Raw genomic sequence first — 53,236 nt, 5'->3', positions numbered from 1 at the left:
TCCAACGTTTAATTTAAGCTTGTGTATACCTAATATGTTCAAGGTCCTCTAAACCTTGGACAGATTAGTAGTATTTGCACTTAACGTATTGAAAATAATCAAGTGTAGCGGTGAATGGGTAACAACTTTCAGCGTAATGGCAATTGAAATAGTCTTTCGAGCAGTACTGACTACCTCGATCGCTATGAGTTATAACCTGCTCAGGGAATCCTCGACGGAATAAAGCCATCGATAAGGCATCACAGACCAGTGAGGCCGTCATTCTCGTATCCATAGACCAACCAATTACTTGCCTTGAATATAGGTCAATAATGACAGCTAAGTACAGCCAGCCTTCGCTTGTGGCAACATAAGTAATGTCTCCTGCCCATTTTTGATTCGGAGCCGTTGCGTTAAAATCTTGAGCGAGCAAGTTCGGAGCAGCGGGCATTTTATGCTTACTGTCCGTTGTACACTTAAACTTGCGTGCTGCTTTCGCTACTAAATCCTGACGTTTCATACTGGCGGCAATGGTCTTAACATTATGGTTATCACCGCTCTCTGCCAGTTCTTTCTGAATACGTCTGAGCCATCTCATTCTTTGCTAACGTCAAAGGCTTCTTTTACCTTGGTATCAAGCTTTTGGCGCTCTGTCTCACGTTGAATCGCCTTGTGGCGGTTCTCAACCCAATAATAAAACCCACTTCAAGAAACTCTGAACACCTTAGCCATACGGGAAATACTGAAACTCAGCAGGTGTTCGAGCATAAATTCATAGCAATTTACTTTAGATTTTTCGCGAAGTAGGTGGCGGCCTTTTTTACGATGTCTAGCTCTTCTGCTTGCTCTGCCAACTGCCTTTTTAGCTTAGCGACTTCAACGGCCAATTCTTGTTCTCGTTGGCTAATATTAGAATTCTTCTTTGTGGCTTTTCGCCAACCATAGATCTGAGATTCATGTAACGAGAGCTGTCTTGCAGCTGTAGCGACTCCCACTTTCTCTGCCAACTTCAGGGTTTCGGCTTTAAATTCAGGAGAATGGATAATACGTTTCTTCTTGCTTGTTATGGTTCACCTCATTAGTGATTGTACTCACTTAACTCAGTGTCCAAAACTACTGGTGCGGATCAGCAAGCTCGGGATCTGATAGCCAAAACAATTGAAGGATTAGGTAACCCGATTGCCTACCACCTTAAAGAACGAGACTACTTGGACTATCGTGCAACACGAATACCTTACCGTGGCAAAAATAAATCTGTTGAGATTTCACCAACAACACATAACATGGAATTGATTTATCTAAAGGGAATGTTCAAGAAACTAATCAAGTACAATCAATGGAAATACCCCAACCCGATTGAAGCTATCGATACAATCAAAACTAGCGAGAAGAACCTGGCATATCTAACCAAGCCACAAATTGAAGAGTTCCTATTTAACCTGAAGAATTTCAACCGCGTAATTACAGTCTCGATTCCACAGCTCATTGTAATCTCTAAGATTTGCTTAGCCACCGGTGCTCGTATAAGTGAAGCTCTCACTCTTACCCGTTCACAAGTAGCTGAATTCAAGCTAACTTACACCGAGACAAAAGGTAAGAGAAATCGAAGTGTGCCCATCTCACCTGCTTTGTATCATGAGATCTTAGATATCGCAGTGAACGACCATAAGATTTTTGACACTACTTATAAGGATGCCTGGCGCTACATTAAAAGGGCTTTACCTAATCATGTTCCAAGTGGGCAAGCAACGCATGTTCTACGGCATACATTTGCTTCGCACTTTATGATGAATAAAGGGGATATTTTGGTGTTACAGCGGATTCTAGGTCACACAAAAATTGAGCAGACAATGGCGTATTCTCACTTTGCTCCCGAGCATTTGATGCAGGCAGTTCACCTCAATCCTTTAGAAAATTAATGGCGACAAAATGGCGACAGCCACTGTAATCGAGCGTTATTTAGCGGTTTTAGACGTAAAAAAGGCGACAATTTAACCTGTCGCCTTTTGCTAATGAGAGCCTAATTTAGACTATTCCCAATCAAGGATAACCTTTCCTGAAAGCCCGCTACGCATAGCGTCAAAGCCTTTTTGGAAGTCATCAACCTTGAAGTGGTGAGTAATGATTGGTGTTAGATCTAGGCCAGATTGAATCAATGAAGCCATCTTGTACCAAGTTTCGAACATCTCACGACCGTAGATACCTTTGATAACCAAGCCTTTAAAGATTACTTGGTTCCAGTCTACTGCCATATCTGATGGTGGAATACCTAGTAGAGAGATCTTACCGCCGTGGTTCATGTTAGTCAGCATGCTGTTGAACGCAGATGGGTTACCAGACATTTCTAGGCCTACATCGAAGCCTTCAGTCATGCCAAGATCAGACATTACGTCTTCAAGCTTCTCTTCCATCACGTTTACTGCGCGAGTCACACCCATTTTCTTAGCAAGATCTAGGCGGTACTCGTTTACATCAGTGATTACAACGTGACGAGCACCAACGTGCTTAGCAACAGCTGCAGCCATGATACCGATTGGGCCAGCACCAGTAATTAGCACGTCTTCGCCAACTAGGTCGAAAGAAAGTGCTGTGTGTACTGCGTTACCAAACGGGTCAAAGATTGAAGCTAGATCGTCAGAGATTTCTGCAGGGATCTTAAATGCGTTGAACGCAGGAATCACAAGGAACTCAGAGAACGCACCAGTGCGGTTAACACCAACACCTGTTGTGTTACGACAAAGGTGAGTACGGCCGCCACGACAGTTACGACAGTGACCACATGTGATGTGACCTTCGCCAGATACACGGTCGCCGATTTCAAAACCACGAACTTCTTGGCCAATGCCAACAACTTCACCCACGTATTCGTGACCTACTACCATAGGTACTGGGATTGTGTTTTGTGACCACTCATCCCAGTTGTAGATATGTACGTCAGTACCACAAATTGCGGTTTTCTTAATACGAATAAGAAGATCATTATGACCCATTTCAGGTTTTTCAACCTCGGTCATCCAAATGCCTTCTTCAGGCTTTAGCTTAGAAAGTGCTTTAATTTTCATAATGTTACCTAGTTCATCTCGCCTAACTGTAAGGCGAGAATCAAAAATCTATATATTCTACTGGGTGTTGCTCTATCTAATTAAAGGATGCTCGTGGCATCCCTTTAAAATTAGATGATACCCATGTCTTTACCAACTTGAATGAACGCATCGATTGCGCGGTCTAGTTGCTCACGAGAGTGTGCAGCAGACATTTGCGTACGGATACGAGCTTGACCTTTTGGTACTACAGGGAAAGAGAAACCTACAACGTAGATGCCTTTCTCTAGTGCGCGCTCAGCGAACTCAGCCGCTACTTTTGCATCACCAAGCATGATTGGGATGATTGCGTGGTCTGCACCGCCCATAGTGAAGCCAGCTTCTTCCATGCGAGTACGGAAGTGAGCAGAGTTTTCCCATAGTTGAGTACGTAGGTCGCCAGATTCCGCAAGAAGATCTAGAACGCGGATAGACGCAGATACGATTGCAGGAGCAACAGAGTTAGAGAATAGGTATGGACGAGAACGCTGACGTAGCCAGTCGATCACTTCTTTCTTACCAGAAGTGTAACCGCCTGAAGCGCCACCCATTGCTTTACCAAGAGTACCAGTGATGATATCGATACGGTCTACAACGTTGTGGAACTCGTGAGTACCCGCTCCGTTTTCGCCCATGAAGCCCACTGCGTGAGAGTCATCAACCATTACTAGTGCATCGTACTTGTCTGCAAGGTCACAGATAGCAGGAAGGTTAGCCACTACGCCGTCCATTGAGAACACACCGTCAGTTACGATTAGTGTGTGACGAGCGCCAGCTTCTTTAGCAGCGATAAGTTGCTGCTCTAGCTCTTCCATGTTGTTGTTCGAGTAACGGAAACGCATTGCTTTACACAGACGAACGCCATCGATGATAGATGCGTGGTTTAGTGCGTCAGAGATGATTGCGTCTTCTTTACCTAGAATTGTTTCGAACAAACCAGCGTTTGCATCAAAACAAGATGTGTAAAGGATAGTGTCTTCTTTACCTAGGAACGTAGAAAGCTTTTGCTCTAGTTCTTTGTGAGAATCTTGAGTACCACAGATGAAACGTACTGAAGCCATACCAAAACCGTGCTGATCCATACCATCTTTAGCTGCTTCGATAAGAGCTGGGTGGTTAGCAAGACCTAAGTAGTTGTTTGCACAGAAGTTTAGTACTTCTTCACCAGTCGAGATAGAAACCGCTGCTTTTTGTGCAGAAGTAATAATGCGCTCAGACTTGTAAAGACCTTCTTCTTTAACTTCTTCGATTTGAGTTTGAATCTGTTGGTAAAATGCAGAAGACATTGTCTATTCCTTCCTAATTATTATTCAGCAGCATCGCGCCGCATTATGTAGGGGATGTAAACGATTTCAATTCGATCATTTACACTGTAAAACTTATACCCCTATTCTAGTTGAACATCCCCTTCTCGATTATCCCTTTAGTTGGAAAAACATTAATGAATCATAGGCACGAATAGTAACTCGAAGCGACACGATTATTTACTAAGCAACTTGAGAACCTTACTCTAGCCACACCGAAGCACATGATTTTTTTGGCCAGCCAACAAAGTAAATTTTCGCCAAAAACCACTTCCTTATATGGAATCTGCCGTTAAACTATTGTAATTCACATGATAGTTATCAGCGCTCTCACAACGTCGTAAATTTCTAATATTAGTCCGAGTATGTATGCCAAAAATGATCCCAAACTTTGATCAATTATCTAAGATTGAGAAAAAGGAGAGTCGTATTAAGCTAATCATGATTAGCTTTCTTTTAGTTTTTACCCTCCTCGTTACCACAGCAATTGGTACTTGGGTAGGAACAAATAAGGTTTTTGAGGTACTTAAACGTATTCATACTACTGGAGAGTTGATATTTTCTTTGGATAGGGCTCGTCTTAACACGTTAGGCTATGTAAGAGATAATAGTGAAAAATATTTAAATGAAGCCTTAAGCTATATTGAAAAGGCCAAGGATCTGACATTAGATTTAAATGATCACAATGAAGAAAGAATTCTCGTTCTTATCAGTAAATATAGAGAGAGCTTTTTAGAGTATGTTGCGATAGATAAAGAAAGAAAAGCAATAATAGCCGAGTACGCAGCACGCTCTAATTTGGTAAATAATAATATAAAGATGGTTCTGAACTTCAACTATACTTATAGAAACCCTCACACAATTGAACTTATAAACAGTTTGATAAGTGATAAAACTGCTATAAACAAAAAAATAGTCAACTCTCTTACTCTTGGAAGAAGACTAGACACTCAGCAATTAAATGAAGCTATTGGTATTCTTAAAAACATAAAATCCAATTTAGAAGAGCTAATACCTCTTATAAAAAACAAAGATAAATCATATTATCTATCAAAATTATCAGAAGACACTGATTTCTACATTGATATATTTACTAAATTAAACAAGAATAACTATGCATTGATTAAAAATTCTAAAGAAGCTACTCTATCCGTTTTAGAAGCCGAAGCAATCATACTTTCTATTCGTGACGAAAGAATTAATAGTGTGAGTGATTTAAAGCTGACCTCTTATCTCATTACGCTACTAACGTTGTTGTTTTTCATTGGTATGGTTATGTTAGCGTACTTGATTTACCATTCATTAAAGAGTTTAGTAAGGCTTACACACGAGGCAAAAATTGCTAGAGATGAGGCTATATCATCTACAAAAATAAAGTCTCAATTCCTTGCTAATATGAGCCATGAAATCCGAACGCCTTTAAATGCAATAATTGGTATGAGTCAATTAGCAACGAATACTGACATCGATATCGATAAAAATAAATATATAAAAAATGTTAATAACGCCTCTAGATCTCTATTGAAGATAGTCAACGATATTTTAGATATATCAAAAATTGAATCAGGTTCATTTAATATAAAAAATAAAATATTTTCGCTGCCTTCATTGATTGACGAATTCTACGAGATGATGTTTATCATTGCGAATGAGAAGGGTTTAAATTTAAAACTAAGTTATAGTAATGACATTCCAAATTATGTCTTAGGTGACTCATTAAGATTAAACCAAATTCTATTAAACATAGTAGGCAATGCGATCAAATTTACTGAAAAAGGTGAGATCAACTTATTAATTTCATGTGATAATGTAAACAAAAATAAAACAAAACTCAGTTTTGAAATTATAGATACAGGAATCGGAATATCAGGTGAAGATATAGATAAGCTATTCAAACCTTTTATCCAGGTAGACGAATCTACGAGTCGTATGTATGGAGGCACTGGTCTCGGTTTAATTATCAGTAAACAACTTGTTGAACTCATGGGAGGTCGCTTAACAGTTAAAAGCGATCAAGGTAAAGGTAGTCAATTCTCATTTGAGATCATCCTTGATATTGCTCCAGAGATACTCGATAACCAAGAAAATCAAGCTGATGTTCCGAAGTTGAATTTAAAACCTTTAAAAAACAAGCATATATTATTAGTGGAAGACAACTTTATTAACCAAGAGCTCGTAAAAGCTCTACTTAAAGGTGTCACCCGCTTGGATGTTTGCTCCGATGGTGAGAAAGCTATACATCAACTGAGTCAACAAAAATACGATGGTATTCTCATGGACTGCCAACTCCCCCAGATAGATGGCTATCAAGCAACTCAAATGATTCGTCAGGAATTAGGACTTTCTTTACCGATTATCGCTATGACTGCGAACATTATGTCTGCAGATATTGATAAAGCAATAGAGTCAGGTATGAATGACATCATAGGAAAACCTATCGACACCCAAGACATGTATAGAAAAATGCTAAAATGGTTCACAAACCAGATTGTAGAAACTAACGACGCTGGTGAGGTGGTTGCTGACAAACCTGTCGCTCCAATCCCGAACTGGCTAAGCAAAGTTTCCACTATTGATTTAGAAGCTGGCCTAAAAATCGCGGCCGGGAACACAGCACTGTACCTCAAGCTATTAAGCGCCTTCATAGAACAATACCGTGGTACTAGTATTGAAGCCAATGAACACCAAAAAGTACATCAATTAAAAGGAACAGCAGGCAACCTAGGTGCTACAACACTCTACCAAGCATGTGTTTCTCATGAAGAAAAGTTAGAACAAGAGTCATTGATTGAATTGAACTTAAAACTAAATCAACTTATTTCAGATCTGATGCCATTAAATGATAATCAAAAATCCCCTTCAACTCAGCTCTCAGAGGAAAAAATGATGGAGACACTAATTGGGCACGTATTAATTGTTGAAGATGACCTGATTAATCAATGCTTATTAAAGAATCAATTAAAAGACCTAGGGCTTTCTAGCGACGTTTCAAATGATGGACAGCACGCGTTAACACAACTAAAAGAGCGCAAAGGTGCGTACGATCTAATCCTCACAGATATTCACATGCCAAATCTCGATGGCCACAGTTTAGCAAGAGAAGTTAAAACAAACATCGGGCTGTATGGCTACGCGAATATTGTTGGATGTACTGGAGAATCCAACTACACCTTAGAGAATTTTGAGTACTTTGACGCATTAATCTCAAAACCGATCGATTCAAAGGCAATCTATGACAACATATCTAAGTTTCTAGTGAAATCCGAACCTCTCTCAACGTCAGAGCCTGAGAGTGAAATCGAGAGCAATTTCTCGGATTACAGTAATGAAAATAAACGAGATATTTATAGTGTCATTATTCAATCAATGTCATTAGACATTGAAAGCTTGGACAAAAGTGATGTAGATCTGAGGGCGCTGGCTCATAAAATAAAAGGCACGGCGAACATGTTAGGTCTAACTGAGATTGCAACTCTAGCTCAAAAGCTACAAAACGAGCTCGATCCTCAAAAAATTGTAAGCCAAAAGTGTATGCTGACCAAGAAAATGAACGAAATCGTTGAAGAAGTAAAAGATCTACTCGAGGGCATCGAATAATGCAGCATAACTTGAAAGTAATGATCGTTGAAGATGACCTTATTCAGAGCACTCGATTAAAGATCGAACTTAGTCTGTTAGGCGTTGAACATGTATATGTTGCTCAAGACGGCATAGAAGCGCTAGCTCTCATGAAAAACAGTAGTATCGACTTGGCATTCTGTGACATTAACATGCCTAATATGGACGGTATCAAGTTATTACTTGAAATATCTGAAATCACCAAAGAGTTAGGTGTTGTGATTGTTAGCTCTGCGGAAGATGATATTTGCGATTTAACATTAAATATCAGCTCACTTTTGGAGTTCAACTACTCGTCCCTCCTAAAAAAGAAAGATCTAAAGTCTAACTTAGCAAATGAACTACTTAAGTTCACACAAAGTGTTGAACAAACATGGCAAAACCAACCACCTGATAGCCTGTCGGCACATGATCTACATGACGCTTTTCAAAACTGTCAGGTTATCAATTATTACCAACCAAAAGTTCGCTTTGATAATCAGCAGCTTGTTTCAGTAGAAGCACTAGCACGCGTTAAACATCCGACACTGGGAATTCTCAGCCCTATTTCATTTATGGACACTATCGAAGAATGCAACATGATGGATCAACTATTCTTTGTCGTCCTTAATCGAGCACTTTGTGATATTTCGACTTGCCCTTTCGATATTTCTGTATCGGTCAACATGACGCAAGAAAACCTTGCAATACCAAATATCTGCGACAAAATCATTGAAGCATGCAAAGCGTTCAATTTTCCGCATGAGTACTTAACTTTGGAATTAACTGAGTCTCAAGCTTATCGTAACCGACCTGTTGCACTTTCAACGCTAGCTCGGCTAAGAGTACATGGTTTCAAATTATCGATTGATGATTTTGGAACAGGGTATGCCTCATTAGATAAACTTCTAAAGCTTCCTTTTACAGAAATGAAAATTGATAGAAGCTTTGTTTCTGATCTAGCAACAAACCCTAAGCATCAAGTTCTAGTAAAAATGTTACGCCAGGTAGCAGACACCATGGGTATGAATACTGTTGTTGAAGGTGTAGAAAACAGTGCTACTTGGCATATTTTACGTCAACAGGGCTTTAGCCTATGCCAAGGCTATTTTACTGGTGCGCCTATCCCATTAAACGAACTTCCTAACCACTTCAAAGTAGACGGTACTCGTCAATAACCGCCACAACTTAAGAAAATTTTGCAACTCTACTTTCAGCTAAAGCAATGTTATCTAATATCCCAAGTTGCTTTAGCTCTATTGGTTTATAAAGTTCTTTACAGACTTTAAAACAGCTTTTCAACAGAGCTTTTACGTCCCGTGCAGAATAATTAGAAGGCCAACCTAAAGACAACAACTGAATAAGTTGCATATTGACTTCTCGAATGTAAATATTTCTCGAACGAATGTCCACTAGCTCGTCTAATGCGTCGATAATTTTATTAGAGCCTTGATATATACTCGCATTCTCAAGCTTTTCATTGACCACATCAGTCTGAGTTGCATGATTACTTGTCAAAGATTTCATCAACTCTACTTGAGATTTAAGTAACATTGGACTCAACTGGCTTTCATTCATATCCGCTCTTATGGAATGTACATACTCCTTAAATTCTTGATTAAAGGTAAGCAAACTCAAGAGATATAAGAAATGATACTTATTATAAAACCCTTCCACTAAGTTACACGAGTAAATATGCTTTAATATAGAAATCGCTTCCCTAAGCTTCCCCTCAACAATAGAGAAATGGCACATCAAAAGCTCTTGTTCAATATCATAATTTACAACTTTATCTTGCATATCATCACTTCGGTTGTATTTTTTTTCCTTTAATAAGGATATTTGCCTAAACTCATTTAAAGCTTCAATTTTTAATTTTTTTGGATCTTCTTCAACTTCTTCTTCGTTAACTAATGAACGATTTTGCTGAATCGAGTCATGAATAAAAAGAATGCATCGAATATAATTATAACGAGCTTCTAAACTATCGCGATACGTGTCGATGTTAAGTTCGTAATACATCATAAACCTGGCAGCAGCACTTCTATAGTCCCCCTGAGATACACATAAGTTTGCAATAACCAACTCACGTTCAGGGTTACCAGGGGTCAACTCAGAAATAATAGTAAACTGCTTTATTGCTTTAGGTATATCACCATTATAAATGTCATATTTTGCATTTAGCGTCATCGCTTGCGTCGAATTCGGTACCTTTGCTAGCATTTTTTCAACAATAGATTGTGCTCTAGCAAACTCACCTAGCTCTATTAAGCTATCAGCTAAGCCAGCATTTGCCCACTCAACGTCTTTTTCAACAATAATTGAGTCATATAGCTCTTTCGCTTCATTAAACATATTTAACAATGCGTAGAACTCTCCTCTAAACTTTTGAATTAGAAAATGGTATTGAGGGTGTTCAAACTCCAGTTCATCACATAAATTAAGACCGCGAGTATAATCTTTCTGATTTTTTGCTTGGTAAAGCTGATATAAAGCAGATTTTCTTGCTAGAGACCTTCGGATCTTATTAGTAAAATAAGCTGAATTAAAAGGCTTTAAAATATATTCATCAGGAGAGAGCTCAATAATAGAACGAACAATTTTTGATAATGATTCGCCAGTTATCACTATAAAACTACTTTTTGGTTTTATTAAACTGTAGTGTTGAAGCTCTTCAAAGACTTGTTTGCCATTGAGGCGTGTATAAAAATTATAATCGCAAATAATCAGGTCAAAACCCATTTTTTTACAGTGCCAGATAGCAGCTTTAGGATCTTTTGCATGATAAATATTCTTATCATTCAAACCTAAGCTAATCAGCATTCTTCGAATACTCGACAAGATCACTGGGGAGTCATCAACTATTAAAGCTAATATGTCACTGTAATTTTTCATAAATGGGTTGCTCTCCTATAACCGGGCAAGTGTAACATGACCAACTTTGTAAATAATCCCCCCAGTTACAAAAAAATGTGATGCCAGTTATTCTTGACTTAAGATCACACTTTTCACACCAGTAATATCCAGCTAATTGATATGAAGAAGAATAACAAAAAATATGTTACTCACCCTGAATTCATATCAAATCTCAATTTTTCATCTCAAAACGATATAGTGATGAATGCCCGCTTCTCTCAGAATGCGCACCAGCAACGCCGCTATACAAATGAAACACGATGAGAAGAGAAACCAAACAAGTGAACCTATCAGACCACATCATTCAAGAAGCCTTCGAAAACGACTGGCACACCTGCTTTTATCAGCCAAAGGTTGAACCTAGTATCGAGAAAGTGACTGGTGTTGAAGCGCTGTTTCGTTTAGATATTCCAGAAGAAGGGATTTTCTCTCCAGGTGTGTTTATTGATCGTGCATTTGCATTGGGTTATGAAGAAGAGATTTTCTTTAGTGTTCTTGAGCAATCACTGACAGAGGTAAAATCTCTCTCATCTCACTTGAACTTGGCAGTTAATATCAGCAAGAAGGTGTTGGCTAACCCTGATAACGTGGAAAAGGTTCGCGAATTACTTTGGAATACGTCGTTCAAAGCAAAGCAGCTTACTTTTGAACTGAGTGAAAACGATCAGTTGGATGACCAACTTTGTGAGCAGATAAAACGCTTTCAATCTCTTGGCATTAAAACCTCAATCGACGACTTTGGCATTGGCCATTCAGATATGAATAAGGTGATGAGCCTTAATGTTGATGAAGTGAAGTTTGATAAGTCAATCGTGAATAGCGCAGAACCAGCACGTTCGGACTTGGTGAAGCGCACGTTGGCGTACTGCAAAGAGTCTGGAATCGAAACCGTGGCAGAAGGTGTTGAAGATACGGATACACATCAGCTCGTCCACCAGCTAGGTTTTGATAGCTATCAGGGCTTTCTATATTCAAAACCACTGCCTTTGACCGATCTTAGACTTGTCATGTAAAAGTGAGTACTCAAGCAAGGTTAATTTAAGACAAACTCGACGCTTTTCTTTTTCTGCTTAAGATCGTGATATCGAATGCACTTGAAGTAAATATCGTGTTTGTTTTGGATGTTCTGAGAGAACGGGTTATTCACTACTTTCTTTATATCAGCCTTGAAAAATGGCATGCCGAGTTTGCTCATATACGGCTCTAAGTAAAGATCATAGAGGAACTGGGACATTGCAGGATCAAGAGTAGGAAAGCGGAATTCAGTACCCGATAAATTGTCCGCCATGTAATCGAAGATCTTACGACGAATAACAATACTAACGGCACCAACACTGCAAAGCATCTTACTTAACCCGTCATACACCACATGCCCAATAATGACGCCCTCAAAAAGAAAACACAGTACCTGCATATCTTCTTTTATTACGCCTAGATGTTTAGAAACCTCGATAAAATCTTTGCCATAGGTTTTTTGATGCATGATTTGAATCGATTTGAGTCTTTTCGCTGGAAGTGTCCCCATGCTATATGACTCAACACTCGTCACCTCATAGTCATAACCAATATCAACACTGAATGGACGCTCCACATTCTTAGTGGCAGCTTTCACTTGCACCATTTCTTCAACGGAAAAGTCGTAATCTAGCTGAAAGAAGCTTGCGATACCCAGACGGCGCACAAAACTCGGTACTGTTTTTGCCCTTTCCCACTGGCTCACCATTACCTGATTCACACCAGAGAATGCCCGATGAGAATGGGACAACAACTCTGCGAATTCTTCCTGAGAAATGGATGCTGCTTCGCGAAGTCGTTTTAACTCTTCTGGAAAATTCTCTTTATTCATCGGTCACTTACCTAGCTTTTTTATCAGTGTAGTTCACTTACGCTCGTTAATAAATGGCGCTTTCAACATCGCTTTATTAAGTCAATCAATTAATGAAATTGATTCACAAATCAAAGTAAATCGCTCACAATGACCATTAAGTTCATCGTTGAAACTAGCTTAACTGGATACTTATGATTAACCCAAAACTCATCGCCCTGCTTCCGGATCTCGCCTCGTTCATTTTGGTGGTTAACGAAGGTAGTTTTACGGCTGCAGCAAAACAGTTAGGCGTGACACCATCAGCCTTGAGTAAGCTCATCACCCGCTTGGAAAAAGCGCTATCGGTGAAACTGTTTGAGCGTACCACTCGTACCCTTATCATTACGCAAGCGGGTCAATTGGTTTATGATCAGAGTGTGGTGATGATCAACGCAGCGCAACAAGCCGTTGAACTGTCTACCTCCGACCATACCGAACCTGCAGGCTCGATAACGGTAGCGGCGCCTGAAGCCTTCTTGAATTCGGTATTGCAGCCTTTCGTTGTTCCATTCTTAAATCAGTATCCAGAGATCCAACTTAAGTTACGCGCTGCTGATGGTGATATCGACATACTACGCCAAGGCATCGATATTGCGTTTCGCCTTACCGATAAGCCCGATGAAAGCTTAGTGCTAAAAGAGTTAGGCAAGACTAACTTAGTACTGTGTGCGAGCCCTGATTATTTGGTTCATAAAGGCATCCCTTCTCACCCGACCGATCTCAGCCAGCACGATTGCCTGTACCTTGCAGAAACGGACAAAGACCACATTTGGGACTTTCTCAAAGATGATGAGTTTCACACCGTTTCCGTCAGTGGTCGATACGCAGTGAACCACTCTCAGATGCGACTAAAAGGTGTGAAAGAAGGTTTGGGGATTGGCATCTTCCATGACTTTGTGATTCAAGATGCGTTAACAGAAGGTAGCGTTGTTCAAGTACTGAATGACTGGACCATCAAGAGTAACTACCACGGCGCCATCGCTATGCAGTTTGCACAAACCAAGTATATGCCCGCTCGCCTACGCGTGTTCATTGACTACGCGATGGAACACTTGGGTGAAAAGTTGGCAGGAGAAATAAACTGATGCTAAAAGGAATCCACCACGCCGCCATTATTTGCTCAGACTACAAAGCCTCAAAACGCTTTTACACTGAGATTTTAAAGCTAGAAATTATTGCAGAGAATTACCGAGCAGCGCGCCAGTCTTACAAACTTGACCTAGCACTCCCTAATGGTGCTCAAATAGAGTTGTTTAGTTTCCCTGATGCACCTGAAAGACCGAGCTTTCCAGAAGCTCAAGGATTGAGACACTTAGCCTTTTGTGTTGAGGACGTTCAACAAGTAAAAAGCTATTTAGAAGGACAAGGAATCGACGTTGAACCGATTCGAGTTGATGAGTTTACAGGGAAGTCATTCACGTTTTTCGCGGACCCAGACGGCCTGCCGCTAGAGCTTTATCAAAAATAGGCTGTATCAAATCTAAACTTTCTTGAACAATCAACTTCCCGCCAGAATAAAAAACGGACCTTCTCAAGCCGAAAAAGTCCGTTTTTGGTTCAATTAGCTCAACGCCGTTTTGAACTTCTCAACACGTGAGAACAGTAGCCAATCCAATATCATGGCCGTCACAATCGTTGCTCCTGCGAGAGGAAATAGTACTGAAATCAGCACAACACTCACCAAACCAGCTTTCCATAAGCCAGCATCACCAAACTTAGGTGGCGCGCCAAGCTTACGTTGACCTGATGGTCTACGCATCCACCACATCACACCGCCCGTGACTGACACCACGATGAACGCCAAGCAGAACAAGGCGTTTAAAAGCTTGTTGATAATACTTATATCACCTTGGTGCAGAGAGATACCGACCGCTAATGTCTTGGCGATAAAGTTATAATCTTGCCAGGTCACTTCACCAAGGATACGACCTGAATACTGGTCTAGGTGCGTGGTACGATCTTGAGTGGGATCGATGATATCGCCGCCCATCGTGTTTGCTGTCACTGTGTAAACACCCGTCTCAGAACGTGGGAAATTCACCTTGTACTGCGTGAAGCCAAGAGCTCGTGCTTTCTCAATGACATCATCAATGGCAAAGCTACTCGCAGACATGACATGCATAGAGTGGTCATCGCCCATCTTAGAGTGATCATGAGGTTCCGAAGCCTCTTCGACATGATGTACATGTTCGGCAGGCTTATCTTGAGACAACGGCAGTGGTGTCTGTTCCAAGTTCCAAGGAAGCTCTTCTTCCGAACCATGGTTAAGCGATGCGTGTGTCTTGTCAGACAGCGGAATATCGTCCCACATTTGAGCAGGGAAAGTGCTCCATGCTTGCACTAACTTACCGCCCCAGAAGCCTGTCCACGCCAAACCAGACAGGATAAAGAGCAACAGAATAAGAGATAACGTGCCGCCTATGTTCGCATGCAGATCACGCATCAGTACGCGTGTCCCAGATGACACTCTCAACTTAAGAAAACCAGCGCGGCTCGCGTTATCTCTAGGTAACCATAAGTAAATACCACTGATGAGCAACAGAATAGACAAGCTTATTGCGACTTCAATTAGATAATCACCCCAATCACCAATCAACAAAGTGCCGTGAATGTCATTCGCGAGTTGGTACAGGCTGTCGCTACGCGGAATCTCTCCGACCACTTCGCCCGTATATTGATTTACCGTGGCGAAGACCGATGTGCCGTCTACAAGTGCTACCGAAAAGCGGTTAGCCAGATCAGGAGCTTTGCTCGGAACAAACTGGGTAACCGAACCTTGTGGGTATTGAAGTTGTACTGCAGCTAACTGTTGTGACACTTTAATCGGCTCGCCCGATGCAACAATCTCTAGGGCTTCGTGGTGGAAAGTCAATTCGATTTCATCATCAAACAGCATCACCAAACCTGTAATGCTCAGCATTAACATAAACGGGATAACAAATAGCCCAGCATAGAAGTGCCAGCGCCATGTGAGGAAATAGAGGGTTTTATTGCGGTCTTTGCTTTTTATATTGGTTTCCGAACCGGTTGTTGCACTGCTTTTAGACTGCGAAGTTGCTTGTGCTTTCGCAGGGGTTTGAGATTCATTTCTCAACATTATAATTTCCTTTGACACACGCAAACATACCTTCTGAAAAATCAGAAAGTAATCTGAGCATGTTTAACTTTACTTAATACTTTATTTTTTAATTATTTTAATGGGTTAGGTTTAAGCAATAACAAAGGGAGGGCCGCGCGGGGCTTGCCTCGTGTAGCGTTCGCTTAGAGCCAAAAAAGCGTAGCTGTCGGAGACAATAGAACTCAGTCGAGTTGTCAGTAGTGTAGTGGGAAGTTCATCTTGGTGAAACGTGGAAAAATGGCTAAACGGACACGGCTTTCCTTTATGAGTATTAGGTTCGCCTTCTTCGATTTGAACCAATTCAAAGCCATTGACCGTACATAACGACGCCCATACTCCCGCACTATTACCATGAGCATTGATAACAGGCATTAATGTCACTAGCGCCCAGCTTAATGCTGTTGCAAGTAACATGAAGAAGTTGAACGAGGTTCGGCGCATTATTCCAAGTCTTTATAAATTTCCCTTATTATGAGGGACTTGGAATATAGGTAAACGTAAAGATTAACAGCAAGTTAAAAAATTGAAGCTAACGCACACTCTTTTTCGTTAAATACTGGTTACAACACTAAAACTAAGAAAGTAATACTCATCTCTTTGCAGCAGGCTTTCGATAAAAGAGACAATAAAAACGCCGCCTTACACCTTCCTCGAAAGAAGGTAATGTAAGGCGGCGTTTTAGAAATCGAATCTTGAGGTTTGCTCTTTGTTACCTATCTAGCAAACGTTCATGATTAACGAATTAACCGAAGATCTTGCTCCAGATGCTTGGGTTACGCTTCTCATGGTACTCTTCACGAAGGCCATCAATAGTACGAAGTTCTTGCTGTGCCGACGCTAAGTCACCTTGGTCTAGCTTCTGCTCAATGCTATCCAGTGATGCACTGATCTTTTTGAAGCCTTCCATGAAGTTGTCTTCTTTCTCGACTGGGTAAACACCCGTTTTCAGCTCTGCCACTAGCGTATCTAAACGAACGATAGGCTTTTGCATCTCTTCAATGCTTTGAGCTTCTGCCGCTTGTTTGAACGCAAGCTTCATTTCTTGCATGTTTTTCTTAAGGTCTACATTAGCAAATGCGTTGCCAGACAATACTGAAGCAGCGATTAAGCCAGATAAAAGGATTGAGCGAGTTTTCATTGTTTCTCCAAGTGAAGCGGTGTCTTTGAAGTTAGAGCCGTCATTACTGTGGCACTTCGACTTTATTATTTTCGGCTAGTGTATACAAAAATCTTTCAGGCACAAAAATTGATTGTGTCGAAATGCAAACCCGCCGACATTCTCTTAAACAAGATCTGAATATTCTGGGATTTCATTACGACCGCGCAAGGCCAAAAAGGCTAGGAACTGCTTTGGCGAATGGGTAATCACTTTACTCGAATCTACGCCCACTTCATCTAACAATGCTGCGACTAAGTCTAAGCCACCGACATCTAAACAGAAATGCGCATCGCTGCCTGTTGTAATAAATGCACCCTTCGCTTTCGCTATTCTTGCAATCTCATAGCAGCGGTCAACACTGCCAACTCGGCTATTGCCTTTGAGTGTGGTGTTGTTGATCTCAATCGCCACGTTGTTCTCAACCGCACATTGAATAACGGCTTCGAAATCGAAATCAAAATTAGGATTGCCTAAGTGACCAAGCGCATCAATTCGACCGCCCTTAATAACATTCAACAATGCTTCTGTATGGGTAGCGACATCCGATGGGCGAAATACTGGCTCATGAAAACTCGCGATCACCCAATCCAAGTTCTTATCCACACTCGGATGAATGTCGATTTCACCCTGTGTGTTCATGATGTTTGACTCAACACCTCGAATAATTGCGACATCTTCAATAAGACGAGGGAGCACACGCTGATTGCTGAAGAACCAATAGTGTGGCGCGCCCGGCATTGATTCTGAATGATCAGTAGTACAAAACATGGCTAAACCATTTTGCTTTGCCGACTTGGCGTTTTCGATCAATGTGCTGTAAGCATGACCACTTGCGTATGTGTGGGTGTGAGTATCTACTTTGAGTTCCATGAATCAATGCCCTCTTCGCTCGGTCAAAATACGTTTTTCAGAAAGTAACTCTGAATCTCTTTCAGGAAAAGAATACTTCAGAAAATGAATGCCTAATGGCAACAATTCGGCCAGTTTATCAGCTGAAAGTGACAATTAGCACCCTAACATAAAGGTTTATTACTGGTTCATTTACACGACACGGGAATACGTGGCTAACCAGAGCCAGCCAGCGCTTGGCCTTATCTAAGTAGAACCGCACACACTCGGTAATTGCGCCAATTTTTTGCAACCTACCCAAGTTCGTCAATACTTAAACCAGTCTACAAACCGGAGTGTTAGATGAGAAGAAGACGATATCCGCTGAGTATCCACATCACTAGCCTTTTCCTAATTTTGACAACACTTGTCGGTGCGGTATTGATTTCGATAAGTTATCGGCACTCCCAAGAGCTGCTGCTAGGCACAGTGCGCGAGATCAGTAATGAGCACCGCGACAAACTGGAATCAGTATTTAAACAAGCCATTGCCCCTGTTATCACAACCTTAAATGTGATGGCGGTGAGCCCGTTTGTTGCTCATCAAGCTTCCGCTGTCGAAAAAGACTCTTGGCTTGCTTCGGTCGATATCATCTTCAAGCAAAACACCAATTTGGTCGCTCTATTTTATGGTTCTGAAGATGGTGACTTCAGAATCTTTCGTCCATTAAGCACCAATAAACAGAGAGCCGAAAACAGCGCGCCCGCTAAAGCGACCATGATGGTCAGCAGCACCAATCTAGACGGTGAAAACTTTATTACCTATCTTGATGGCGCACATCAAGTGATCAGTACTCGACAAGCAGAGAGTAAGTTCAACCCCACAACTCGTCCTTGGTTTCGTAACGCAAAGCCTGATGGCTCAATACAACTCTCTGAGCCCTATCTATTCTATTTCCTGCAAACCAATGGCATTACACTCTCTAGGCGTTCTGCCGATGGCAAGCATGTGGTTGGTGCCGACTTTACGTTGAGTTCCCTCTCTTCTCAGATCAGTGAATTAGCTTATTCTCCGCAAACCCGACTCGCCTTGTTCGATCAACATTTTAATCTTCTCGGTCAGCATCAACTTGAGCTATCAGTACCCAAGCCTGACTCCCAATCTGATGACACAAGTAAAACTGAGCAAACGAACAACCAAACGACGGGGAATCTCTCTGGCAGTGAGCAAGACCAAAGCTTCTTTAATGTGCCCAAACGTGAACAGATGGAAGCATTGAAAGCGTCCGTTATTGCGCCGCTTATCTCTGATGAAGAGAAGTTTAACCTCAATCTAAAAAACGTTGAGTACAACTTAAACACTTGGGCACTAACGCTAACGCCGGTTCAACTGACTCAAAATGTCACCTTATACTTGGCAGAAGCGACGCCACACAATGAGCTGCTCGCTGATCTTATCTCGATGCGAGACAAGCAAGTTGCGGTCGCGATTGGGATGTTGTTCATCTGCTTCGCTATCGTATGGTTTGTTGCTAATCGACTGTCTCAGCCACTCAATACGCTGATGCAACTCACCGACAACATCGCTCGATTTGACTTCAGGCGTACTCATTATCCCAAAAGCATGATTCAAGAAGTGGCTAACCTTGCCCACTCGATTGAGCTAATGGAACACACGCTTCATGATCTGATTACCCTACTTCGAGACACCGCCGGGAATCAGGAGTTTTCGATCTTAGCCAAGAACATTGCTCATCAAAGCTATTTAATTACCAAAGCAGAAACCATTGTCCTTTTCACTCAATCCAAAGAGAAAGACGTGTTTGATACGGCAGCCAACCTTGCCATTCTTCCTTTTAAGGCCGACATCAATGACTTCATCAAACACACGCCTTGGTTGCTGTGTCAGCTTAAATCTGGTGAGACGATCCATTTGAACAGAGAAGACAATGTTCTCAACTATTACCAAGATTCGATCTTCAATTCAGACCTGTACCTATTTCCACTATTAAACCGAGAGAAACTGTTGGTAGGGATTGTGGCAATTGGCTATGAGAGACCAATTACCAAGATGCAGGCAGACAAGCACGCCTTTTTAAGAGAGTTGCTCAGCTTTGCGGAAATAGCGAAAGACAACATCGACCAAATGCAGCAACAAAAAGACATGCTTAATGCCTTTATTGAGCTGATTGCATCGGCGATTGATACCAAGTCACCTTATACGGGCGGGCATTGCCAACGAGTGCCGGAGCTCACCAAATGGCTAACTCAAGCAACCATAGATGATGACCGCTATTACCCGCAATTCTCATTGGACAGTAAACAGTGGGAAGAGTTGATGCTCGCCGCTTGGCTTCATGACTGCGGCAAGGTGACCACGCCTGAATATGTGGTAGATAAGGCAACAAAACTGGAAACCATTTACGACCGAATCCACGAAGTGCGAATGCGTTTTGAGTTGTTGAAACAGCAAGCGGAAACCGATTACTGGAAAGCGATGGCGAACGGTGCACTACAAGAAGAACAACTCAAAATACTCGAACAAAGCCTGTCTGAACTGGATGAGGAGTTTGCCTTCGTTGCTGAGTGTAATCTTGGCGGCGAATCTATGACGGAAGAGCAGCTAGAACGCTTAGATCAAATAGCCAAACGCCAATGGAAACGTACACTGGATGATCAATTGGGTTTGTCTTGGTCTGAAAAAGAGAGATTTAACACCCAAAAAGAGTCGGTTGAGAAAGAGAGAACTGAGCCAACAAGTCAGGAAAAGGGTTTGCCTGTCATGGAGCCTCTGCTTGCAGACAAACCGGAGCATAAAATACCTTGGGACAATGGCTTTAACCCTGCCGATGTATGGCAAGAAGCGTTTGTACTTAAGCCCGGAGAAGTTAAATACAACCAAGGTGAACTGCACAATTTGAAAGTACGCCGTGGTACGCTAAACGATGAAGAACGTTTCATGATCAACGATCATATTATCCAAACCTTCACCATGCTCAACAAGTTGCCTTACCCGCCTTACCTTCAAAACATTCCGGATATCGCCAGCGGACACCACGAACGTATCGACGGTAAGGGATACCCAAGAGGCTTAAACGAAGACCAGTTACCTCTGCCGTCGAGAGCAATGGCAATTGCTGATGTCTTTGAAGCACTCACCTCTAGTGATCGCCCTTATAAGAAAGGTAAACTCTTAAGCGAATCACTCAACATCATGACCGACATGGCCACCAGCGGTCATATCGATCCCAAGTTGTATTTACTGTTTTTGGAAAACAAAATCTACGATAAATACGCTGAGCGATTCCTAGAAATGAACCAACGCTGCGAGATTGACCCGCACGAACACATCGACCGAGTAAAAGAATACATACGCTCATTGTTCTAAGTTTTAAATTAACCATTCAGAGGATAAGCCATAACTCAATGGTTAGCTTTTAGCTGCCGAGTCCAATACCGCAACGTCCACTACAGTCGCTACAGCCACTGTGGTGTGCGGTTTTTGTTTGGCTTTCGCCTTGCTGTGTCTTTTTGCCAGCAATGTATTGGTGATGCTCGCCACGACAATCAGGTTAATGCCAATCATCTGCTGTGTAGAAAACACATCATCAAAGAACAAGTCCTGCCAAAGCGCGCTAAACAGCATGTTAGTAAAAATCAGAGGTGCCAACTGGGAGCCACTGTCTGCAAGCTTATACGCCTTGGAACGGAAGATTTGGGTATTGATGGTAAACATTGCAAGACCAAGTGCTCCGAGAACAATCCAGCGTAAATCGTCAAAAGACAGCAACGCCGACACGAAGCCTTTTTCAGCACTTTCAAGTACATCAGGCACCGCAGAAACAGAAGTAAACACCACCATTGGTATCACAATAATTGCCGCAACTAAAAAGGTCCACGCGTTAAGCTCTGCCGGAGTCAGGCTGGTTTTAGACGCTCGGTACAAACTCACTTGCGAGCCAGAATTAAATACCCCCGCGAGAAGCCCAAGCAGAAGCGCAGGTCTAAAGAACTCCGAACCCAACTCAAACTGCGACCAATCCCCCGCCATCATCACTACGCCAACAAAGGTGACAGCTAAACACACTATCGTCGTTGTATGAATCTTGGTTCTAAATATTAACTTTTCTAACAATGGAATAAACAGAGGCCCCGTACTGAACAACACAACCCCTTCAACAAGCGTTAAGGTTTGCAGTGAAGTAAGGAAACACCACTGACACGCCACCATAAAGATCGCCCGCATCACCAAAGGTTTCCACATTTCTCGTGTCGGCTTGCTGATTTTGTAAAAGGTCAGGAAAAGAAATAAAAACAGACTGGGTAACAAAAAACGCACAAAACTGAGTAACGAAGTGGGCATCACTTCAGATAGATACTTGGCCATCAAGCCACTTAAAGACAAACTGAACGTCGACAACAACATGAAAGTCGTCGCCTTGGTAATATCAGACATAATTATCACCTCCTATGACATCTATTTTAGAGGCGTGACGTAATGAAAAATAGCGAGTAATATTAACTATAACTGTAAGGAAAACTTACCAATGAAAAAACTCGTTCCGCTTAAATCCGTTTATGCTTTCATTGCTGTTGCTGAGACTGGCAGCATGACCGACGCCGCGCGGGTATTGTACGTCAGTCACTCTGCGGTAAGCCAAGCGATAAAGTCGTTAGAGCAACTGGTCAACAAGCCTCTGTTTCAACGAGTCGGTCGTCGTGTTGTTCTTAATGCCGCAGGTAAGCGATATTACCGCAAAGTCGCGCCCGCACTTGAGCAAGTGATAGAGGCGACCGAAGAGCTTGCCAGAACGCCTAACGACCACCGCATTACCCTCAACATGGTCAATTCGCTAGCGATGCACTGGTGGATCCCACGAGTTCCCGACTTCCAAGCCTTCGCTCCCTCACTTGATATCCGCATTTCGACGCTAACTGGCCCTTTCGATATCGAGCAGGAAGGGGTCGATGTTGCGCTTGTACATGGCAAACCCAACGAGTGGGAACAATATTACAGCGAGAAACTGGGCGACGATGATCTGGTCTTGGTGTGCAGCCCTACTCTATTAAAAAACCAGACCGGATTGAGCGTCGAGCAACTCGTCAAACAAAACCCGACCATTGGCGTTTTTAACCTCAGGCGACAACACGACTGGCAAGTGTGGTGCGACAATTACCAAATCCCAATGCCCACATTCCATAGCAACCTGACATTCGATGTCTCCATTCAAGCAGTACAAGCTGCGATTCGTTCACTAGGCGTATTGGTTACACATCGCTTGTTTGTGAAGGATGACATCAGCCATGGGATGCTTGTCGAACTGGGTAAACCGGTTGCTAACCCGCACCAAGATTTTTACTTTGTTTGCCCAAAAAACAAATTAAAACAAGAAAGTGTGCTAAAACTGAGAACATGGTTAAGACATGAATTCACACGCTCAGAGACAGCACTGAACGATGACATTCAAGAGCAAGACCAAACTATCAATCAATAAGCGAGTGACAGCTCAGCAAGCTTACAAGAGGCCATTATGATTATTACCACCACACAATCAGTCGAAGGCAAGCGCATTGTCGATTACAAAGGGGTTATTGCCGGAGAAGCCATTCTAGGGGTGAACGTTTTCAAAGATATGTTTTCAGGAATTCGTGACTTTGTGGGTGGACGTTCTGGCACCTACGAGAAAGAACTGGAAAAAGCACGTAACTACGCGTTCAAAGAGTTAGAACAGAAAGCGATTGAAGCGGGTGCCAACGCGGTGGTAGGCGTAGATATTGATTACGAAGTCTTGGGAACAGGTAATGGCATGCTGATGGTCTCTGCTAGCGGCACGGCAGTGGTGGTTGCTTAATCAGTGGCAAACCTATCGCTCAATAGCTCTATCCATCGAATAACGGATTCAGTCGCTTAATCGTGTGATTCTTTAAAAAACGCCCCTTAGCTAAATCGCTAACTAAGGGGCGTGATTGTATGCGTTGCCAAGTTAGATATGAATATCTCTAACTCGCGCGATCTGCGGGCTCAGAGAGCATGGCATCAAAAGAGGCAATTCGAGCCAAAAACTCTTTTCTATCTTTAGGCATAATTGAGCTTGCCATTGGTAAGTTCGCCTTCATCGCATCGACGGCGCGACCACGAACCAATACCTCAAAGTGCAAGTGCGGGCCAGTAATACGACCAGTAGCACCCGATAGCGCAATTTTCTGACCTCGCTTAATTTGCTGACCTTTCTTAACTAAGAAGCGGCTCAAGTGAAGATAACGCGTCGTATATACGCTGTTGTGTTCAATCACCAAATATTTACCAGCATACGGGTGGTCACGAAGTGCCACCACTCGACCATCACCAGTTGAGTAGATAGGTGAACCAACAGGTGTCGCAAAGTCGGTACCATTGTGCGGTGAGATTCGCCCAGTTACTGGGTGTCTTCGTGTCGGATTGAACGAAGAAGTGATTCTTCGGAATTTTCTGTCGACTGGGTATCTATCAAAGGCTTGCTCTAGACTATTTCCCTCTCTGTCATAAAAAAGACCATCTGGTGCTAGAAAAGCTGCGACTTCTCGGTTTCTTAATTGAATTGAGATACCTTGAATTTCTGTTTTACCCGTTAGGTGATCATCCGTGTACTGCTCTTTGACCAATACATTGAAGCTATCACCAGCTCTCAGCTCTCGAGCGAAGTTGACTTTGTCTTTTAGTGTGCGGGTGATATTGGCTATCTGGTTAGTAGTTAACCCCGCTTTGTAGGCTGACGTTGAAAAGCTACCGTGAACACTACCCGCATAGAGTTTTTCTTTCCATTCGCCTGGGATCTCGCGGAATTTATAGGTGAAGCTACCATCATCGTTTCGAGTAAAGGCTGCTTGCTCAACCAAACTCTCGTGATAAATCAGCTCCACAAGCTGTTTTGAGTCACTATCCAAAAGCAACTCTAGATGGTCACCAGGTTTTATTGTGTCGAGTTTCAAAGACTCCAGATCCGCTTCCATCACCTTTTGAACGGTTCCATATGGCAGTTGCCATGACGAAAAGATGTTGCTTAGCGTATCGCCAACTTTCACAAAATAATGGACCTTAACCAAAGAGTTGGGAGTCGCTTGCGAGTCGATGACTTCCTTATCATTAGGTTGAGAACCTTGGTAAGGTGTTATTTTGATAGAGATTTCTGGTGCTGGTTTGGAGTGAAAAGAGAGCAAAGCAGCAAGGGAAAATGCGCTGATCGCAGTAACGATCAGACCAATACGGAGGAACTTCATAAAATACTTAGCGGTTATAACGAGGAACTTAGAAAGTGTTATAACATAACAATTAAATCAAAAAAATAAATGAAATGTAAGAAACCATAGCGCGATAGGTGTGAAAGTATGGTGAGCATGCAAAGCCCACCACCTTAGTTAACACGGATCTTTACCTCATATTACTCTTCACGAAGTACTTCGAAGCGTTCTAAGCCTCGCAGCATCTCAAAGTCCGGCTCTTCAGTTAGCAGCTCTCTCATGGACCCACTGGCTTCAATAGCGCGCTCTAAGTCATCGATAGCTTGACCTTCTGCCCCTAATCGAGCATAGGCGCAAGCACGTTGATACAAGGCATGAGCATTTTGGTCATCGACTTCTAATACACGGTTACAAAGACTCATTGCCCAGTGGTATTCCTGTATATCCATAGCAGCGTCAGCTTTGGCAGTAAGTGCTTCTAAATCTCCAGGACGAACCTTCAGTATTTCATCGTAGATTTCAATTTTTTGCTCTGCCGTTTGTGCGTTCTGTGCTCTCAACCATAGGTTATGAATCTCATTGATAATTTCAATTTCGCGGTTGTTGTCGGAAATGATTCTGGTCTTGCGCTTAAGATCCCGTTCAAGAACATTAAACTTCTTCTCATAGTCTTGAGCGATAGAATTAAGTCGCTTATCAGCCATGTCTTGAGTTGTGTGTTTAAGCTCTTTGATGGATTGCCAACCCACCAGCGCGATAAGAGAGGCCACACCAGCAATAATGTAGAAGAAGTAGGTTACGGTTACATTGGCGTAATTCAGAGACTTGTCTGCCACAGTCAGTTCCCGGTCAGTCATCTGAATGGTCAAGCGTCTTTCAAGATCCTGCTGTTCCATTCGAAGCTGCTTCAACTCATCCAAGATATAGCGTTCCATCAGCGGTCTATCCAAATACTCTTGTTCCGAGTACTTAACCTCTTCGCTTGCAAAACTCATCGTGCTGAACACCGAGATAACTGCAATCAATAAGATTCGAAGCATTATACATTCCTTATATGTTTATATTTAGACTAACTGTATCTCGTAATAGGCATACAAGCTAGGAAGTCGACAAGTTTGCTATGTCCATATTGGAATTAACACTCTAAAACATCATTGATAATTATAAAACACCTGAAGCAACATCATTAATTTCTAAATTATAAAAATACCGCGTAATACTGTTCTATATGATTAATTTGCGATGCGAATATACCGAAAAATGGTTTATTGCATCGAGATGAATCTTATATTAATAACGATCAGAACGAGGTTAATTTGAATAATCCACGATACGATTTAGTAAGCCGTGTACTGCACTGGGTAATGGCTTCTGTAATCATCTATGCAACAATCGCAGGGTATGTGATGCACTATGTCACCAGTCATCCAGAGCTGTTTTCTTTTCTGTCAGTGCTCAACATGTCATTGGCGACCGTTGCGACGCCACTGCTTGTGGTTCGTTATATCTGGAGCCACTTTCGCTCGTCGCCAAGCATGCCAACCTCTGTGCCTGAAGGGCAAAAATGCGTTGCCAAGCTTGCACACTCTTTGATGTATCTTGTGATGTTTATGGTTTTCAGCACCGGCTACTTAATGCTAAAAGAACCGTACTCTTTATTTTGGTTAGTGAGCGTAAATAATCTAATTACCGACTCTGCAATCAACGGCTTCTTTTTCTATTTACATCGTGCCAGTTGTATTGCCCTAGCCTGTTTAATTGTGCTGCATATCAGTGCCGCACTTAAACATTACTTTGTCTCTAGGAACTATGTATTGGAGATGATGCTCTAGATTCAAAGAATTCAAGACAATTTGCACAAACAACAAAAAAGCCATAGCATGTTCGCTATGGCTTTCTTATTTCAATTTGATTACTTGGTTTGAGTATCAATCATCACTTGCCAGTATTCACATTTAGCCAAGAACTCTTTTAAATAAAGCTCTGGGTTAGCAAGTTTCTCACCGCCTTTCACATCAGCGCCAGTCACACGCCAAAAGCCACGAGTGACCAAGTTTCGATGATAAATAAAATCGTTGAGTTCATTGGCCTTCAAAGGAAGTTGTTCACCAAACGTATTTTCGTAGCGGCTCAGAGTCGAGGCTTGTTCACTTGGCTTCTCCCTTAAAAAGGTATCCAAATCCAAACCTAATGACTGTTGCTGCTCTTTTGATAGGGCTTTAGCTAATTTAGAGATCACACTGAACAGAGCCAACTCAACTTTTTGAGACGCTAATAACGATGCACCTAAAAGCGCATGTTCGTTGGAAATATGTTGTTCTGTTGATGAAACGGTTGCTGTTGTCACTGTGTTAACCTCAAATAATCATAACGGGTGTTACTGAACTGGATAGAGTCTTTTCACTAAGCTGAATCTTATTCTTGTTATTAAGAAGAATCTTGCAGCTAAGCAGAGCCTTTCGACTAAGCAGAATCTTTTAGCAGAACACGGTCAGCATCAATAATGGTGAAGCCTGATGCATCTTCATTCTTTTCGACTTGCACTAAACCTTTAAAACCAATCTGCGACAGCTTCTTCGCAAGTTGATCTGGTGCTGTTTCAAAAACAACATTCATAAAAGGTAAAGACTCAGCATCAACAAAACCATGCTCGTTAAACAGTTCCATTGCTTGAGATAAATGGTCTGAGTCGGTTAATTCGATAATTTCTACAACTTCTTCCAACAACATTTTCGATTCCATATTCGCCAGAAAGTGACTGACACAAGCCGGTTCTTTTTGCTTGCATACATCCCGATGCCCTAAGACACCCCTTTAGTAGTAGGGAGATCATAACATATTAATAATCGTAAAATATGTTTTATTTTTCCTAAGCTACTGGGAATACTAGAAAAGAATAGAAATTGGTGAAACATAAGCAACACCAATTCATAGTATCGATAACGGTAAACCTGATTTGAGGTGATCAGGCAACCGTTACTTGAGAATCGCCCGTTTCTACAATCGATTCTTGTAACAAGCCAGCATAAATACCATTGTGTGCCACCAGCTGTTGATGATTACCTTGCTCAACAATTTCACCCTTTTCCAACACCAAAATCGTATCTGAGTGACGAACGGTACTCAAACGGTGTGCAATCGCAATCACGGTTTTTTCCTTGAAAAGGCGCTGCATTGCTTTTTGAATCAGGTCTTCAGTGATTGAATCTACCGAACTGGTCGCCTCATCAAGCATCATCAATTGACCGCCCTGTGCAACCGCTCTAGCGAACGAGATAAGCTGCGTTTGCCCTACAGACAAGTTAGAGCCGTTCTTTTCCAAGTGGAAGTCATAACCTTGTGGCAATTGTTCAATAAACTTATCGGCATAAACATAGCGCGCCGCCTGTTCAACCTCAGTTCTAGATAGATGCGTTTTGCCCAGCGCGATATTGAATTGGATGGTCTCTTCAAATAAGTGCACGTCTTGCATCATCATTGAGAACAAATGAGCAGAGTCTTCACTTGAGATCTGTGACAGCTCTATTCCATTCAACAAAATGCTGCCTTCATAATCTTGGTAGGTTTTAGAGATCAGACGCAGAATCGTCGACTTGCCCGAACCCGTCGAACCCACAAGGGCGATTTGATGCCCTTTCTCCAATACAAACGAGACATTCTTTAGAACGTAGGGAGAGTCGTCTTTGTAGCGGAAGCTTACGTTCTTAAACTCTAGGCTCACAAACTGTTCAAGCTGTTTCTCAACCTTGTTAGATGGCAGCAGGTTACGCCCTTCCTCTTCAGTCGGCTCAACAAACAGCTCTTCAATATGGTCAAACGCTGCAAATGAACTCTGAATCGAAGCGATCTGCGAAGTAAAGTCTCGGATCGGAACAAACACTTTCTCTAAGGTGTTGATGAACGCAATCAGCACACCCAAGGTGAGCGCCCCTTCTAACACTTGCTCAGAGCCATACCAGATCATAATCGCGATAGTGATGGAGGTGATGCCAGAGATAAACGAGAACAAAATCGCATCGTATTTATTGATCTTCTTCTGCGCTCTTAAAAACTCATCGGTATAGCCTTGGTAGCGTTGCTCGACTTGCTCTTCCGCTCGGTACATCTGAACGGTTTTCATGCCAAATAAGACTTCTTGTAAAAAGCCAATACCGCGAGCCAACGAAGAACGAGTCACCTTATAGAGTGCACGAAGTCGGTTTCGTACATAAACCGTCAAATACATCACTGGTGGCATAATGATCAATACAATCATCGTTAACTGCCAATCAATAAAGAACATCATCACTAACAGAGCAATGGTATTGATGCTGTCTTTAACTAGCCCGACAACCGACTGAACAAACGTCTCGCCGATGGTTTCCAAATCACTGGTTAATCGTGAAAGCGTTACGCCAATCGGTGTGTTATCAAAATAGCTGCGTGGCAGTTTGAGCACGCGAGCAAACAACACTGAGCGCATGTCAGTTATCGTGTATTGCCCGGTTTTACGCAGGTTGTACGAATAGGTGGTATCCACCACATAGCTCGCCACCAGCACGGCAACGAGATAGAAGACGTACTCGAGCAGACCATCCATATCCCCATGACTCAGGTGAACATCGATCACTTGAATGATCAGCCAAGGGAACAACAAACTCGTGATGACAGAAAGAGGAAGCATAGCGATACCCAGAATCGCAGAGCCTTTGTATTTCTTAGCAAACTTAAAAAAGTGCTTGAGGTACTTGAGATCAACACCTTTTAACATGCTGCTGCCTCCGTTTCATTCTGCTGTAGTTGCCATGTATCGTAATAGTAATCACAGGTTTTCAATAACGTGGCGTGATCGCCCTTCGCGATCACTTTACCTTCATGCAACACGATGACTTCATCCATATATTCAAGGGCATTAACGCGGTGTGAAACCACAAGAACCGATTGATTTTTTAAACGCTTAAACAAGCCTTCCAAGATCTTACGTTCTGTTTCATAGTCGACAGCCGATAGAACGTTGTCCATGATGATCAGATCGGTGGGTTGTAATAAAGCACGCGCAATACTTAAGCGCTGTTTCTGACCACCTGACAACATGATCCCTTTCTCACCGACTAAGGTTTGATCGCCGTGTTCAAAACGCGTCACATCACTGGCCAACTGGCTGAGCTCTAGCACTTCATCAACCTGACTCTTTGCCAAATCGGTATCTAGGCTACCAAAGCGGATATTGTCTTCGACGGTTGCTGAAAACAGGTAAGGGTCCTGAGTCACAGTTTTCACGTAACGGCGCAAGTCACTGCGTGAGAAGCTAGTGACATCTCTTTCACCAAGGAAAACAGAACCTTCTGGTACATCCAAGTGATGATTTAAGCAGTTCACTAACGTTGTTTTACCCGCTCCGATTCCACCTAGCACACCCACTTTCTTACCTGCTGGAATATCAAAGCTGATGTCATCGAGAATCACGCGTTCTTCACCTGAATAGCTGAAGCTGAGGTTGCGAACAGAAAACGTTTTTCCCTTTAGCAATTCAACATCTAATTCAGTCAGCTTATCTTCATCAAGCTCTGGGACTTTGGCATTAAGAATGGTTTGTGCACTTTGAATACCTACCATGCCACGCTGATAAATGGTCGCGATTCTGCCAAGCTGCATCAATGGCATAGCGAGCAAAACTGAGTAAGTCAGAAAGGCGGTAATCTCACCAAGTGTGAGTTCCTGTCTCATTAACATGTAGCCACCAAGCCCAAGAATGATGATTTTCATCAGGTCATTGGCGTAGTCGAGTACTGGCATAAAGAAGACTTGAATTCGTGTAATTTTAAGGCGGCACTCAAGCAATAACTGGTTCAGCTTTTCAGTTTCGGCTTTCACCCAAGGTGACATCTGCTGACTCTTAATCAAGTCAATCCCAGATAGGTAACTCATTAGCTGAGCAGACAGGTTTTGTAGACGCTTCATGTGCTCTAAGTGCAGCGTTTTCATACGCTTGAAGCCCACACGGAAAATCACAAAAGCGATTGAGATAGGAATGATCGAATACAGTGTGAGTTCTGGCGATATGCGCCACATGTAAAGAGGCGTCAGCGACAACGCAAGCAAGGCATTGAAGAACTGTAAGAAGCCGACACCAAACAGCAGTCGAATGCCACTAAGGTCATTGTTGATAATCGAGATCAGTCGACCCGAAGCAAAGCGTTCGTGAAAGCTGCCCGGTAAGCGATTCAACTTTTGTAGAAGTGTACTTTTGAGTGCGGCCTCTGTAATTCGCCCCGGGTTAAGCGCATAAATACGAGACAAAATTCTCACCACCACCATGGCAACCGACATCCCGACCACAATCCAAACATAGGTTTGAAGCTGTTGGTGGCCAGTTGAAGAGGCATCATCAATCAAATCTATCGCCAATTGGATATAACGAGGGATCTCTACTTGTAACCAGTTGACGAGAAAGATGAACACAATCGCCAATAAGTACGAGGTGCGATTCATGCGCAGATAATGGGCAATAAACTGTCTTTTATTCATAGTATTCTTTGTTTAGGGCAGGCTCACAGCGAGATTTAACGATATAACCGGGCAGTTAAGCTAGATAGGTTCATCGCTGAGGTAAAGATACATCAAAAATACTTAGTTGACAATATCAACCATATTCAATAATTAGTTTCCGCTATTAAATTTTAGCATTGCTAGAAACAATTTTGCCGCCAAAAGTGGCGGCAAATAAATAGCTTAGCAGGCTAGTATTGATAACGGCTAAAGCATCTCTTTGGCAATCAAATGCAGCAAAAAGGTTTCACGTTCAATACTCATGCCCTTCTTAGGGCTCTCTGCCATGGTCTTTTCGTTATGAGCGATCGCTTCATGGATATTCATCCACACCGGTTTCATCCCGTTTTTCACTTCATAATCTTCGTAAGCCGTTTCACCAAGCTCACGATCGATCTTGCATGAGTAGCAGTAAGAAATCATGTGCATCATGTCTGCATCGTCTTTGTACCAAGGACGAAACTCTTCAAAAATGCCGAACGGCTTGATGCTATGGATATTCTTCGCGCCAGTCTCTTCTTCGAGTTCACGAACCATACCTGCGATCACATCTTCCCCTTCATCCAAACCACCACCAGGAATGGTGTAGTCGTGATAACGCTCTGTATACAGCATCAGAATGTCTTCACCATCTAACACAATGGCACGGGCAGCGTTGCGCTTATAGACCGTTTTATTGTCTAGATGGTCGATATCAGGATGGATGGTTGTTTTTAGGTGTCTCATGATTCTGACTGCTCTACTGAATTTGGCGGCATCATATCATAATCATCAATAGATTCGAGGTTCACAACCGCTAACCAGAACGGATCGGACGGGGATATTCCTACGGTAACTTGAATCCACTTAGCTTGATCTAACACTCAAAAAGTCGTTAAACATGAAGAAATATCAACTTATTTCAATATCTTGACCAAATTAGGACAACCTTTTCTGAAATCTAAAATATACTAATTTCATAGAGCTTCTCATTTGGTTCTGTAGAACTTAACGCATTCGATTATAGAGTTATCACGTAGGAGATAGACATGAAGAAAATTGGTTTGATGGCTGTATGTGCCGTTGTATTAGGCGGTTGTGCAAACGACTATGCAGAATATAGCGAGGGCCAACGTGTTTCAGTCGCTAACCCAGCAGCGGTTTATTGTGTTCAACAGGACGGTGAATTAGACACGGTTACTGAAAACAATCAGCGTACAACTTACTGTGTATTCGATGACGGCGAGCGCATTGAACAGTGGGAGTACTACCGCAATAACCATGAGCAAGATTCAGAAAACCAAAGTTAATCACTGTAAAAAAACACATGAGCCTTCTGGCACAATGTTATGGGCGATGATTACGTTCGAGCGGTTAAAAACATCGCTGAAGAAGGCACTGAGCTTCTAGCTTACTGTCTGATTGCCTTTGCGAGTTTAAAGACCGTTATTGGCATCACGAGAAAGAAATAATCACCTATCGCCACCAGCGATGTGTGTGATCCGATTCCGGATCTAAATAACGATTCAATAAAGTCAGGTTAGTATCTAGTAGAGCTAGGTATTCCCTGACTTTTTTTACATCGGTACCCACTGAAGTCTGCTGGATACAGCGCTCCAATGCTGGGAGTAAACTCTCCACAATGTCAAAGTCAGATGAACGTCCAACGAGCTCTTTGGCAGTGATCAATGCTTCCAAAGACAGTCTTTCTGGCTCTCGTCTAACCAACTCTAAATCTCGCTTAAATGCGCCCGCACAAACACCTTCAAGATAAACTCGGTAGGTCGTCAGTACGTCCATCAACAGAAACAATTGCCCCTGAGCACTTTGATGTGGGTATGGCACCGCAACATGAGCCTCCAACCTGCGATCTATTTGCTGCTCTACCCCAAGTGCGGAACACTTCTCGATGAGAACTTTAAGCAAACCTTGCTCGCCCATGAGCGATTGAATCTCGAATATACGTTGTAAATGGTAGTCATTCGAAACGAATGTCACTTGCACACTTTGCCCGCGAGTAAACAGCCCGCTTGCAATCATCTCTGAGGCCAAGTTCTGTATGTTCTCGACAGTGTTGGTCGAGTGCCGCTCGAGCAAAATCGCCCCTAAAGAAAACGGATGTTCACGCTGCTTTTCAAGCTTTCTAAAGTACTGGTGCATCGCGTCGGCTTCAGACAGTGTTTGCCCTTTTGTTAGCCCACCACAAAATGCTACCGCAGTTTGCTGATTCGACTCTTCTACCAAAGGCTCCGCCAGATACTCAACCAAAGCATCAACTCGACTGATTCCTTCATCAGTCAATTTATTCTTATTAAGTCGCTTACCCAGCACAATAAGGAGGTGATTAATGCTCATTTTATGTTCAAGTCTCGTTTTGGGGATTAGATGGAGTGAATTATGTATACAATACTTGTTAACAAAAGTATTTTGAAATTCTTATATGTTGCTCGCAATAATGCTCACTATTGATAGCGACATCTTAGGTAATACAAGAATAAACGTGTCGCTTTACAGCAAACATAGCACGCTCTTGTATTTCATCGCTCTATGCTTGTTAGCACTAGTCGATAAAAGAGTCCTTTCAATCAATGAATACGCTCAATCGATAACTGTTTCACCCAAAGAACAGGTTCACTCAAAGAAGTGAAACTAACTAAATACAAATTTTACACAGAGTTCGTCCATCGAACCGTCTTCACAGGAAGTTACTATGCTGTCTATTTTTGATATCTACAAAATTGGGGTTGGGCCGTCCAGCTCCCACACAAATGGACCAATGATCGCTGGGTTTAACTTTACCCAAAAAATTGATGCTCAGCTTAAGCAAGTGAAGCGTATTCAAATCGACTTATACGGCTCGTTATCATTGACGGGTATTGGTCACCACACAGACAGAGCGACCTTGTTAGGTTTGCTAGGTAACCGCCCCGACACCATTAAAATCACCAGTGCTAACCAAGCAATGCGTAAGGCGATTGAAGATAAATCTCTATTGGTTAGCGGTAACCATGAAATTTATTTCGATGTAGAAAGCGATCTGCTCTTCCACAAGACCAACCTTCCGCTGCATGAAAATGGTATGACTATCTCTGCCTTTAACGAAAGCGGCAGCCTTCTGGATATGGAAACCTACTACTCGATTGGTGGTGGCTTTATCGCAACCGCTGATGAGCTACAAAACGGCAAACAGGAAGCAGAAACACAAGTTGAGTTCCCTTTCTCTTCCGCTGATCAGTTACTTGAACTATCCGAACAACAAGGACTGAGCCTTGGTGGCTTAATTCTGCGTAACGAAGTGTCTTTCCAAGGTATGGATGTGATTGACCAGAAAGCCGACCAAATTTGGAAGGTGATGTCTCTGTGTATGCAGCGTGGCTTTGACACGGAAGGCATTCTTGATGGCGGTCTAGAAGTCACTCGTCGAGCACCTGCTCTGCTTAAAAAGCTGGAAGCAAATGCCTCGATTGAAAACGATCCAATGGAGATCATGGATTGGATTAACCTATTTGCCTTTGCTGTAAGTGAAGAAAACGCAGCGGGCGGTCAGGTCGTGACATCACCGACCAACGGTGCGGCTGGGGTTATTCCTGCGGTATTAATGTACTACCATCGCTTCATCAAAGAGCTAGACACTAAGCAGCTTAAAGACTTCTTGGCAGTCTCTGGCGCAATCGGCATCTTATACAAAACCAACGCTTCGATTTCTGGCGCAGAGGTAGGTTGTCAGGGTGAAGTCGGCGTTTCTTCATCAATGGCCGCAGCAGGCCTAACTGCCCTACGTGGTGGTAGCAACGAACAGATTTGTATTGCCGCTGAGATCGCGATGGAACACTCACTGGGCATGACATGCGATCCGATCGGCGGACTTGTTCAGGTGCCATGTATCGAACGTAACGCAATGGGTGCAATGAAAGCCATCAATGCATCGCGCATGGCATTGAAACGTACCAGCAAGTGTCTTATCTCGTTAGACAAGGTTATCGAGACCATGTACCAAACAGGTAAAGACATGAACAAGAAGTACCGTGAAACTTCTCTAGGCGGCCTAGCCGTGATCCACATGGCACCACCTTGTGAATAAAAGACAGGAACACGAGTGGAGAAAGCCTCTATAGAGACAGCATTCTTGTAAACTTAGTTTTCAATATCTCAACAAAGCCAGCCACCAAGCTGGCTTTTTTATTGGCTAAAGCCCAACAGCTAATTGAAAGTGATACTCACTCAAAATAACTTACAGAATGACTACCTCTAACTTTCCCTTTATTAGTTCATTACTTAGCCACAAATGATGATGGCTAAATTTCATACCGCCATGCATCCACTTGCAAAATCTAACGTTGCAAATCTCATTCATGAGAAATATGAATGCACTCATAAGAAAAGATATATCGAGTAAAGTTCTGCTTGGGACAGATGTTTAAGTTTATGTATTACTACTAATGATATTATAATCGGGCAATTACACTACATATTAATACAAACGTGAGAATAAAATAATGTGGAATAGATTAAACAAATCAATGATGTTCTGCCAAATGATGTTCGGACTTTCGTTCTATGGCGTCATGGTGATCTTGACTCGTTTCTTCCTTGAAGATCTGAACTACAATGAAGCCGACACCATGATGGTTGTTGGTGCTTTCTCTGCAATCGGACCGCTATTTGCTATCGCAGGTGGCTTTATCGCCGACAAGTTTTTAGGCGCCTACCGATCTTTAACCATTGCCTTCCTAGGGTTCGCAAGTGGTTACGTTCTACTGGTACTTGGTGCAGCAGCAACCAATGTTCCGATGGCATTATGTGGTATTGCGTTAGCAAGTTATGCACGTGGTTTGATGTCCCCTTCTTACCCAAGTCTTTACAAACGCACGTTCAAAACTCAAGAAGATTTTGAGAACTGCTACCCAATCAACTACTCAGTAAACAATATTGGTGCTCTGTTAGGCCAATACCTGTTCCCAATGCTAGTACTTGTTGTTGGTTTCCACGGTGGTTTCCTTCTTTCAGCGGTGCTAGCCGGTGCTGCGCTTCTGATGATGATCTTTGTTCGCAAAGGCCTTGTTGAAGCAAGTGCTGAAATCGACCAAAAACCAGTAAGCACTAAAAACTGGGCAGCGTTCCTTGGTCTTTCTGCAGCAATGATCGGCTTGGTATTCTTCATGTTCTCTAACATGGATATTGGCCAAAACATCGTGTACGCAATCGGTGGTGCAGCGATCATCTACTTTGTCTCTTTGATGATGAAATCGAAGAAATCAGACATGCTAAAAATGGGGACTATCTTAATCATCACATTCCTGACGACATGTTTCTTCGTGTACTACGGTCAGATGATGACTTCGATGACAATGGTAGCGATCAACACAATGCGTGGCGATCTATTTGGTTTCATCCCTGTCGCACCTGAAGCTTCAATGGCAATGAACCCACTATGGTGTATGGTTGCTGGCCCTATCATCGCGGGTATCTTCTCTAACCTAGAAAAGAAAAACATTAACTTCTCAACTGCAACCAAAGTCGGTTTCTCTTTCATCCTTACGGCTATCGCTTTCGGTATCCTTACGATGGCAGTAACGACAGTTGGTGACGATATTCTGATCCGCCCAGAAGTCTTCCTAGCGATTCACTTCTTCCTAGCATTCGGTGAAGTGATTGTAGGTTCAATGGTTGTAGCCTTCATCCTGTCTGTTGCACCTAAGCACATTGAAAACTTCTCAGTAAGCTTGTTCTCTGTTGCTATCGCACTATCAGGCATTGTTGGCGCGGTATTCTCAACGTCTATTGCACTAGAGAAAGGTCAAGAGATCACACAAGAGATCGTGCAAACGGTTTACGGTGATTACTTCCAAATGCTGACTGTTCTTGCCGTCGTGATGGTAGGTATCGCAATGGCAGCATCGTTCATTATTCGTAAGATGCTAGAAGCTGCGAAAGCCGCTGAAGAAACGATTGAACTAGAGCAAGCAAACAGCTAATTCTGTTCGCTGAGTCAAACCAATCCTAAGAGCCCTTTAGTTTTCTAAAGGGCTCTTTTTTGTAGGATCCGTTTCTCAATAGGATCTGTCGTATAAGTTAGGTAGTACATGTGTAAATCAAAGTAAATGATAACTATTAGTATTGAGTGTTTTTTAGTTCAGGATTATGATGTGGAAATCCAAATCTAAGAGAGCCTTATATGAGCAAGCCTAGCCCTATCACATTAACCGTTACTCAAACCTCAACAATTACTCCAAACATGCAGCGCATAACGCTTAGCGGTGAGGGATTAAGTAAATACCCAACAGAATGTGCCGGCGGCTACATCAAGCTTTTATTCTCGCCACTTGGCACGACTGATTTAAGCAAGCTAAACGAAGGTGAGCGCCCAACCATGCGTACCTACACCATTCGTCAGTACAATCCTGTAGAGCAGTGGATTGAAGTCGATTTCGTTCGTCACATCACTAAAGATTTGCAGTGTGGCTTTGCTGCAAGGTGGGCAATGAACGCGAAAGTGGGTGACACTATTTCAGTGGCTGGTCCTGGTTTAATTCAGGGGCTTAACCTAGAGTCAGACTGGTTCTTCTTAGTTGCAGACATGACGTCCCTACCTGCGCTTTCTGCAAAAGTAAAAACGCTCCCAGAAACAGCAACTGGTCACGCTATCATTCAGATCAACTCAGCAGCAGATAAGCAGGTACTTGAGACTCCTCAAGGTATCAAAGTAACCTGGTTGATTGAAGATGAAACCTCAGAGTCACTTTCACAAACCGTGCGCAACACAGAATGGTTAGAAGGTCAGGTTTCAATATGGACAGCGTGTGAATTTGAAAGCATGCGTGAGCTAAGACAATACTTCCGCAACGAAAAAGAAGTCGCGAAAGAGAACATCTACATCAGCAGCTACTGGAAACGTGGTGTCACTGAAGATGGCCACAAAGTGTTGAAACAGCAAGATGCTCAAGATTTAGCGGGTTAAGTCTTTTACTACCTACAGCTTCTTACTAGATAAAGAGAAAACGCCCTTGACGAAGTTTGTATCGCTAAGGGCGTTTTTGATTTAGCTTAATATAGATGCCTCTGCACAAATATCCAATCGTTCCGGCGAGCTTTTAAGTCAGTGAGATAACTAAACCAGCAATAATAAAAACGACGCCTACACCGCGAGTCATGTGCCACTTTTCCTTTAAAAAGTAGATCCCCATCACTACGCCGAAGATGATACTGACTTGCCTAAGTGCCACAACCAGGCTGACGTTCTCTGTCATGGTCATCGCAAATAACACTAAACCATAAGTCGATGCCATCATAATGCCTGCAAGCGTGGCTTTCTTACGTAGTATCCATGCGTTGGTAAATTCGATTCTTTGATTGGACACCAACAACCAAATACTCAGCGGAATCACGATCGCCCAAAATTGAATGCCTAGGTAGAAAATCGCCGTGTGTTTATTAGTAATGGTAGGCGTGCTTAACGGCTCCAATAACAGGAGCGCTTCTTTATCTATAATGGAGTAGCCCGTGGTACCAATGGCGGCGATTAATGCCCACAGCACACCGAGGTTGAGATACGCTTTTAACCTAAGATCTGAAAACTTCTTAAGTGGTACAAACAAACAACCCAAGGTAATCAAGGTGAAGCCAAACCATTGATTAGGTGACAGCTCATAGCCTATCAACACCGTGCCTAAACCCACCATCAACACGGGCAGCGCTCGTGCCATCGGGTAAATCACCCCAATATCGGCCTGCTTGTAGGCTACACCTAAGCCGATTAAATAGATGATTTGGCAAATACCACTTAAAAGAAGTAGCTTCCAAAATAAAAGCGTGATATCCACAAAGCCGACACTGTAAATGAACCAAATCAAATAGGGAGTCAATATCGCAGCAGCGGCAAAGCCAGAGGCTAAGAAGAAAGACGAGCCCGATCCTTGATTCGATTTACCTAGAACGTTCCAACCCGCGTGAAGCAAAGCCGAAATAGTCACGATGACGATGGCAGAGAATTCCATTTCATTCCTAAATTATAGATGAATTAGCACAACGGCTGACAACAGGTGATAAAAAGGCCTCCGAATAAGAGACCTTTGAACTTTTCAATTGGGCAATCCTGCATAATTGCAGATATGCTAACGTTCTAACGTATGACTAGCGCTCTAGCTGCGCGATTGACTCAATACTGATCGCGTCATGACGCCAATACTCAATATCACAGTCAATCAGATCGCCGTTTTGATTGTAGTTAACACGCTCAACAACCATTGCAGGTGAGCCAGAAGTCGCACGCAGGGCTTGCGCTGTCTCGCCAAGTAAAGACGTTGTGCTCACTCGGTAACGGATCTTCTGATACACCACACCAAAGTGTTCGCGGTAGATGTCCGTCAACGATTTAGACAAGTCATAATCAAGCAAGTTAGGGAACAACTCTGGTCGAATGTAGTTGGTCACATACACAACCGGCCTATCTTCAAGATAACGAACTCTGTCTACTCGATAAACGTCCGAGAAAGGTTGTAACTCAAGAAGCCGAGTCGCCTCCTTGGTTGCTAACATTCCTTTCGCCGCCACCAACTCAGTTTTCGGCTGTCGATTCTGCGATAGAGCCATATTGGTGAAGTTCAGCGTTTGTGTTGGATCGTAACGAAGCGGCTCGGGAGAGATAAACCAACCACGTCGGTCTTCTCGATAAATGCGCCCTTCCGCTTCAAGTGAAGACAAGGCTTCGCGTAAGGTAACTCGAGTCGTATCAAACGATTCAGCCAGCTTACGTTCCGCAGGCAGCTTCTGTCGTGGTGTTAACATCCCCGACTCTATCTGCTCTACGATGACATCTTTGATTTTTACGTACTGCACTTCATTTCCTTTCATTCTTGTTCTTGTCGTCAGCCACTCCTTGGCCAACTGCAATATAAGTGGTTCGCTAGCGTTTACGCCAAGCTTGGGTGCGCTTATCGAATAACTTGTTGATTAGCATATGAATCAACTTCGCGCTCGCTGCCGATATCATGATCATCACCGCCATGGCAGCTGCTGCACCCGTTTGTCCCGCATCATCCATATTCAGTACTGAAACTGACGCAGGTATCGTATCGGTAGAATACAAGAATACTACCGCAGATGTCGTGGTAAGTGCATTAATAAACAGGTATGTCGCAATATCTAAAATCGCAGGCAAACAAACCGGCACCGTCACTTTAAAGAACAGCTTGTATTGCGGTAGGTTAACCGAAGCCGCCGTCGCTTCTATTTCCTCAGGCAGCTGTTTTAATGCGGTTAACGCTGTCATGTGGCCGACTGTGTAGTAGTGAACCACCGTATTAATCACCAAGAACGCCATCGTGCCATACAAGAAGTTGAGTGGGTTACTCAAATCATTAAAGTAGAAGATATAGCCCAAACCCAACACCATACCCGGAACGGCCATCGGTACCACACTGAGCATTTGCATTGCCTGACGAACAGGACCAAATGCGCGGCCTTTCTCAATGCAATAGGCGCCTAAGAAAATCAATACGGTACCGATAATCGCAGTCCAAGCGCCGAGGGTTAAAGAGTTGAAAAATGGCGTCCAACCATAAGTACTCATCTCTGCGAAGTTATAATTATTTAGCGTTAACGTTTTATTCCAAGGCCAGAAAGTGACCATAGATCCGTATATCGCCATGCCTAGCACAATAACAACAGCCACTGAAATTACGGTGCAATAGAGTAAACACACGCCATCACGTAGAGTGTTTGGCTCTGGTTGGTAAGCGACGGAGCGAGTATCAAACAAGCTCTTTTGTTTCTTTTGAACCCAGCGGTCAACGGTAAACGCAAGCAACGCAGGCAATAGCAATAGGATGCTAGTCACCGCGCCCATAGAGAAATTCTGTTGCCCTACTACCTGCTTAAAGATATCGGTAGACAGAACGTTGTAGCTACCACCAATCACCTTTGGCACACCAAAATCACAAACCACCAGCGTAAACACAACGATCAAGGTACTTATCAAACCGTATTTTGCCGCAGGTAACGTCACCATGAAGAAGGTTTTTAGCGATGAAGTATTGAGTGCACGTGCCGCCTCATAAAGACGAGCGTCAGAGGTTCTCAATGAAGTAGTTAAAATCATTAAGGCATGTGGAAACGTCCAGAATATCAAGCCCAGTGAGATACCAATCAAGCCGTACACCGAATTGCCACCCAAGACTTCTTTTGCGATACCTTGGTTGCCAAATAAGAAGATCAAACTGATGGCAGGAAGCAACGACGGAGCAAGAATCGGCGCAGAACCCAGCACTTGAAAAAGCCCCTTGAAAGGCATGCATGAACGAGTCAAAGCATAGGCATAGCCAAACGCTAATACTCCCACGACAACGGTCACTAACAACCCAAGCGTGAACGTATTGCCTACCGACAGCCACAGGCTTTGAGAAGCAAAATACGTTGCGAAATTCTGTAATCCTACAAATTCTCCGTCTGCATTCTGAACGCTTTTTTTCAACATTGCCCACAGTGGCATCAGGATAAACAGCGTCATGAACACAGACAAAAAGGCCAACAGCCCAAATAGGATTACGTTGTCTTTACTTAATCGAGCAAGAAAAGGTTGTACTCGTCGTTGAATTAGCAGCTTAGATTGCATCATTTGAGTCGATTCCATGATTATTTACGCCGCCTCGTCTTCCATCACTTGCAGGCTTTTCGATGGGTAAGCCCTAAGGCCACCTTGATCAAACGCCACGTAACGAATATCACTGCGACGCAGCTTCAATCGGTTGAACTCTTTGACGGGAACATCAACGATGATCTCTTTCGCCGTTGAGTCATGTTGCAATTGACACTCAACACGATAAAACGCCCCTAAGAATTCGCTTGATACGATTCTCACTGGCAAGGATTCACTAAAACGATCAACAAACTGGATTTGCTCTGGACGAACGGCAATATCGAAAACATCACCCAGATTTGGCGTAAGATTATCTAAGTCAGGTAACGGCAGCATTGACTCAGCAATGCGCATCTTGCCTTGAGCCGCAACAGAAGCTTGGATAAAGTTCATGCTGCCAACAAACTCAGCAACAAAACGACTGACGGGTTTTTGGTAGATCTCTTGAGGAGCACCGACCTGCTCGATAACACCATGATTCATCACGACAATACGGTCTGCCATCGTTAACGCTTCATCTTGGTCGTGCGTCACCATAATAGTGGTGATACCCAGCTTGCGTTGCAGTTGGCAGATCTCATCACGTAGGTGTGTTCTTACCTTCGCGTCCAACGCAGAAAGTGGTTCGTCGAGTAGCAACAAGCCTGGAGATAACGCCAATGCGCGAGCCAGAGCAACACGCTGCTGCTGTCCACCAGATAGCTGATTTGGATATTTCTGACCAGACGTTGGTAAGCCGATGGTTTCTAACCAAGACTCAACCGTCTCAAGGGCTTCTTTGGTCGACATGCCTTGGTTTTTCAGACCAATCGCAATATTTTCTTCCACAGTGAGATTTGGAAACAAAGCGTAAGACTGGAACACGATGCCAAAGTCGCGCTTTTCTGGTGGCAAGAAGGTCGTATCATTACCGTTCTGCTCAATAGAACCTGACGTTGGTAAGTCTAGGCCTGCAATCGCACGTAATAAGGTGGTTTTTCCACAGCCAGATGGGCCAAGGAAGCAGACGAACTCGCCTTTATCTATCGATAGGGAGATGTCTTTTAACGCTGTAAATTGGCCAAATTGCTTTACAACGTTTTCAATATTCAAATAAGTTTGGTTGCTCATACTACAGCACTCTCTATATGGTATATACCAAATTTAAACTGAGAATATTTCAGTTGAGTGACAAATTTATAGTAGCTAAATGACAGTTATATTGCAGATATAATAAGCATTAAGGATTGCTATTTGTTCAGCATTAACAGTTCGTTCAACGTTGAAAGCCCTCAGTGACTTGCCCATAAATCACTGAGAGCCTTAATGTAAACTTCTAACTTAAACGCTAGATTAATCTATGATTCAACCTTGTCGGCTTTGCCCGCCGCACCTGCGAGTTTGGATAACTGCTTATCTAGCCACAATGGCATGCTACCCGAATCTTCCGCGTTCTCTTTTCTTCGTACCGCATCACGAACCATCATCGCACCTACCCAACGGAATGGCTCTGGCGGGAAGAGTCCTAACGGGCCTTTAGTTAAACCGCTTCGTGTCCAAGCGTTGTCGATATCGAGCACCATTGCTGACAAAATCTTCCCGCCCATACGGGTTTGAGCAACGCCATTACCTGAATAGCCAAGCCCATAATAGATGTTGCTTTGGCCTTTTAGATTACCGAAAAATGGCAATCCGGTGACCGAACGATCTGAGCCGCCAGACCAGTTGTAATCGAATTCACTTTGTTCCAATTTAGGGAACAGTTTTTGGAAGGATTGATTGAGAATCGGCAGGTAGTTGGTCGTTTGGTTAAACATGCTTTCAACTTGATTGGCAAACGAGAACTTATTACCGCCTTTACCCAACATAAGTCGTCCGTCCTGGGTATCTCGGTAGTAGTGGACAAAGATACGCGAATCCACCACCGCCGCCCCTTTCTCTGGGCCAAATTGCTTGAGCTTTTCAGGAATGGGCTTGGTCACCACCATATCTGAAGAGACAACCACAATGCTGCGTTTGAACTCTTTAAAGTGATCGAGCATCCACGCATTGAGTGCCAAAATCACTTTATCTGCAAATACGGAACCGCCTTTGGTTTGAATTCGAGCTGGGGAGCCATAATCGAGTGATGTCATCTCTGTGTTTTCGTGAATTTCGACACCCAGTTCGAGCGCGACTCGGCGCAAACCTCTAGCCAATAACGCTGGCTGCACACTACCCGCAGCTTCTGAGTAGTAACCCTCAATATGGCGTTCAGATCCCGCTTTATCAGCCAAAGAATTGTCGCACTTCTTCCAGCTATTGATACCCTGCTTAACCAGCTCATTAACAACAGGCTCCATTCCACCCTTTTGGGCTTCATTAGTCGCCGTGTAGTAAGTACCGCTTCGATATAGATGCGCGTCAATCTTGTGTTCGTTACAGAAGGCTTCGATCTCGTATATAACCTTTTCCGACTCCTTAACCAACCATTTCGCTTGTTCTTTTCCATAGAGCTTTTTCAGCGTCGGATACTTAGTTGACCACGTCAGCATGCAACCGCCGTTCGCACCAGAAGCACCGCTACCACATAGGCCTTTTTCAATCACGACAACATGCTTTTCTGGTTGCTGTTGTTTGATTAAAATCGCCGTCCATAAACCCGTATAGCCACCGCCAACAATGGCGATATCACAGTTGACGTCTTTTTGGAGCGGCTTAGCCGAATCTAGCCCCGCATGGATGTTGCCAAACTCTTGTTCCAACGCTTGCTTGAACCAATATGAGTAGTGCTTTATCATTTGTTGTACCTTACTTAAAACCTAAAGGCGTAAAACTAAAAAAGGAAGACCGAAGCCTTCCTTTACTGATTTCTAACTTCTAATGAACTAAACAGTTAAATAGCTAAATAGTTAATTAACTGAGTAGCTCGATAGATTAAGATTTTGGCTCTGATTTAGCGTCAAACTTCTCAGACCATGTTTTCAATACGTCTGCACGCTCGCTGCCCATACGTGCAAAGTCCATTTTTGCCATGTTCTTTTCTACATTAGGGAAGTTCTCTGCTTTGCCTGTCACATCTTGGTGACCAACAACTGGGTACATTTCGATGTAAAGCTCGTTTGCCGCTTTAGAAATAGACCAATCGATAACACGTTGTGCTGCATCAGAAGGCTTAACAAGGCCTACCGCTTCAGATTCCCATCCGATGCCTTCAGGCGTAATCACTGAAAGTGGCGCACCTTGAGTTTTCAGCTTAGCGCCACGGCTCGCCATAGAAATACCGATAGCGACTTCACCCATGCCCGCTTGAACACATGGCTTAGAACCTGAGTGCGTGTAGTGAGCAATATTTTGGTCTAGCTTCTGCATGTAGTTCCAACCTTGGTCTTCACCCATGTTTTGTAACCAAGCCGAAACCTGCATGTAGCCCGTACCAGAAGATGCTGGGTTTGGCATAGCAATGTGGCCTTTATAGATAGGCTTCGTTAGGTCATCCCAAGATTTAGGTGCAGGTAAGTTAAGTTGCTTAGCAACCACTTCGTTAAAGCAAACTGCATTGAAGAATGCGTCATTGCCATACCAAGCTTGAGTAGATTGTGGATCGTTGAGGTTTGAACGCAGAGCTTCTACACCTTGAGGAGTGTAAGGCTTGAGAATGCCCTCTTCTTTAAGCAGTGCCATTGAAGAACCAGCAAGTCCCCAAACTACTTCTGCACGAGGGTTGTTTTTCTCAGCCAATAATTTTGCCGTCATGATCCCAGTAGAATCACGCACCCATTTGATGTTGATGTCTGGGTTTTCACTTTCAAATGCGTTTTTGTACTTCGCTAAAATGTCAGTTTCAAAAGCGGTGTAAACCGTCACTTCCTGTGCTGCATAAGCATTACCAGCTAATAGAGTAACTAATGCTGCAAGTGATCCTTTCATAAAACGGTTTTTCATCATTTTCTCCAGTCAGGCCCGATGCCAAGGTTAGGAATTGCCAAGGTTAAAGTTGTTAAGGCTAGAAGCTCCATCTAGAGGCTTCTATATCCATAAATTCATTTAGGTTGTTAACACACACCTTTGCATTGGTATGTACCAGATTTCGAGTATTAAGCTAACTGGCTTTTATGACGATTAAATGAACAAAAAATGGCAATTTAAAGATCGGAAAATTTCTCAACAAAAGTGACCAATTTGAATATGAAGCTTTTGTGAAAATGATGTTTGGGCTATTTACGACCGTTTAAATTGGTTGTTAAAGTAACTCCAAATATTGGTATAGTCCAAAATTAAAATCACGAGAGTTGAACATGAGAAACGAATACTTACTGCTGACACCGGGCCCTTTATCTACTTCTGAAACCGTTCGCCAAGCGATGTTAAAAGATTGGTGTACTTGGGATGATGAATACAACAAAGACGTTGTTGAAGTGATTCGTAGCAAGCTAGTGACTTTAGCGACTAAGCAAGCGGGATATACAAGCGTACTAATGCAAGGTAGCGGCACCGCTTCGGTAGAAGCAACAATCGGTAGCGTTATCTCTAACAACGGTAAGCTTCTTGTTGTTGATAACGGTGCGTACGGCGCTCGTATTGCTCAAATCGCAGAATACTTAAACATTCCATGCCATGTCGTTTCCCCAGGTGAAACATCACAGCCTGACTTGAACGAAATGGAAACGGCATTGGCCATGGATTCAGACATTACTCACGTTGCGATTGTGCACTGTGAAACCACGACAGGCATGCTGAATCCAATTGAAGACATTGCCAAATTGGCAAAACAGCACAACAAAACCGTCATTCTCGATGCAATGTCGAGCTTTGGTGGCATCCCTATGGATATCGCTGACTTAGGTATCGATTACATGATCAGCTCTGCAAACAAGTGCGTCCAAGGTGTACCGGGCTTCGGCTTTGTTATTGCTAAGCAATCGGAACTGGCAAAGTGCAAAGGCCAAGCTCGTTCATTAAGCCTTGATCTGTTTGACCAATGGCACTGCATGGAAAGCAACCTCGGTAAATGGCGTTTTACCTCTCCGACGCATACAGTGCGTGCTTTCTATCAAGCTCTACTTGAATTGGAACAGGAAGGTGGTATCGAAGCTCGTCATAATCGCTACCAAACAAACCAAACCACACTGGTTGCAGGTATGCGCTCTCTTGGTTTTGAACCTCTGTTAAATGATGAACTTCATTCACCGATTATCACCTCTTTTTATTCTCCAACTCATAGCGATTACCAATTCAAGGAATTCTATGACCGTTTGAAAGAACAAGGTTTTGTGATTTACCCGGGCAAGGTTTCAAACGCCGACTGCTTCCGAATCGGTAACATCGGTGAAGTGTATCCGTCAGACATTGAAGCTCTAATTGGCGCAATTAAGAATGCTATGTACTGGGACATCAAATAATGACGATGGCCAATCAAGATTCTGTTCTAAAGGCGACACACTTTCGAAGCGAAGGCGATGTGAACACCACGCCAGCGCGTGAGAAATGGAACGAGTCGCTAAACGATGATGCGACTCAAGCGATGTTAAAACGTGACTCTGACGTATTTCTTCATCAAGCGATGTCAACGCCTTGTCTAGACACACTTGAAGCAGCTGAAGGCATCTACATTCAAGATGCGACGGGCAAGAAGTACATGGACTTTCACGGTAACAATGTTCATCAATTGGGTTATGGCCATCCACATATCATTAATAAAGTGACTCAACAAATGGCTTCATTGCCGTTTTCACCACGTCGCTTTACCAATGAAACAGCCGTTCAATGCGCTGAAAAGCTGACACAGATCTGCGGTGGTGAGTTGAACCGCGTGTTGTTTGCACCGGGTGGTACTTCGGTTATCGGCATGGCACTCAAACTGGCTCGACATGTCACCAACAACTTCAAGGTCGTTTCACTGTGGGACTCATTCCATGGCGCGTCACTTGATGCGATTTCAGTGGGTGGCGAAGCGTGTTTCCGCGAAGGCATGGGCCCGTTAATGGCTGGCGTAGAACGCATTCCACCAGCCGTCTCTTATCGTGGAGCTTTCCCGTTTAACGAGAATAGCGCAGTCAATGCAAACGAAACTGCATGCGACGTTCACTATGCCGACTATTTAGAGTATGTGATTGAAAAAGAAGGTGGCATTGGAGCCTTCATTGCCGAAGCAGTGCGTAACACAGACGTTCAGGTTCCAAGCAAAGCTTACTGGAAGCGCATCCGTGAGATCTGCGATAAGCATAACGTCATGTTGATCATCGACGACATTCCAAACGGTATGGGTCGTAGTGGCGAATGGTTCACTCACCAGGCCTTTGATATCGAACCTGACATTCTTTGTATCGGTAAAGGTTTTGGCGGGGGCTTGGTTCCAATTGCAGCCATGGTCACTAAAGACAAATACAACACGGCAGCGCAAGTATCACTTGGTCACTACACCCACGAGAAAAGTCCTATTGGCTGCGCAGCGGCACTGGCTACGATGGAAGTGATTGAGCAAGAAAATCTACTTGAAAAAGTACAAGCGGACAGCGCATTCGTGCGTGAACAACTGCTTCAAATGAAAGAGAAATACCCAGTCATTGGTGACGTTCGCGGCATCGGTCTGCTTTGGGGAGTGGAATTGGTCACTGACCATATCACCAAAAACCGAGCGTTCGATGGAGCAGAAGCAGTACTTTACCAATGTCTGAACGATGGCCTGAGCTTTAAGGTTTCACAAGGTAACGTGATTCAATTGAGCCCACCATTGATCATCAGCCGTAGCGAGCTAGAAGTCGCTCTGTCTGTATTCGAAAAAGCGATAGCCAAAGTCTGCAAAGATTTTGAATACCTTTAATTCTCGAAATCAACATTTAAACCAATAACCTTAAACAACCATTTGTTTCCCAGAACTTTGAACTGGGAGTGACACAAAAATAGGACACTATTATGAACACGACATCACCTATCCAAGCGGTTATCTTTGACTGGGCCGGCACTATCGTTGATTTTGGGTCGTTTGCTCCAACTAGCATCTTCGTTGAAGCATTCAAACAAGGTTTCGACTTTGACATCGACTTAGCTGAAGCGCGTGAACCTATGGGGATCGGCAAATGGGACCACATCCAAGCAGTGGGTCGAATTCCAGCTGTTGACGCTCGTTGGAAGGCTCAGTTCGGACGCTCCATGACAAGTGAAGACGTTGACGCGATCTACGCGGCATTCATGCCTCTTCAAAAAGCGAAAGTAGCCGATCACGCAGCACCTATTTTGAATGCGATAGAAGTGGTCAATAACCTAAAAGAGAAGAACGTGAAGATCGGGTCTTGTTCAGGTTACCCACGTGAAGTGATAGATGTTTTAATTCCTGCTGCTGCAGATTACGGTTACCGACCAGATAACGTGGTAGCGACCGATGACTTACCTCAAGGTGGTCGCCCTGCTCCATTTATGGCACTGAAAAACGTAATCGATCTAGGTGTAACTAGCGTTGCTGCGTGTGTAAAAGTAGACGACGCAGCACCGGGGATCGATGAGGGTCACAACGCAGGCATGTGGACAGTTGGACTTGTATTATCGGGGAACGAAGCAGGCTTAACGTATCAAGAATATTTAGATGCAGACGAGACAACACTTGCAGCTGCACGTGAAAAAGCAAGCGTTAAGCTAAACAAATCAAACCCACACTACCTAATCGATACCATTGCAGACCTACCAGGTGTCATTGCAGATATTGAAAAACGTTTGTTAGCTGGTGAGCGCCCATAACGGTAATCACCTAGATTACCAAACCAAACATTCCGTACACATGAAAATGAAACCTCGTATCGCCTAAAAATGATACGAGGTTTCTTCGTTTCCAACATTTGAGACAGCAATTAATTGACAAAAACCTCTGTAAATAGCACCTTAAATATATAATTTTTAACAATTTCATTGACCATAATAAGCAACTGTACTAACAATGTAATAACAGTTCCAAGATAGGTTCGACCTGAATCTACGCCTTGAACGATCTACTGTTGCAGTGTCCCAATCAGTAAGTCGTCGCTTTAAAGGCTCATTCAGATAACAATAAGAGTTAATCCAAGGATAAGATTATGAAAAAATTGTCAAAAATCATGTGTGCTGTGATAGCTGCTTCAGGTTTCGCTGCTGCTCCATCAATTGCCGCAACGACATACGTAGGCGCAAAAGTTGGCATGGGTTGGCTAGATAGCGCTTGTGTCGACAACATTGATTGTGAAGATGATTCAGTGGCGGGCGGTATTTACGGTGGTTACAACTTTACCGATAACATTGCTCTAGAATTGAATGCAGATTACTTAGGTGATTATGACACCAGCTTTAACAACAACGGAGCGACTCAAAGATACAGCGATTCTATCGTAGCCATTTCTTTAAGCCCAATGTATCGACTAGCGATTAAACAAGAGTTTGATATCTTCTTTAAAGCAGGTCCTGCTTACATCATGCACGATGACGAAGACGACGTTGTTTTAGCCTTAGGTATCGGTGCCGAGAAACAGCTTTCAGACGATTGGGCGCTGAGAGTGGAATACCAATACTTCGATGATTTTGACGATAAGATCATCCAAGACCTAAACTCCAACCTTGTCACAGTAGGTCTTAGCTACAATTTCGGCACGGGTAATACAACCGCATCAGCGGCTGCAGCTTCTGCGGCGGCTGTAACTCAAGCACCTTCTGAACCAATCACAGAGCCAGAAGCTGTGGTCGTTGAAGAAGAAGCGGAGGTAGTGGTTACCAAAGCGCAAACTGAGAGTTTCTCTCAAGGTACATTTGCGACTAACAGCACAGAACTTTCAGACGAAGGTAAAGCCGCTATACAGCCAATTGTGGAAGTCTTACAAACATACCCTCAGTCTACCGTTAACATTGTTGGTCACACAGATTCAACAGGTGCAGCTGAGTACAACATGATGATCTCTAAGAAACGTGCGGCAGCAGTAGCAGCATACATCGAAGAGCAAGGTATTGAAGCTGATCGCATTACCGCTTCTGGTGAAGGGGAAGAAAACCCAATCGCATCAAACGATACGGCTGAAGGTCGTGCTCAAAACCGTCGTGTGGAAGCAACAATCCCAAGCTTCGAGTACCAAGAAGATGTTCAAGTTGAAGAAGTTATCATTGAAACAGTGGAATAATCGTATTCTAACGTAATAACGACTTCCTTAATAACAAGGGAGGAGCACTGCTAAGTGCTCCTCCCTTTCTTTATCTATGTTTGCTCATAAGCCGAAAAGTAACGACTCAAAGCCAAGCTATACAGCCAGAAGACTAGACGATTTCCCAGCTGTGCGTCATTTCTACGCCTGCACCTAGCATTAGGCACACTGAACAGTACTTTTCCAATGAATCAGCGCATACTTTTGCAACCAACTTAGGATCAAGGTTGTCACCTGAAACTTCAAAGTGAATGTTAATCGCAGTAAAGATTTTTGGCGCGGTTTCACGACGTGTAGTTTCAAGTTTCGCGTTACAGCCTGTAATGCTTTGACCAGCAGATTTCAATCCATCTACCACATCAACAGAGCTACAACCACCAGCGGCCATAAGAACCATTTCCATCGGGCTTGGCGCCGTTGCACCACCGCTACCATCCATGACAATAGAGTGGCCTGATTGAGATTGACCCAAGAATTTAAAACCTTCGACCCATTTAACTTCTGCTTGCATGCTGTTCCTTAGATGTACGAAAACGTCATCATTATCTATTATTTTACATCAATGCCTACACCCTACTACTGGCGGCATTTATGAGCAAGATTTTCTCGATAACATATTTTTTTCATGAATGATGCAATTTTTTCCATCTAAAACCTGTCTCTATTCGTACATTCAAAATCGAATGAGAAGAACGTCAAGATGAGGTATCTATGAATAAATTATCTAAAATATTGGTATCACTCGTGGTTGCGCTACCACTGATTTCGCTGTTTGTAAGCCAGACTGGCACTGCCAATACAATGGATAAAACAGCTAATTCAGGTAATAGTGAAATCGCGACACTCGCGGGTGGTTGTTTTTGGTGTACAGAATCCGACCTAGAAAAGCTGACAGGCGTCACCGACGTTATCTCTGGGTATTCTGGCGGTGAACTAGAAAACCCAACCTACAAACAGGTCTCTTCGGGTAAGTCAGGTCACATCGAAGTGATCAACGTGACCTATAACCCTGATGTGGTTAGCTACGAACAGGTTCTTGACCAATTCTTCCGACACATCGACCCAACCGATGACAAAGGTTCTTTTGTAGACCGAGGCCGTCATTATCGACCGGCTATTTTCTATCATAACCAAGCACAAAAAGATGTTGCTCAGAACTTCATGATGGAGATCGACAAAGCTAATATCTTTGGTGCACCACTAAAAACAGAACTGATAAAATTTGAGAAGTTCTGGCCAGCAGAAGATTACCACCAAGATTATTACAAGAAGAGTAAGGTTCGTTATAACTACTATCGTTACGCTTCAGGTCGTGATCAGTATTTAGATAAAATCTTCGGTGATGATAGAAAGGACAACCCTAAAACACTACGTCAGATCATCGACAGTAAGAATGCGACAGCGAATGCTAAAACATACGTAAAACCGTCTGATGCAGAGATCAAAGCGAAGCTTACAGCACTTCAATACGATGTAACGCAAGAAGACGCTACTGAGCGCCCATTTGACAACAAATACTGGGATAACAAAGAGGAAGGAATCTACGTCGACATCGTTACTGGTGAGCCGTTGTTCTCATCAAAAGACAAATACAAATCAGGTACGGGTTGGCCGAGCTTCACCCAACCAATCAGCGAAGCTTATGTCGTTACAACTACTGACTACAAGCTGCTTTACCCAAGAACAGAGGTTCGAAGTAAGTTTGGCGATTCCCACCTAGGGCATGTATTCAAAGATGGTCCAAAACCAACAGGGTTACGTTACTGCATGAACTCAGCCGCAATGCGCTTTATCCCTGCGGATAAATTAGCAGAAGAAGGCTATGAGGAATACGTTGAGATGTTTGAGGGATAGGCATTCAGCAATTAACGATCAGCCTATGACAACAAAGCCAGCATATGAAGTGACCCCGTAAAGT

Annotated in this window: 44 protein-coding genes and 1 pseudogene; 20 read left to right on the top strand and 25 right to left on the bottom strand. The window is 43.2% G+C overall.

From position 1 onward, the window contains the following. Positions 1–148: 148 nt before the first annotated feature. A pseudogene (locus tag AB4161_RS18455) lies at positions 149–1,046 on the bottom strand (IS3 family transposase); the annotation flags it as partial. A gap of 36 nt (positions 1,047–1,082) precedes the next feature. On the opposite strand from AB4161_RS18455, the gene AB4161_RS18450 reads away from it, so the two are divergent. Next, complete coding sequence (locus AB4161_RS18450; protein ID WP_240798952.1) at positions 1,083–1,898, top strand: tyrosine-type recombinase/integrase; 816 nt, start codon at positions 1,083–1,085, stop codon at positions 1,896–1,898. Between the two features lie 111 nt (positions 1,899–2,009). Here AB4161_RS18450 and tdh read toward each other — a convergent pair whose 3' ends face one another. Continuing rightward, a complete protein-coding gene (tdh, locus tag AB4161_RS18445) occupies positions 2,010–3,041 on the bottom strand; it encodes an L-threonine 3-dehydrogenase (protein ID WP_050649238.1) in 1,032 nt (343 codons plus the stop codon). A gap of 110 nt (positions 3,042–3,151) precedes the next feature. Further along, positions 3,152–4,345 (bottom strand): glycine C-acetyltransferase, encoded by a 1,194-nt coding sequence (locus AB4161_RS18440; RefSeq protein ID WP_017064793.1) that lies wholly within the window; start codon positions 4,343–4,345, stop codon positions 3,152–3,154. A 387-nt stretch (positions 4,346–4,732) separates the two neighbouring features. On the opposite strand from AB4161_RS18440, the gene AB4161_RS18435 reads away from it, so the two are divergent. Next, complete coding sequence (locus AB4161_RS18435) at positions 4,733–7,960, top strand: response regulator (RefSeq protein WP_372083842.1); 3,228 nt, start codon at positions 4,733–4,735, stop codon at positions 7,958–7,960. Beyond that, positions 7,960–9,138, top strand: a complete 1,179-nt coding sequence (locus AB4161_RS18430) for an EAL domain-containing protein (RefSeq protein WP_372083840.1) — start codon at positions 7,960–7,962, stop codon at positions 9,136–9,138. The genes AB4161_RS18435 and AB4161_RS18430 overlap by 1 nt, the downstream gene beginning before the upstream one ends. A gap of 10 nt (positions 9,139–9,148) precedes the next feature. Here AB4161_RS18430 and AB4161_RS18425 read toward each other — a convergent pair whose 3' ends face one another. Then, positions 9,149–10,855: a response regulator gene (locus tag AB4161_RS18425; protein ID WP_372083838.1), complete on the bottom strand. Its 1,707-nt coding sequence runs from the start codon at positions 10,853–10,855 to the stop codon at positions 9,149–9,151. Positions 10,856–11,136: 281 nt separating this feature from the next. On the opposite strand from AB4161_RS18425, the gene AB4161_RS18420 reads away from it, so the two are divergent. After that, positions 11,137–11,889 (top strand): EAL domain-containing protein, encoded by a 753-nt coding sequence (locus AB4161_RS18420; protein ID WP_372083836.1) that lies wholly within the window; start codon positions 11,137–11,139, stop codon positions 11,887–11,889. Between the two features lie 20 nt (positions 11,890–11,909). Here AB4161_RS18420 and AB4161_RS18415 read toward each other — a convergent pair whose 3' ends face one another. After that, a complete protein-coding gene (locus AB4161_RS18415) occupies positions 11,910–12,722 on the bottom strand; it encodes a helix-turn-helix domain-containing protein (protein WP_136978001.1) in 813 nt (270 codons plus the stop codon). A gap of 173 nt (positions 12,723–12,895) precedes the next feature. Between AB4161_RS18415 and AB4161_RS18410 the strand changes: the two genes are divergently transcribed. Beyond that, on the top strand, positions 12,896–13,828 hold the full coding sequence (locus AB4161_RS18410; RefSeq protein WP_372083834.1) for a LysR substrate-binding domain-containing protein: 933 nt from the start codon (positions 12,896–12,898) through the stop codon (positions 13,826–13,828). Continuing rightward, complete coding sequence (locus tag AB4161_RS18405; protein WP_171761687.1) at positions 13,828–14,211, top strand: VOC family protein; 384 nt, start codon at positions 13,828–13,830, stop codon at positions 14,209–14,211. Before AB4161_RS18410 ends, AB4161_RS18405 begins: the two co-directional genes overlap by 1 nt. Before the next feature lie 93 nt (positions 14,212–14,304). On the opposite strand, the gene AB4161_RS18400 is transcribed toward AB4161_RS18405, so the two are convergent. The 4 genes from AB4161_RS18400 to AB4161_RS18385 form a co-directional block, all read right to left on the bottom strand. Further along, complete coding sequence (locus AB4161_RS18400; protein WP_372083833.1) at positions 14,305–15,840, bottom strand: PepSY-associated TM helix domain-containing protein; 1,536 nt, start codon at positions 15,838–15,840, stop codon at positions 14,305–14,307. Positions 15,841–15,951: 111 nt separating this feature from the next. Then, positions 15,952–16,302 carry a hypothetical protein gene (locus AB4161_RS18395; protein ID WP_017064798.1) on the bottom strand — a complete coding sequence of 117 codons (351 nt, stop codon included), beginning with the start codon at positions 16,300–16,302 and terminating at the stop codon, positions 15,952–15,954. A gap of 301 nt (positions 16,303–16,603) precedes the next feature. Next, on the bottom strand, positions 16,604–16,999 hold the full coding sequence (locus AB4161_RS18390; RefSeq protein ID WP_017059534.1) for a cytochrome b562: 396 nt from the start codon (positions 16,997–16,999) through the stop codon (positions 16,604–16,606). A gap of 144 nt (positions 17,000–17,143) precedes the next feature. Next, positions 17,144–17,890 (bottom strand): phosphatase, encoded by a 747-nt coding sequence (locus tag AB4161_RS18385; protein ID WP_372083832.1) that lies wholly within the window; start codon positions 17,888–17,890, stop codon positions 17,144–17,146. A 321-nt stretch (positions 17,891–18,211) separates the two neighbouring features. On the opposite strand from AB4161_RS18385, the gene AB4161_RS18380 reads away from it, so the two are divergent. Beyond that, a complete protein-coding gene (locus tag AB4161_RS18380; RefSeq protein WP_029236400.1) occupies positions 18,212–21,235 on the top strand; it encodes an HD domain-containing phosphohydrolase in 3,024 nt (1,007 codons plus the stop codon). Between the two features lie 42 nt (positions 21,236–21,277). Here the strand turns inward: AB4161_RS18380 and AB4161_RS18375 are convergent, their stop codons facing one another. Beyond that, a complete protein-coding gene (locus tag AB4161_RS18375) occupies positions 21,278–22,303 on the bottom strand; it encodes a DMT family transporter (protein WP_372083831.1) in 1,026 nt (341 codons plus the stop codon). 91 nt (positions 22,304–22,394) lie between these two features. On the opposite strand from AB4161_RS18375, the gene AB4161_RS18370 reads away from it, so the two are divergent. Both AB4161_RS18370 and AB4161_RS18365 read left to right on the top strand, forming a co-directional pair. Beyond that, positions 22,395–23,342, top strand: coding sequence for a LysR substrate-binding domain-containing protein (locus AB4161_RS18370; protein WP_048616912.1), 948 nt, complete (start codon positions 22,395–22,397; stop codon positions 23,340–23,342). A gap of 36 nt (positions 23,343–23,378) precedes the next feature. After that, entirely contained in the window at positions 23,379–23,699 is a 321-nt protein-coding gene (locus tag AB4161_RS18365) for a heavy metal-binding domain-containing protein (protein ID WP_004730185.1), read from the top strand. 148 nt (positions 23,700–23,847) lie between these two features. Here AB4161_RS18365 and AB4161_RS18360 read toward each other — a convergent pair whose 3' ends face one another. Further along, entirely contained in the window at positions 23,848–25,104 is a 1,257-nt protein-coding gene (locus AB4161_RS18360) for a peptidoglycan DD-metalloendopeptidase family protein (protein ID WP_372083829.1), read from the bottom strand. A 161-nt stretch (positions 25,105–25,265) separates the two neighbouring features. Next, positions 25,266–26,105 carry a tetratricopeptide repeat protein gene (locus AB4161_RS18355; RefSeq protein WP_017069419.1) on the bottom strand — a complete coding sequence of 280 codons (840 nt, stop codon included), beginning with the start codon at positions 26,103–26,105 and terminating at the stop codon, positions 25,266–25,268. A 276-nt stretch (positions 26,106–26,381) separates the two neighbouring features. Between AB4161_RS18355 and AB4161_RS18350 the strand changes: the two genes are divergently transcribed. Beyond that, complete coding sequence (locus AB4161_RS18350; RefSeq protein WP_102397925.1) at positions 26,382–26,897, top strand: cytochrome b; 516 nt, start codon at positions 26,382–26,384, stop codon at positions 26,895–26,897. A gap of 80 nt (positions 26,898–26,977) precedes the next feature. On the opposite strand, the gene AB4161_RS18345 is transcribed toward AB4161_RS18350, so the two are convergent. From AB4161_RS18345 to AB4161_RS18325, 5 genes are all read right to left on the bottom strand, one after another. Then, positions 26,978–27,412 (bottom strand): hypothetical protein, encoded by a 435-nt coding sequence (locus AB4161_RS18345; protein ID WP_017064806.1) that lies wholly within the window; start codon positions 27,410–27,412, stop codon positions 26,978–26,980. A 116-nt stretch (positions 27,413–27,528) separates the two neighbouring features. Then, positions 27,529–27,795: a hypothetical protein gene (locus AB4161_RS18340; protein WP_017059525.1), complete on the bottom strand. Its 267-nt coding sequence runs from the start codon at positions 27,793–27,795 to the stop codon at positions 27,529–27,531. Between the two features lie 235 nt (positions 27,796–28,030). Further along, positions 28,031–29,815, bottom strand: a complete 1,785-nt coding sequence (locus tag AB4161_RS18335) for an ABC transporter ATP-binding protein (protein ID WP_372083827.1) — start codon at positions 29,813–29,815, stop codon at positions 28,031–28,033. Further along, positions 29,809–31,572, bottom strand: a complete 1,764-nt coding sequence (locus tag AB4161_RS18330) for an ABC transporter ATP-binding protein (protein WP_372083825.1) — start codon at positions 31,570–31,572, stop codon at positions 29,809–29,811. Before AB4161_RS18330 ends, AB4161_RS18335 begins: the two co-directional genes overlap by 7 nt. Before the next feature lie 228 nt (positions 31,573–31,800). Next, positions 31,801–32,319, bottom strand: coding sequence for an NUDIX hydrolase (locus AB4161_RS18325; RefSeq protein ID WP_017059522.1), 519 nt, complete (start codon positions 32,317–32,319; stop codon positions 31,801–31,803). Positions 32,320–32,621: 302 nt separating this feature from the next. Here AB4161_RS18325 and AB4161_RS18320 point away from each other — a divergent pair, with 302 nt between their 5' ends. Both AB4161_RS18320 and AB4161_RS18315 read left to right on the top strand, forming a co-directional pair. Beyond that, positions 32,622–32,882: a DUF333 domain-containing protein gene (locus AB4161_RS18320; protein WP_017059521.1), complete on the top strand. Its 261-nt coding sequence runs from the start codon at positions 32,622–32,624 to the stop codon at positions 32,880–32,882. Between the two features lie 39 nt (positions 32,883–32,921). Continuing rightward, a complete protein-coding gene (locus AB4161_RS18315) occupies positions 32,922–33,044 on the top strand; it encodes a hypothetical protein (RefSeq protein ID WP_017059520.1) in 123 nt (40 codons plus the stop codon). 4 nt (positions 33,045–33,048) lie between these two features. On the opposite strand, the gene AB4161_RS18310 is transcribed toward AB4161_RS18315, so the two are convergent. Then, positions 33,049–33,927 (bottom strand): YdcF family protein, encoded by an 879-nt coding sequence (locus tag AB4161_RS18310; protein WP_372083824.1) that lies wholly within the window; start codon positions 33,925–33,927, stop codon positions 33,049–33,051. A 355-nt stretch (positions 33,928–34,282) separates the two neighbouring features. Between AB4161_RS18310 and AB4161_RS18305 the strand changes: the two genes are divergently transcribed. The 3 genes from AB4161_RS18305 (at position 34,283) to AB4161_RS18295 (ending at position 38,530) form a co-directional block, all read left to right on the top strand. After that, positions 34,283–35,653: an L-serine ammonia-lyase gene (locus AB4161_RS18305; protein ID WP_017059518.1), complete on the top strand. Its 1,371-nt coding sequence runs from the start codon at positions 34,283–34,285 to the stop codon at positions 35,651–35,653. A gap of 415 nt (positions 35,654–36,068) precedes the next feature. After that, positions 36,069–37,547 carry a peptide MFS transporter gene (locus AB4161_RS18300; protein ID WP_080582209.1) on the top strand — a complete coding sequence of 493 codons (1,479 nt, stop codon included), beginning with the start codon at positions 36,069–36,071 and terminating at the stop codon, positions 37,545–37,547. A 200-nt stretch (positions 37,548–37,747) separates the two neighbouring features. Beyond that, on the top strand, positions 37,748–38,530 hold the full coding sequence (locus AB4161_RS18295; protein ID WP_136982425.1) for a siderophore-interacting protein: 783 nt from the start codon (positions 37,748–37,750) through the stop codon (positions 38,528–38,530). Between the two features lie 133 nt (positions 38,531–38,663). Here AB4161_RS18295 and AB4161_RS18290 read toward each other — a convergent pair whose 3' ends face one another. From AB4161_RS18290 to AB4161_RS18265, 6 genes are all read right to left on the bottom strand, one after another. Next, positions 38,664–39,566 carry a multidrug transporter gene (locus tag AB4161_RS18290; protein ID WP_136982424.1) on the bottom strand — a complete coding sequence of 301 codons (903 nt, stop codon included), beginning with the start codon at positions 39,564–39,566 and terminating at the stop codon, positions 38,664–38,666. A 136-nt stretch (positions 39,567–39,702) separates the two neighbouring features. Continuing rightward, on the bottom strand, positions 39,703–40,407 hold the full coding sequence (phnR, locus tag AB4161_RS18285; RefSeq protein ID WP_029235340.1) for a phosphonate utilization transcriptional regulator PhnR: 705 nt from the start codon (positions 40,405–40,407) through the stop codon (positions 39,703–39,705). Between the two features lie 67 nt (positions 40,408–40,474). Continuing rightward, the gene (locus AB4161_RS18280) at positions 40,475–42,184 is read right to left on the bottom strand and encodes a putative 2-aminoethylphosphonate ABC transporter permease subunit (protein ID WP_372083822.1); all 1,710 of its coding nucleotides are present in this window, start codon (positions 42,182–42,184) and stop codon (positions 40,475–40,477) included. Between the two features lie 21 nt (positions 42,185–42,205). Further along, a complete protein-coding gene (locus AB4161_RS18275) occupies positions 42,206–43,315 on the bottom strand; it encodes a putative 2-aminoethylphosphonate ABC transporter ATP-binding protein (protein ID WP_372083820.1) in 1,110 nt (369 codons plus the stop codon). A 227-nt stretch (positions 43,316–43,542) separates the two neighbouring features. Then, complete coding sequence (locus AB4161_RS18270; RefSeq protein ID WP_372083819.1) at positions 43,543–44,964, bottom strand: FAD-dependent oxidoreductase; 1,422 nt, start codon at positions 44,962–44,964, stop codon at positions 43,543–43,545. A gap of 136 nt (positions 44,965–45,100) precedes the next feature. Then, positions 45,101–46,111, bottom strand: coding sequence for a putative 2-aminoethylphosphonate ABC transporter substrate-binding protein (locus tag AB4161_RS18265; RefSeq protein ID WP_017094998.1), 1,011 nt, complete (start codon positions 46,109–46,111; stop codon positions 45,101–45,103). Positions 46,112–46,461: 350 nt separating this feature from the next. Here AB4161_RS18265 and phnW point away from each other — a divergent pair, with 350 nt between their 5' ends. From phnW to AB4161_RS18245, 4 genes are all read left to right on the top strand, one after another. Next, entirely contained in the window at positions 46,462–47,565 is a 1,104-nt protein-coding gene (phnW, locus tag AB4161_RS18260; RefSeq protein WP_108150347.1) for a 2-aminoethylphosphonate--pyruvate transaminase, read from the top strand. After that, entirely contained in the window at positions 47,565–48,986 is a 1,422-nt protein-coding gene (locus AB4161_RS18255; protein ID WP_372083817.1) for an aspartate aminotransferase family protein, read from the top strand. The genes phnW and AB4161_RS18255 overlap by 1 nt, the downstream gene beginning before the upstream one ends. Positions 48,987–49,078: 92 nt before the next feature. Beyond that, the gene (gene phnX, locus AB4161_RS18250; protein ID WP_372083816.1) at positions 49,079–49,897 is read left to right on the top strand and encodes a phosphonoacetaldehyde hydrolase; all 819 of its coding nucleotides are present in this window, start codon (positions 49,079–49,081) and stop codon (positions 49,895–49,897) included. Between the two features lie 332 nt (positions 49,898–50,229). Beyond that, the gene (locus tag AB4161_RS18245) at positions 50,230–51,297 is read left to right on the top strand and encodes an OmpA family protein (protein ID WP_102428795.1); all 1,068 of its coding nucleotides are present in this window, start codon (positions 50,230–50,232) and stop codon (positions 51,295–51,297) included. Between the two features lie 133 nt (positions 51,298–51,430). On the opposite strand, the gene AB4161_RS18240 is transcribed toward AB4161_RS18245, so the two are convergent. Next, complete coding sequence (locus AB4161_RS18240; protein ID WP_371720962.1) at positions 51,431–51,829, bottom strand: OsmC family protein; 399 nt, start codon at positions 51,827–51,829, stop codon at positions 51,431–51,433. A 200-nt stretch (positions 51,830–52,029) separates the two neighbouring features. Here AB4161_RS18240 and msrB point away from each other — a divergent pair, with 200 nt between their 5' ends. After that, positions 52,030–53,172 carry a peptide-methionine (R)-S-oxide reductase MsrB gene (gene msrB / locus AB4161_RS18235; RefSeq protein ID WP_017071631.1) on the top strand — a complete coding sequence of 381 codons (1,143 nt, stop codon included), beginning with the start codon at positions 52,030–52,032 and terminating at the stop codon, positions 53,170–53,172. The last annotated feature ends 64 nt before the right edge of the window (positions 53,173–53,236 follow it).

The organism is Vibrio sp. 10N.286.51.E5 (assembly GCF_041469125.1).
Taxonomy (GTDB): domain Bacteria; phylum Pseudomonadota; class Gammaproteobacteria; order Enterobacterales; family Vibrionaceae; genus Vibrio; species Vibrio crassostreae_C.
The sequence above is the reverse complement of the archived record's forward strand: the minus strand, read 5'-3'. Positions and strand labels throughout refer to the sequence as shown.

Coding starts and splice junctions, on each gene's coding strand:
- AB4161_RS18330 (WP_372083825.1), bottom strand. CDS start 31,572: ATGAATAAAAGACAGTTTATTGCCCATTATCTGCGCATGAATCGCACC.
- AB4161_RS18390 (WP_017059534.1), bottom strand. CDS start 16,999: ATGAAAACTCGCTCAATCCTTTTATCTGGCTTAATCGCTGCTTCAGTA.
- AB4161_RS18275 (WP_372083820.1), bottom strand. CDS start 43,315: ATGAGCAACCAAACTTATTTGAATATTGAAAACGTTGTAAAGCAATTT.
- AB4161_RS18425 (WP_372083838.1), bottom strand. CDS start 10,855: ATGAAAAATTACAGTGACATATTAGCTTTAATAGTTGATGACTCCCCA.
- AB4161_RS18305 (WP_017059518.1), top strand. CDS start 34,283: ATGCTGTCTATTTTTGATATCTACAAAATTGGGGTTGGGCCGTCCAGC.
- AB4161_RS18300 (WP_080582209.1), top strand. CDS start 36,069: ATGTGGAATAGATTAAACAAATCAATGATGTTCTGCCAAATGATGTTC.
- AB4161_RS18375 (WP_372083831.1), bottom strand. CDS start 22,303: ATGTCTGATATTACCAAGGCGACGACTTTCATGTTGTTGTCGACGTTC.
- AB4161_RS18320 (WP_017059521.1), top strand. CDS start 32,622: ATGAAGAAAATTGGTTTGATGGCTGTATGTGCCGTTGTATTAGGCGGT.
- AB4161_RS18295 (WP_136982425.1), top strand. CDS start 37,748: ATGAGCAAGCCTAGCCCTATCACATTAACCGTTACTCAAACCTCAACA.
- AB4161_RS18410 (WP_372083834.1), top strand. CDS start 12,896: ATGATTAACCCAAAACTCATCGCCCTGCTTCCGGATCTCGCCTCGTTC.
- AB4161_RS18310 (WP_372083824.1), bottom strand. CDS start 33,927: ATGAGCATTAATCACCTCCTTATTGTGCTGGGTAAGCGACTTAATAAG.
- AB4161_RS18270 (WP_372083819.1), bottom strand. CDS start 44,964: ATGATAAAGCACTACTCATATTGGTTCAAGCAAGCGTTGGAACAAGAG.
- AB4161_RS18405 (WP_171761687.1), top strand. CDS start 13,828: ATGCTAAAAGGAATCCACCACGCCGCCATTATTTGCTCAGACTACAAA.
- AB4161_RS18355 (WP_017069419.1), bottom strand. CDS start 26,105: ATGCTTCGAATCTTATTGATTGCAGTTATCTCGGTGTTCAGCACGATG.
- AB4161_RS18415 (WP_136978001.1), bottom strand. CDS start 12,722: ATGAATAAAGAGAATTTTCCAGAAGAGTTAAAACGACTTCGCGAAGCA.
- phnW (WP_108150347.1), top strand. CDS start 46,462: ATGAGAAACGAATACTTACTGCTGACACCGGGCCCTTTATCTACTTCT.
- AB4161_RS18420 (WP_372083836.1), top strand. CDS start 11,137: ATGAGAAGAGAAACCAAACAAGTGAACCTATCAGACCACATCATTCAA.
- AB4161_RS18395 (WP_017064798.1), bottom strand. CDS start 16,302: ATGCGCCGAACCTCGTTCAACTTCTTCATGTTACTTGCAACAGCATTA.
- AB4161_RS18240 (WP_371720962.1), bottom strand. CDS start 51,829: ATGCAAGCAGAAGTTAAATGGGTCGAAGGTTTTAAATTCTTGGGTCAA.
- AB4161_RS18370 (WP_048616912.1), top strand. CDS start 22,395: ATGAAAAAACTCGTTCCGCTTAAATCCGTTTATGCTTTCATTGCTGTT.
- AB4161_RS18265 (WP_017094998.1), bottom strand. CDS start 46,111: ATGATGAAAAACCGTTTTATGAAAGGATCACTTGCAGCATTAGTTACT.
- AB4161_RS18280 (WP_372083822.1), bottom strand. CDS start 42,184: ATGATGCAATCTAAGCTGCTAATTCAACGACGAGTACAACCTTTTCTT.
- AB4161_RS18340 (WP_017059525.1), bottom strand. CDS start 27,795: ATGTTGTTGGAAGAAGTTGTAGAAATTATCGAATTAACCGACTCAGAC.
- AB4161_RS18315 (WP_017059520.1), top strand. CDS start 32,922: ATGGGCGATGATTACGTTCGAGCGGTTAAAAACATCGCTGAAGAAGGC.
- AB4161_RS18435 (WP_372083842.1), top strand. CDS start 4,733: ATGCCAAAAATGATCCCAAACTTTGATCAATTATCTAAGATTGAGAAA.
- tdh (WP_050649238.1), bottom strand. CDS start 3,041: ATGAAAATTAAAGCACTTTCTAAGCTAAAGCCTGAAGAAGGCATTTGG.
- AB4161_RS18380 (WP_029236400.1), top strand. CDS start 18,212: ATGAGAAGAAGACGATATCCGCTGAGTATCCACATCACTAGCCTTTTC.
- AB4161_RS18325 (WP_017059522.1), bottom strand. CDS start 32,319: ATGAGACACCTAAAAACAACCATCCATCCTGATATCGACCATCTAGAC.
- AB4161_RS18255 (WP_372083817.1), top strand. CDS start 47,565: ATGACGATGGCCAATCAAGATTCTGTTCTAAAGGCGACACACTTTCGA.
- AB4161_RS18365 (WP_004730185.1), top strand. CDS start 23,379: ATGATTATTACCACCACACAATCAGTCGAAGGCAAGCGCATTGTCGAT.
- AB4161_RS18245 (WP_102428795.1), top strand. CDS start 50,230: ATGAAAAAATTGTCAAAAATCATGTGTGCTGTGATAGCTGCTTCAGGT.
- AB4161_RS18400 (WP_372083833.1), bottom strand. CDS start 15,840: ATGTTGAGAAATGAATCTCAAACCCCTGCGAAAGCACAAGCAACTTCG.
- AB4161_RS18430 (WP_372083840.1), top strand. CDS start 7,960: ATGCAGCATAACTTGAAAGTAATGATCGTTGAAGATGACCTTATTCAG.
- msrB (WP_017071631.1), top strand. CDS start 52,030: ATGAATAAATTATCTAAAATATTGGTATCACTCGTGGTTGCGCTACCA.
- AB4161_RS18440 (WP_017064793.1), bottom strand. CDS start 4,345: ATGTCTTCTGCATTTTACCAACAGATTCAAACTCAAATCGAAGAAGTT.
- AB4161_RS18290 (WP_136982424.1), bottom strand. CDS start 39,566: ATGGAATTCTCTGCCATCGTCATCGTGACTATTTCGGCTTTGCTTCAC.
- AB4161_RS18360 (WP_372083829.1), bottom strand. CDS start 25,104: ATGAAGTTCCTCCGTATTGGTCTGATCGTTACTGCGATCAGCGCATTT.
- AB4161_RS18335 (WP_372083827.1), bottom strand. CDS start 29,815: ATGTTAAAAGGTGTTGATCTCAAGTACCTCAAGCACTTTTTTAAGTTT.
- AB4161_RS18385 (WP_372083832.1), bottom strand. CDS start 17,890: ATGGAACTCAAAGTAGATACTCACACCCACACATACGCAAGTGGTCAT.
- phnX (WP_372083816.1), top strand. CDS start 49,079: ATGAACACGACATCACCTATCCAAGCGGTTATCTTTGACTGGGCCGGC.